The 57,671-nt window shown below is 42.0% G+C and carries 50 protein-coding genes and 10 tRNA genes (1 of these 60 running past the window's edge); 52 read left to right on the top strand and 8 right to left on the bottom strand.

Annotated elements, in window-relative coordinates; translation table 11 throughout:
• The 19 genes from ispF to B4J50_RS01015 all read left to right on the top strand — a co-directional run.
• On the top strand, positions 1-284 hold the final stretch of the coding sequence (ispF, locus tag B4J50_RS01105; protein ID WP_286847604.1) for a 2-C-methyl-D-erythritol 2,4-cyclodiphosphate synthase. Its footprint begins 895 nt before the window's first position; the window shows 284 of its 1,179 coding nt (coding positions 896-1,179); its start codon lies beyond the left edge, outside the window; it ends in the stop codon at positions 282-284.
• A 5-nt stretch (positions 285-289) separates the two neighbouring features.
• On the top strand, positions 290-1,690 hold the full coding sequence (gene gltX / locus B4J50_RS01100) for a glutamate--tRNA ligase (protein ID WP_286847603.1): 1,401 nt from the start codon (positions 290-292) through the stop codon (positions 1,688-1,690).
• Between the two features lie 26 nt (positions 1,691-1,716).
• Positions 1,717-3,192, top strand: coding sequence for an IMP dehydrogenase (guaB, locus tag B4J50_RS01095; protein WP_286847602.1), 1,476 nt, complete (start codon positions 1,717-1,719; stop codon positions 3,190-3,192).
• A gap of 12 nt (positions 3,193-3,204) precedes the next feature.
• Positions 3,205-3,396, top strand: coding sequence for a hypothetical protein (locus B4J50_RS01090; protein ID WP_024822234.1), 192 nt, complete (start codon positions 3,205-3,207; stop codon positions 3,394-3,396).
• Between the two features lie 142 nt (positions 3,397-3,538).
• Positions 3,539-4,018, top strand: a complete 480-nt coding sequence (gene rimP, locus B4J50_RS01085; protein WP_286847601.1) for a ribosome maturation factor RimP — start codon at positions 3,539-3,541, stop codon at positions 4,016-4,018.
• Between the two features lie 38 nt (positions 4,019-4,056).
• Positions 4,057-5,145 carry a transcription termination factor NusA gene (gene nusA / locus B4J50_RS01080; protein WP_286847600.1) on the top strand — a complete coding sequence of 363 codons (1,089 nt, stop codon included), beginning with the start codon at positions 4,057-4,059 and terminating at the stop codon, positions 5,143-5,145.
• Between the two features lie 14 nt (positions 5,146-5,159).
• Positions 5,160-5,456 carry an RNase P modulator RnpM gene (gene rnpM / locus B4J50_RS01075; protein WP_286847599.1) on the top strand — a complete coding sequence of 99 codons (297 nt, stop codon included), beginning with the start codon at positions 5,160-5,162 and terminating at the stop codon, positions 5,454-5,456.
• Positions 5,449-5,778 carry a L7Ae/L30e/S12e/Gadd45 family ribosomal protein gene (locus tag B4J50_RS01070; protein ID WP_024822238.1) on the top strand — a complete coding sequence of 110 codons (330 nt, stop codon included), beginning with the start codon at positions 5,449-5,451 and terminating at the stop codon, positions 5,776-5,778. Before rnpM ends, B4J50_RS01070 begins: the two co-directional genes overlap by 8 nt.
• Complete coding sequence (gene infB / locus B4J50_RS01065) at positions 5,771-7,753, top strand: translation initiation factor IF-2 (protein ID WP_286847598.1); 1,983 nt, start codon at positions 5,771-5,773, stop codon at positions 7,751-7,753. Before B4J50_RS01070 ends, infB begins: the two co-directional genes overlap by 8 nt.
• A gap of 26 nt (positions 7,754-7,779) precedes the next feature.
• Positions 7,780-8,121, top strand: a complete 342-nt coding sequence (locus B4J50_RS01060; protein ID WP_286932975.1) for a DUF503 domain-containing protein — start codon at positions 7,780-7,782, stop codon at positions 8,119-8,121.
• On the top strand, positions 8,093-8,479 hold the full coding sequence (rbfA, locus tag B4J50_RS01055; protein ID WP_286847596.1) for a 30S ribosome-binding factor RbfA: 387 nt from the start codon (positions 8,093-8,095) through the stop codon (positions 8,477-8,479). Before B4J50_RS01060 ends, rbfA begins: the two co-directional genes overlap by 29 nt.
• Positions 8,469-9,452 carry a DHH family phosphoesterase gene (locus tag B4J50_RS01050; protein WP_286847595.1) on the top strand — a complete coding sequence of 328 codons (984 nt, stop codon included), beginning with the start codon at positions 8,469-8,471 and terminating at the stop codon, positions 9,450-9,452. Before rbfA ends, B4J50_RS01050 begins: the two co-directional genes overlap by 11 nt.
• A complete protein-coding gene (gene truB, locus B4J50_RS01045; protein WP_286847594.1) occupies positions 9,445-10,356 on the top strand; it encodes a tRNA pseudouridine(55) synthase TruB in 912 nt (303 codons plus the stop codon). The genes B4J50_RS01050 and truB overlap by 8 nt, the downstream gene beginning before the upstream one ends.
• A gap of 12 nt (positions 10,357-10,368) precedes the next feature.
• Positions 10,369-11,298, top strand: coding sequence for a riboflavin biosynthesis protein RibF (gene ribF / locus B4J50_RS01040; RefSeq protein WP_024822244.1), 930 nt, complete (start codon positions 10,369-10,371; stop codon positions 11,296-11,298).
• 51 nt (positions 11,299-11,349) lie between these two features.
• Positions 11,350-11,425, top strand: a tRNA-Arg gene (locus tag B4J50_RS01035).
• Between the two features lie 288 nt (positions 11,426-11,713).
• Positions 11,714-12,067 (top strand): DUF1850 domain-containing protein, encoded by a 354-nt coding sequence (locus B4J50_RS01030; protein ID WP_286847593.1) that lies wholly within the window; start codon positions 11,714-11,716, stop codon positions 12,065-12,067.
• A 56-nt stretch (positions 12,068-12,123) separates the two neighbouring features.
• A complete protein-coding gene (locus tag B4J50_RS01025; RefSeq protein ID WP_286847592.1) occupies positions 12,124-14,094 on the top strand; it encodes a TRAP transporter permease in 1,971 nt (656 codons plus the stop codon).
• Between the two features lie 102 nt (positions 14,095-14,196).
• Positions 14,197-16,977 carry an isoleucine--tRNA ligase gene (gene ileS, locus B4J50_RS01020; RefSeq protein WP_286847591.1) on the top strand — a complete coding sequence of 927 codons (2,781 nt, stop codon included), beginning with the start codon at positions 14,197-14,199 and terminating at the stop codon, positions 16,975-16,977.
• Between the two features lie 13 nt (positions 16,978-16,990).
• Positions 16,991-18,040: an RluA family pseudouridine synthase gene (locus B4J50_RS01015; RefSeq protein ID WP_286847590.1), complete on the top strand. Its 1,050-nt coding sequence runs from the start codon at positions 16,991-16,993 to the stop codon at positions 18,038-18,040.
• Here B4J50_RS01015 and B4J50_RS01010 read toward each other — a convergent pair.
• On the bottom strand, positions 17,973-19,712 hold the full coding sequence (locus B4J50_RS01010) for an Rqc2 family fibronectin-binding protein (protein WP_286847589.1): 1,740 nt from the start codon (positions 19,710-19,712) through the stop codon (positions 17,973-17,975). The genes B4J50_RS01015 and B4J50_RS01010 overlap by 68 nt on opposite strands.
• A 102-nt stretch (positions 19,713-19,814) precedes the next feature.
• On the opposite strand from B4J50_RS01010, the gene B4J50_RS01005 reads away from it, so the two are divergent.
• A tRNA-Ala gene (locus B4J50_RS01005) sits at positions 19,815-19,889 on the top strand.
• Between the two features lie 19 nt (positions 19,890-19,908).
• Positions 19,909-19,986: transfer RNA gene (locus tag B4J50_RS01000), tRNA-Pro, on the top strand.
• A 445-nt stretch (positions 19,987-20,431) separates the two neighbouring features.
• Here the strand turns inward: B4J50_RS01000 and B4J50_RS00995 are convergent.
• A complete protein-coding gene (locus tag B4J50_RS00995) occupies positions 20,432-20,899 on the bottom strand; it encodes a pyridoxamine 5'-phosphate oxidase family protein (protein ID WP_286953882.1) in 468 nt (155 codons plus the stop codon).
• Positions 20,900-21,091: 192 nt separating this feature from the next.
• Here B4J50_RS00995 and B4J50_RS00990 point away from each other — a divergent pair, with 192 nt between their 5' ends.
• From B4J50_RS00990 to B4J50_RS00975, 4 genes are all read left to right on the top strand, one after another.
• Positions 21,092-21,421 carry a metallopeptidase family protein gene (locus B4J50_RS00990; protein ID WP_286847587.1) on the top strand — a complete coding sequence of 110 codons (330 nt, stop codon included), beginning with the start codon at positions 21,092-21,094 and terminating at the stop codon, positions 21,419-21,421.
• 134 nt (positions 21,422-21,555) lie between these two features.
• A complete protein-coding gene (locus B4J50_RS00985; protein ID WP_286847586.1) occupies positions 21,556-22,569 on the top strand; it encodes an ABC transporter substrate-binding protein in 1,014 nt (337 codons plus the stop codon).
• Positions 22,553-24,226 carry an ABC transporter permease gene (locus B4J50_RS00980; protein WP_286847585.1) on the top strand — a complete coding sequence of 558 codons (1,674 nt, stop codon included), beginning with the start codon at positions 22,553-22,555 and terminating at the stop codon, positions 24,224-24,226. Before B4J50_RS00985 ends, B4J50_RS00980 begins: the two co-directional genes overlap by 17 nt.
• 3 nt (positions 24,227-24,229) lie before the next feature.
• Positions 24,230-25,312 carry an ABC transporter ATP-binding protein gene (locus B4J50_RS00975; RefSeq protein WP_286847584.1) on the top strand — a complete coding sequence of 361 codons (1,083 nt, stop codon included), beginning with the start codon at positions 24,230-24,232 and terminating at the stop codon, positions 25,310-25,312.
• Between the two features lie 82 nt (positions 25,313-25,394).
• Here B4J50_RS00975 and B4J50_RS00970 read toward each other — a convergent pair whose 3' ends face one another.
• The 4 genes from B4J50_RS00970 to B4J50_RS00955 form a co-directional block, all read right to left on the bottom strand.
• On the bottom strand, positions 25,395-27,275 hold the full coding sequence (locus tag B4J50_RS00970) for a TRAP transporter permease (protein ID WP_286847583.1): 1,881 nt from the start codon (positions 27,273-27,275) through the stop codon (positions 25,395-25,397).
• A gap of 93 nt (positions 27,276-27,368) precedes the next feature.
• Positions 27,369-28,355, bottom strand: a complete 987-nt coding sequence (locus B4J50_RS00965; RefSeq protein WP_024822264.1) for a TAXI family TRAP transporter solute-binding subunit — start codon at positions 28,353-28,355, stop codon at positions 27,369-27,371.
• 167 nt (positions 28,356-28,522) lie between these two features.
• The gene (locus B4J50_RS00960; RefSeq protein WP_286953880.1) at positions 28,523-30,541 is read right to left on the bottom strand and encodes a DUF2207 domain-containing protein; all 2,019 of its coding nucleotides are present in this window, start codon (positions 30,539-30,541) and stop codon (positions 28,523-28,525) included.
• The gene (locus B4J50_RS00955; protein ID WP_286847581.1) at positions 30,495-31,046 is read right to left on the bottom strand and encodes a LemA family protein; all 552 of its coding nucleotides are present in this window, start codon (positions 31,044-31,046) and stop codon (positions 30,495-30,497) included. The genes B4J50_RS00960 and B4J50_RS00955 overlap by 47 nt, the downstream gene beginning before the upstream one ends.
• A 175-nt stretch (positions 31,047-31,221) precedes the next feature.
• Between B4J50_RS00955 and B4J50_RS00950 the strand changes: the two genes are divergently transcribed.
• The 7 genes from B4J50_RS00950 to B4J50_RS00920 all read left to right on the top strand — a co-directional run bounded on the left by B4J50_RS00950 (position 31,222) and on the right by B4J50_RS00920 (position 33,612).
• The gene (locus B4J50_RS00950) at positions 31,222-31,566 is read left to right on the top strand and encodes a DUF3870 domain-containing protein (RefSeq protein WP_024822267.1); all 345 of its coding nucleotides are present in this window, start codon (positions 31,222-31,224) and stop codon (positions 31,564-31,566) included.
• A 170-nt stretch (positions 31,567-31,736) separates the two neighbouring features.
• Positions 31,737-32,933, top strand: coding sequence for a DUF819 domain-containing protein (locus B4J50_RS00945; protein ID WP_286847580.1), 1,197 nt, complete (start codon positions 31,737-31,739; stop codon positions 32,931-32,933).
• Between the two features lie 238 nt (positions 32,934-33,171).
• Positions 33,172-33,248, top strand: a tRNA-Gly gene (locus B4J50_RS00940).
• Positions 33,249-33,267: 19 nt separating this feature from the next.
• A tRNA-Arg gene (locus tag B4J50_RS00935) sits at positions 33,268-33,344 on the top strand.
• A 9-nt stretch (positions 33,345-33,353) separates the two neighbouring features.
• A tRNA-His gene (locus B4J50_RS00930) sits at positions 33,354-33,430 on the top strand.
• A gap of 18 nt (positions 33,431-33,448) precedes the next feature.
• A tRNA-Arg gene (locus B4J50_RS00925) sits at positions 33,449-33,525 on the top strand.
• A gap of 11 nt (positions 33,526-33,536) precedes the next feature.
• Positions 33,537-33,612, top strand: a tRNA-Lys gene (locus B4J50_RS00920).
• Between the two features lie 46 nt (positions 33,613-33,658).
• Here the strand turns inward: B4J50_RS00920 and B4J50_RS00915 are convergent.
• Together B4J50_RS00915 and cls are read right to left on the bottom strand one after the other, a co-directional pair.
• Complete coding sequence (locus B4J50_RS00915; RefSeq protein WP_286847579.1) at positions 33,659-34,651, bottom strand: metallophosphoesterase; 993 nt, start codon at positions 34,649-34,651, stop codon at positions 33,659-33,661.
• 190 nt (positions 34,652-34,841) lie between these two features.
• On the bottom strand, positions 34,842-36,401 hold the full coding sequence (cls, locus tag B4J50_RS00910) for a cardiolipin synthase (RefSeq protein WP_286953879.1): 1,560 nt from the start codon (positions 36,399-36,401) through the stop codon (positions 34,842-34,844).
• A gap of 172 nt (positions 36,402-36,573) precedes the next feature.
• Here cls and B4J50_RS00905 point away from each other — a divergent pair.
• From B4J50_RS00905 to meaB, 20 genes are all read left to right on the top strand, one after another.
• Positions 36,574-36,649, top strand: a tRNA-Lys gene (locus B4J50_RS00905).
• Positions 36,650-36,670: 21 nt separating this feature from the next.
• A tRNA-Leu gene (locus B4J50_RS00900) sits at positions 36,671-36,755 on the top strand.
• Between the two features lie 69 nt (positions 36,756-36,824).
• A complete protein-coding gene (locus B4J50_RS00895; RefSeq protein WP_286847577.1) occupies positions 36,825-37,931 on the top strand; it encodes an NTP transferase domain-containing protein in 1,107 nt (368 codons plus the stop codon).
• A gap of 82 nt (positions 37,932-38,013) precedes the next feature.
• A complete protein-coding gene (locus B4J50_RS00890) occupies positions 38,014-39,345 on the top strand; it encodes an amidohydrolase family protein (protein WP_286847576.1) in 1,332 nt (443 codons plus the stop codon).
• The gene (locus B4J50_RS00885) at positions 39,333-39,572 is read left to right on the top strand and encodes a hypothetical protein (protein ID WP_286847575.1); all 240 of its coding nucleotides are present in this window, start codon (positions 39,333-39,335) and stop codon (positions 39,570-39,572) included. Before B4J50_RS00890 ends, B4J50_RS00885 begins: the two co-directional genes overlap by 13 nt.
• Positions 39,573-39,654: 82 nt before the next feature.
• A complete protein-coding gene (locus B4J50_RS00880) occupies positions 39,655-39,858 on the top strand; it encodes a cold-shock protein (RefSeq protein WP_024822274.1) in 204 nt (67 codons plus the stop codon).
• A gap of 229 nt (positions 39,859-40,087) precedes the next feature.
• Complete coding sequence (tig, locus tag B4J50_RS00875; protein ID WP_286847574.1) at positions 40,088-41,437, top strand: trigger factor; 1,350 nt, start codon at positions 40,088-40,090, stop codon at positions 41,435-41,437.
• A 57-nt stretch (positions 41,438-41,494) separates the two neighbouring features.
• A complete protein-coding gene (gene clpP, locus B4J50_RS00870; protein ID WP_286847573.1) occupies positions 41,495-42,076 on the top strand; it encodes an ATP-dependent Clp endopeptidase proteolytic subunit ClpP in 582 nt (193 codons plus the stop codon).
• A gap of 101 nt (positions 42,077-42,177) precedes the next feature.
• Positions 42,178-43,464, top strand: coding sequence for an ATP-dependent Clp protease ATP-binding subunit ClpX (gene clpX, locus B4J50_RS00865; RefSeq protein WP_286847572.1), 1,287 nt, complete (start codon positions 42,178-42,180; stop codon positions 43,462-43,464).
• Positions 43,465-43,467: 3 nt separating this feature from the next.
• Positions 43,468-45,807 carry an endopeptidase La gene (gene lon, locus B4J50_RS00860; protein ID WP_286847571.1) on the top strand — a complete coding sequence of 780 codons (2,340 nt, stop codon included), beginning with the start codon at positions 43,468-43,470 and terminating at the stop codon, positions 45,805-45,807.
• A gap of 6 nt (positions 45,808-45,813) precedes the next feature.
• The gene (yihA, locus tag B4J50_RS00855; protein ID WP_286847570.1) at positions 45,814-46,407 is read left to right on the top strand and encodes a ribosome biogenesis GTP-binding protein YihA/YsxC; all 594 of its coding nucleotides are present in this window, start codon (positions 45,814-45,816) and stop codon (positions 46,405-46,407) included.
• A gap of 55 nt (positions 46,408-46,462) precedes the next feature.
• Positions 46,463-49,129: a valine--tRNA ligase gene (locus B4J50_RS00850; protein WP_286847569.1), complete on the top strand. Its 2,667-nt coding sequence runs from the start codon at positions 46,463-46,465 to the stop codon at positions 49,127-49,129.
• Between the two features lie 5 nt (positions 49,130-49,134).
• Entirely contained in the window at positions 49,135-50,496 is a 1,362-nt protein-coding gene (locus B4J50_RS00845) for a bifunctional folylpolyglutamate synthase/dihydrofolate synthase (protein WP_286847568.1), read from the top strand.
• The gene (locus B4J50_RS00840; protein ID WP_286847567.1) at positions 50,480-51,244 is read left to right on the top strand and encodes a polyphenol oxidase family protein; all 765 of its coding nucleotides are present in this window, start codon (positions 50,480-50,482) and stop codon (positions 51,242-51,244) included. Before B4J50_RS00845 ends, B4J50_RS00840 begins: the two co-directional genes overlap by 17 nt.
• A gap of 91 nt (positions 51,245-51,335) precedes the next feature.
• Positions 51,336-52,307: a Gfo/Idh/MocA family protein gene (locus B4J50_RS00835; RefSeq protein ID WP_024822283.1), complete on the top strand. Its 972-nt coding sequence runs from the start codon at positions 51,336-51,338 to the stop codon at positions 52,305-52,307.
• A gap of 169 nt (positions 52,308-52,476) precedes the next feature.
• Positions 52,477-52,677 (top strand): flagellar biosynthesis protein FliR, encoded by a 201-nt coding sequence (locus tag B4J50_RS00830; protein ID WP_286847566.1) that lies wholly within the window; start codon positions 52,477-52,479, stop codon positions 52,675-52,677.
• 4 nt (positions 52,678-52,681) lie between these two features.
• Positions 52,682-54,523, top strand: a complete 1,842-nt coding sequence (locus tag B4J50_RS00825; RefSeq protein WP_286847565.1) for a tetratricopeptide repeat protein — start codon at positions 52,682-52,684, stop codon at positions 54,521-54,523.
• Positions 54,524-54,571: 48 nt separating this feature from the next.
• Positions 54,572-56,254: an acyl-CoA mutase large subunit family protein gene (locus B4J50_RS00820; RefSeq protein ID WP_286847564.1), complete on the top strand. Its 1,683-nt coding sequence runs from the start codon at positions 54,572-54,574 to the stop codon at positions 56,252-56,254.
• A 15-nt stretch (positions 56,255-56,269) separates the two neighbouring features.
• Positions 56,270-56,689, top strand: coding sequence for a cobalamin B12-binding domain-containing protein (locus tag B4J50_RS00815; protein ID WP_024822287.1), 420 nt, complete (start codon positions 56,270-56,272; stop codon positions 56,687-56,689).
• A 2-nt stretch (positions 56,690-56,691) separates the two neighbouring features.
• Positions 56,692-57,660 (top strand): methylmalonyl Co-A mutase-associated GTPase MeaB, encoded by a 969-nt coding sequence (gene meaB / locus B4J50_RS00810; RefSeq protein WP_286847563.1) that lies wholly within the window; start codon positions 56,692-56,694, stop codon positions 57,658-57,660.
• Positions 57,661-57,671: the final 11 nt, after the last annotated feature.

Below are 57,671 nucleotides of genomic sequence, written 5' to 3'. Positions count from 1 at the left end.
AAAATATTTCTTCCCTTGACCTTCTTTCTCGTGTAGCCTCCCTTTTGAAGGAAGGTAGATGGGACATCCTTTGGGTTGATGTTACATTACAAGCCCAACTTCCTCGGCTTGGTTCTTTCACGAAACAAATGGAAGAGAATTTAGGCAAACGTCTTTTTGCTTTTGAAATGGAATCTGAGAAAATCAACATAAAAGTTAAATCGGGAGAGCGCATAGGTGCTGTAGGAAGAGCTGAGTGCATGAAGTGCACCGCTGTAGCGACACTCTCTCGATGGAGAAGGTGAATTTTATGATACGAACTCGTTTTGCCCCATCACCTACAGGCTTCCTTCATATAGGAGGAGCTCGCACTGCTCTTTTCAACTGGCTTTTTGCCAAAAAACATAGTGGGCAGTTTGTTCTGCGAATAGAAGATACAGATCAAGAACGCTCTCAAGAATCTTATGCCCGCATGCTTTATGAAGATATGGAATGGCTGGAACTTGATACTGATGAAAACCCCGCAAAGGGTGGCTCATATGGTCCCTACACTCAAAGCCATCGTATGGATATTTACTCCCGTTATCTTCAAATTCTAAAAGATAAAGAAGCTATTTACCCGTGTTTTTGTTCTCCGAAACAGCTTAGAGAAGACAGGCATTTCCAACTAGAACAGGGGCTTCCTCCTCGCTATTCGGGGCGATGCCGTTGCCTTTCTGAAAAGGAAATTCAGGAAAAAATTCTAAGTGGGGAGAAACCTTGCTGGCGCTTTGCAGTACCCGAAAAAGGAGTATTTATATTAGACGATCTTGTTCATGGGAAGATCGAGTACAACTATGAAGAAATAGGAGATTTTATAGTACAACGCTCTGATGGTTGGCCTACATACCTTCTTTCGGCAGCCCTTGATGATGCCCTTATGGAAATATCACATGTTATTCGCGGTGATGAACATCTCATAAATTCCGTGCTTCAAACTCTTATACAGGAAGCATTGGATTTACCCTCGCCTCGCTATGGTCATGTGCCTATGATTGTCGGGATGGATCGCCAAAAACTGAGCAAACGAACAGGCGCACAATCTGTTCGGGAGTATAGAGAAAGAGGCTTTTTGCCTGAATCTCTACGAGCTTATTTATCTACATTAAGTTGGACGCCTGAAAATCCATTGAATCTACTTTCCAAGGATGAATTAATAGAGGAATTTTCTCTTAGCAGGATTGCAACATCTTCTCCAGTCCACGATGAGGCTCATCTTGAATTTTGGCAAAAGAAAGCCATGGCTCATAGAGGGACAAGCTGGCTTTTTGACGAACTTTGCCGCTTAGCACCGGATAAAGAGGCTTTTTTTCGAGGAAAAGATAGAAAACATCTTTTTTTATTGCTTGAAGACATTTCGGGGGCTTGCCTTACACCTTCAGACGTTTTAAAATCTCTCAAATGGTTTTTTAGCCCTTCAGCATTGTCTGTTCCAATTCCAGAATGGATACCTGAAGTGGTTTGCGTACTTGAAAATATTAATGATACTTGGGAGTCTGAAATCATTAACAAGACACTTCGGATGTACCAAAAAGAAAAAGGGTTAAAAGGCAGAGAATTTTATCATCCGTTGCGGCTCTTACTCACCGGAGAAGAGCAAGGTCCGGCACTACCATTAGAAATGGCAGCTTTGGGAAAAACGGAGACCCTTCTGCGGTTGGCTAGAAGGTAGAGAAGTGGAATGAGGAGGTCACATAAATGACGATCGAGAGTAAATTTGTTCCTTATGAGGGGTTCACTTTTGACGATGTTCTGTTAGTGCCAGGGTATAGTGAGGTGCTCCCCTCTCAAGTAGACGTAAGTACTTATTTAACCCCTGACATAGAGATGAACTCTCCTATATGCAGTGCCGCCATGGATACTGTTACAGATGGACGGCTTGCTATCGCCTTAGCTCGAGAAGGAGGAGTAGGAATCGTTCATCGAAATATGCCTATAGAAAGACAAGTTAAAGAAGTCGATAAAGTGAAGCGCTCTGAAGCTGGAGTTATAGTGGACCCTTTCTTTCTTCATCCTGAGGATAAGGTTCAGCAGGCTGTGGATTTGATGGAGCACTATCATATATCAGGGGTTCCTATTGTGAACCATGAACAGAAACTAGTTGGGATTATTACTAACCGGGATCTTCGCTTTGTTACTGATTTTGAACAGGATATTTCTGCCATTATGACACATGAACGGCTTGTAACTGCTTCGGAAGGAACTACTTTAGATGAAGCGAAAAATATTTTAATGAAACATAAAATAGAAAAATTGCCTCTCGTCGATAAAGAAGGGAAGTTAAAAGGTCTTATTACTATTAAAGATATACAAAAAGTCAGAGACTTCCCTAATGCATGCAAGGACTCACATGGTCGTTTACGAGTAGGAGCTGCAGTAGGCGTAGGGACTGATGTGTACGATAGAGTTGCAATGTTGGTAAAAAGCGGGGTTGACATTATAGTTGTGGATACGGCACACGGACACTCAGTAAAAGTTCTTCAGACCGTGAAGGAAATACGAAAACAGTATCCTGACATTCCTTTAATTGGGGGGAATATTGCTACTTCTGATGCTGCGGAGGCCCTCATTGATGCAGGAGTGGATGCTGTTAAAGTAGGGGTAGGGCCAGGATCTATCTGTACAACAAGAATTATAGCTGGGATTGGCGTTCCTCAGCTGTCCGCTGTTTTTAACGTTGCTAAGGTGGTACACGCTCGCGGAAGGAAAGTCATCGCTGATGGGGGAATTCGATACTCGGGAGATATTGTAAAAGCTATTGCAGGTGGAGCTGATAGTGTGATGATCGGCTCTCTTTTTGCCGGAACGGAAGAAAGTCCTGGAGAAGTAGTAATCTATCGAGGACGCTCCTTTAAGAGTTATAGAGGAATGGGGTCTCTTGGCGCCATGCGGGAAGGATGCAGCAAAGACCGCTATTTCCAAGAATCAGCAAGTAGTGATAAACTTGTTCCTGAAGGGATAGAAGGGCTGGCTCCGCATAAAGGGCCTTTATCTGCGGTAGTATACCAACTTTTAGGGGGATTGCGGGCAGGAATGGGCTATGTTGGAGCTTCAAATATAGAGGAGCTTCACTCCAAGTCCCGTTTTGTAAAGATCACACCAGCATCTGTTAAAGAAAATCACCCCCATGACGTAGTAGTAACTAAGGAGGCTCCTAACTATTGGATTGAATAGAAGGTGTAATTCATGAAAGTTTCCAGGATATTTACTCGAGATGTAGGAACAGAGTCAAAATATTGGCGAGGAATTCTGGAACTTCCAGTCTTGATTGAAGAAGTTCTTGCAGATAAAACGACAATAGGATTTAATACTTCCCGAGAGTTTGAAACATCTCTTATAGATTGGTGGAGTTCTTTTATTGTTGATAGCTATTTATGATAGTTGTAAGAAAATGCAAGAACATGTTATACTTATTTTGTATGAGTGATAGGTGAGAGGATCTGGTTATTTTCCAAAGAGTGGGTTTCCCCACTCTTTGTTTTTTGTGTATATCATCATCCCACGTAGAGGAGGTCTTATAATGACAGCAAACTTTGATAAAGAAAATCTCAGGACTTCCATTTGCGATATAGTGGAAAAAAATGGTTATGAATGTGTGGGAGTTATTTTTGCTAGAGAAGCGCATAACTTTTATATCAGGGTTTATATAGATACGCTTGGTGGCATTACTGTGAAAGATTGCGAGATTGTTTCGAAGAGTGTGAGTCGATATCTTGATGCTTATGACGAATCCATTCCTCAGCGATATTTTTTAGAAGTAGGATCCCCTGGTCTTGATCGTCCTCTTTTCTCGATAGAGGATTTCGAGAAATTTATTGGACGCAAGGCTAAAGTTCGGTGCCAAGCGCCAGTGGAGGGACGTAAAAGATTTAAAGGAGAAATACTCGGGGTCAACAAAGATACTGGCTCTATTCGCCTAAGCCTGGAAGAGACCACACAAGAAGTCGATATCCCGTGGGCCTCTATACAGAAAAGCAACTTAGTTTACGAGGGCGATTAAACTTATTATTGTGGAAATTTTGGAGGAGGATGAGAAATATGCAGCTTGGACGTGATTTCATCCGTGCACTGAAACAGCTCACAGCAGAGCGTGGCCTGACACCGGAAGTGATCGCATCGAGTCTAGAAGCGGCACTAATCTCCGCATATAAAAAATATCAGGGTGGAAACCAAAACGTAGAAGTGCATATAGATTTAGAGAGTGGGAATGTTTCTATTTGTGAAGTGAAATTTGTTGTAGAGGATGTAAAACAGCCAGATATAGAGATTAGTCTTGATGATGTGCAGAAAATGGGCTACACGGATGTATTGATCAACGAGTACATTCGAATTGAAGTAAACCCTGAAGATTTTGGACGTATAGCAGCGCAAACAGCACGTCAAGTTATTATACAGAAACTAAAAGATGCAGAGCGACAAATAATTTTTGAAGAATTTTCTGGTCGAGTGGGAGACTTGGTGAATGGTGTTATTTTTAAAGCTGAAAACGATCAAGTTTTAGTGCGGCTTAATGATCGAACAGAGGCTATATTACCTAGGGAAGAACGAATTATTAGTGAAGCTTATGTCCCTGGAGAACGATTAAAATTTTACCTCCTTGATGTGCGTCAAACTACCCGAGGACCTCGAATAGTTGTATCCAGGACTCACCCGGGATTACTTCGGAAACTGATGGAACTTGAGGTTCCTGAAATTCAGGAAGGAATTATTGAAATAAAAGGGATTGTACGAGAAGCTGGGACGAGAGCAAAGGTAGCGGTTCAGACCTTGGATAGTAATGTGGATCCAGTAGGCGCTTGCGTAGGGAATGGCGGGGCTAGAATCAAGTCTATTAGCCAGGAACTTTCGAATGAAAAAATTGATGTTATTATATGGAACAGTGATCCTTTAACTTTTATTCGTAATGCATTATCTCCAGCCAAAATAGTCAAAATAGAGCCTGTTTTGGAGCAGGACAAGGCTGTGACTGTCTATGCTCGCCCTGATCAGTTATCTCTTGCTATAGGTAAGGCTGGTCAGAATGTTCGACTAGCAGCAAGGCTAACAGGGTGGAAGATAGACATTAAAGCCTTGGAGCCAGATCGGATGCCAACGCTTCAAGATATTTTTCAGGACATTATAGATTAAGAGGTGCCTTATTAGTGGTGCATATAAAGCGGAAGCGGCCACGAACATGCGTTGGTTGTCACAGAGAAAGTCCTAAAAAGGATCTTATACGGGTTGTTCGTACGCCTGACGGCTCAATAGCTATAGATCCTACAGGTAAGATGTCTGGGCGAGGAGCATATGTTTGCCTGAACAGAGAGTGTATTGAGGAGGCCCAAAAAAGGAAAGCTCTTTCGAAAGTACTTAAATGCAACGTGGATGAGAGAGTGTATATAGAGCTACTATCCCTTCTTGAACAAAAGGAGAAGGGGGGCGATTCCTTAATTGAGTAAGGATCTTTTATTTACCTATTTAGGCTTGGCACGTCGTTCGGGGCAACTTCTTGTTGGGCAGGACCAGATAAAAAAAGCTTTTATAAAAAACGAGGGGTTAGTTGTTCTTCTCTCTGAGGATGCTTCTGAAAGCACTAGACGTAAATTTCTTGGATATGAAGAGCGGAAACAATGCAAAATAGAAACAATCCCCCTCACGGGAGAGGAATTATCGAAAGCTATCGGAACCACAAATACACAAATTGTGGCTTTACCGTCACGCAGTGGCTTTGCTGTGAAAATACAAGCCATGCTAGCGGAAGGGGGAAATATATTTGAGTAAAATAAGAGTTTATGAACTAGCCAAGATGTTAGGAAAAAGTAATAAAGATTTATTGAGCATGTTGGAAGATCTTGGTGTTGAAGTTAAAACTCATATGAGTTCTATCGATACGGAAGTAGCCCAGCTCATTGAAGAAACTGTTAAAAGCGAGGAGGGCAAACATACACCTCAAATGCAGAAAGAGGAAACAATGGTGAAGGAAAAACAATGCGTACGTGTTCGTAAGACTGCCACGGTGAAAGAAGTAGCCAGACTTATCGATGTCCCTGTGGCAGAAACAGTTAAAACTCTTGTTGATGCTGGAATTATGGCTCCAGCAGGGACTAGCATTGATGAAGCTATTCTTCTCGCGCTAGGCGAAGCCTATAACATAGAGTTTCAGTTTGAAGAAGAGGGATCTGCACCAAAGGAAGAGGGAAAAACTCTTTCTGCGGGAAGACCCGTATTTCATGGAGACCACATGGAACCAAGATCTCCGATCGTAACAGTAATGGGACATGTTGATCATGGGAAAACAACACTTTTGGATTATATTAGAAAAACTAATATATCTGCCAGAGAAGCAGGTGGAATTACCCAGCACATAGGAGCTTCCACTGTTGATCATGAAGGGAAAAAGATAATTTTCCTCGACACACCAGGACACGAGGCTTTCACTGCAATGAGGGCAAGAGGAGCACAGGCTACTGATGTCGCTATTCTTGTAGTTGCAGCGGATGACGGGCTCATGCCTCAAACTCGGGAAGCTATTAACCATGCGAAAGCAGCCGGAGTACCTATTGTTGTAGCTGTAAATAAGATAGACAAACCTGCTGCTCGTCCTGACAGGGTCAGACAACAACTATCAGATATTGGCCTTGTTCCCGAAGAGTGGGGTGGCGATACCATAATGGTAGATGTATCTGCAAAAACAGGGCAAGGAATTCCCCAACTTTTGGAGATGGTCCTCCTCGTCGCAGAAATGGAAGAATTAAAGGCTGATCCGACTGTTACCCCAGAAGGAATTGTTATTGAAGCAAAACTTGATAAAGGAAAGGGGCCTGTGGCTACTGTTATCGTCCAGCAAGGGACCTTACACCGTGGAGACATTATTCTCCTTGATTCTACATGGGGAAAGATCAGAGCCATGCTTGATTCCAGAGGGCGTCAGGTGTCAAAAGCTGGTCCCAGTACACCTGTGGAAGTTCTAGGCCTAACGTCAGTGCCTCAACCTGGCGAACGTTTCATTCTGGTAGAAAATGAGCGAGAAGCTAGAGACGAAACTGCAAAACGGGAACAAATCAAACGAGAGGCTGAAACCGCAACTTCCAAGAGAATGACTCTGGAGGAGCTCTACTCTCAAATGAAAGAGGGAGAAATTCCTCAGCTGAATCTCTTGGTAAAATGCGATGTTCAAGGCACATGTGAAGCTTTATGTGCCGCTCTTGAAAAAATGGGAACATCTGAAGTAGGTATTAATATAATCCATCGTGGAGTAGGTCGCATTGCAGAATCTGATATTATGTTAGCCTCCGCCTCTAATGCTGTTATTATCGGCTTTAATGTTCGGCCAGATAAAAATGCTCAAAAGATAGCGGAAGTTGAAGGTATACAGATTCGACTCTATGACGTTATCTATGACGTTATCGATGATGTAAAAGCCGCCCTTGAAGGTATGTTAACTCCCACTATTCGAGAAGAGCCCTTAGGACAGGCAGAAATCCGTCAGGTTTTCAAGGTTCCTAAAGCTGGTAAGATTGCTGGCTGTTATGTAACGGAAGGCATCATTAAGCGAAGTGCGCGGGCTAGAGTGATCCGAGATGGAGTTGTTGTATGGACAGGCAGTTTATCAAATCTGAAGCGATTTAAAGATGAAGCTCGAGAAGTAAACGCAGGGTATGAGTGTGGCATTAATTTCGCTGGCTTCCAAGATTTTAGAGAAGGAGATGTAATAGAAGCCTTTGAACTTATAGAGGAGCGACGCCATCTCGATTAGGGATGGCACAATCCTTTTACTTTTATATGAAACAGAATGAGTTATACCCCTATGTAGGGGTGTTCCAGGTAGAAATAGACATACCTGGGTGTCGAAGCATAAAAGAACGACGGCAAGTAGTTCGGTCGTTAATAGATAGGATTCGCCGACGATGGAATGTATCCGTTGTCGATATAGGTCCTGAAGGTCGATGGGATCAAGTTTTTTTAGCCTTTTCTCTTGTAGGAACTACATATACTATGTGTGAAGAACGCATAGATGCGATTTGGAATTTTCTACAAAAAGAAGAGGATATGTCGACTTTCGTAATTGTTCATTATTGGCAAGAGGTCGATAAGTATGACGAATTACCGGATGCAGAGAATTAACAAACAACTCCAGCGAGAGATAAGCATGCTTCTGGAGTATAAAATTAAAAATGAAACAGCTAAAGAAGCTATCATAACCGAGGTCGAATGTTCTAAAGATCTCGAATTTGCAGTAGTTTATTTTATTACTCTTGAGCCGAAACAGCGTAAGGTAGTATTTAAGGCTCTAGAGAGTGTAGCAGGTCCCTTGCGCAGCATGTTGGGGAAGAAGTTACGTCTTCGGAAAATTCCTGAAATTCGCTTCACTATTGATCCTTCTGTAGATTATGGACGACGGATTGATGCTCTTTTGGACAGTTTAAAAGAAGAGACTAATCCTTCTTCTGATACTAACGGAGTGGATGAACGTGAGGAGTAATATAAGCCTTGGGGATTTATATTCCATTTTAAATGCATCATCCTCTTGGGTGATACTAACCCACCAAAAGCCAGACGGCGATGCTCTCGGTTCAGCGTCGGCTCTTGTAGTTCATGGAAAAGAGAGGGGGAAACGTGTTATTTGGGGAGGTCCTGATCCTCTGCCTGATACGTATGCGTTTCTCCCTTTTGGGGACGAATACCAGGTTTTTGATAATCATTTGCCGCCAGTGGAAGGAAAAACTTCCATCATATTTTTAGACATAAGTAACATAGAACGATCTGTATCTAATATCCAGGAACTGCAAAATATGTGTACTTTCATAAATATAGATCACCACGGTGATAATACTTTATTTGGTGACTACTATTACGTAGATGAAACATCTTCTTCCCTTGGAGAAATTTTATGGAGCCTTTTCTTAATCTCTTCGACAGGATATAGTTTCCAATCAGCTCTAGGGCTTTATACCGCTATCGTTACAGATAGTGGAAATTTTTCTTTTTCATCCACGTCTCCCCGTACTCATGAGGCAGCGGCAGATCTTATCAGGAGAGGTGTTCCCCCCGCAGAAATGAGTCAAAAGATATTTTATAATCAACCTCTGCAAAGCCTTCATTTATGGGGAAGAGTTTTCGAAAGAACGTGTTTGTTTGGAAATGTAAGAAAAGCCTGCCTTTCTTGGATAACTCTTGAAGATTTTTCATGCCTCAACTCCGACCCAGCCGATACTGAAGGCTTGGTCAACGAGCTACTTAAGGTAAAAGACGTGGTTTTTGCAGTACTTCTTGTGGAAGAAAAAGATCGAATTCGAATAAGCCTTCGTTCCCGTGGAGAAATTTCTGCGCAAAAAGTAGCTCATCGTTTTGGCGGAGGAGGGCATAAACAAGCCGCTGGTTGTCAACTTTCCCTTTCGCTGGAAGAGGCCAAAAAACATATCATCCGTGTTATTACGGAGGATATGGATGGTTAGTTCGATTTTGCTATTGAATAAACCTACGGGAATCCGAAGTGCTTCTTGCGTTCACCTCCTTCGAACTAAGTTCCCTAAAAGGGTAAAGGTAGGACATGGTGGAACTCTAGACTCTACGGCTTCTGGCCTTCTCGTTATCTTGTTGGGAAATGCCACTCGTCTCTCTGATTATGTTATGATGCTGCCTAAAGAGTATAAAGTGACCTTAAAATTGGGGGTATCTACATCAACTCTTGATTATTCAGGAGAAATAGTGAGTCAATCCTCTTTCTCTCACATAACTTCCGAAAAAATAGATGCCATATTACCTGCTTTTCAAGGGATGCGGATGCAACTGCCTCCCACAGTTTCTGCCATTAAAATTCAAGGGAAAAGAGCTTCTGATCTCAAACGTGGTGGGTGCTCGCCAATCCTAGCCCCTCGTCCAGTTACCGTCTCCTTTATTCGGCGTATATCGAATATATCGAAAGAAGGGGAAATCTCTCTGTTTGTTCGGTGTCATAAAGGTACGTATATTCGGAGTATCGTGCGAGATCTCGGAGAAAAACTGGGATGTGGAGCCACAGTTACGGAGCTGATACGACTTTCTACAGGAACCATGAAGTTAGAAAGCGCTCTTTCTTATCAGGAAGCAGAACAATATAATTGGGAGGAAGTCTTGAACAAGACCTTATCTCTTCAAGACTTTGCTGCACACTTCACTATTTATGAAGCAAATACGATACAAGAAGAAAATATAAAAAATGGGTTAAAAATAAGAATTAAGGAGATGCTTCCTATTTCGAGAGGTCCTGTCCCAACGAACATTGCTATATGTGTCCTAGGGAAAAAACTTTTTTCCCTAGGAACTTTAGAATTAATTGAAACTAACACTTTCTTTCGTCCTCGGACAAATATTTTTTAGAGGGATAATTTGATGATCCAAGTAATAGGAGCTTTTGACGGTTTTCATAAAGGGCATCAATTACTTCTTAAAGAAGCGGCGCGTCTGTCAAGAGAACAAAATGACCAATGGGGCGTAGTTACATTCTCTCCTCATCCTCAGTTTATTTTTAATCCCAGACGGCTTTTCTTGCTGTTTTCAGAAGAAGAGAAAAAAATCATAGTATCGGCACTCGATATTCCTCACATTCTGTGGGTTCCATTTGATGAGCGTTTTGCTTCCTTATCCCCTTTTGAGTTTCTTGATTTTCTTGAAAGCAAAGTCCACTTAACAGGCATTGTTGTAGGCGAAAATTTCCGTTTTGGTGCAGGAAGAAAGGGCAATATTTCACTTCTTAGAGAGTATTGCCATAATAATAGACTTTTTTTCTCTCCCGTACCTACTCTTGAAATAGATGGCTTAGCAGTAAGTAGTACAGTCGTTAGGGGGGAAGTGCTATCTGGTCGTATGCAGATGGCAAAATATCTTCTAGGATATCCGTTTTTTATGTATCAGGAGATTATTCCAGGTCATCGCCGAGGTCGAGAACTCGGTTTCCCCACAGCGAACATGAATGTTCCCTCACACAAAATAATTCCTCCTTCCGGAGTCTATGCTGCTACGGTTATCGTGGATGGGAAATGTTATCCAGGGGCCCTAAATATTGGTTCAAATCCCACATTTCCAGACGTAAAAAGCCTCCGCATAGAAGTTCATATCGCAGGCTTTTATGGAGATCTTTATTATAAAAAAATTCTGGTATTTGTAGAAGAATATTTACGGGGTGAGCGACGTTTCCCTAATCGCCAAGCTTTATCAACCCAACTAGCTTCCGATACGGAACTTTCAGTAAAGCTCTTTGAGAAAAATTTTGCAAAAGAGCACGATCTATACCTACATTTTGCAAAATACTGCCGCTCATAGTGATAGTTGCACTCTTCCCAGCCTCGTGATAACATAATCGCCGTCCCGAGCGGGCCTGTAGCTCAGTGGATAGAGCGACGGCCTCCTAAGCCGTAGGTCAGGCGTTCGAATCGCCTCAGGTCCGCCATATAACTTTCAGATATCGGGCTTTTAGGCCCATTCTTCGTTTGATTCCGTATTTCAGTTGTCAAACAATATGTAATGCGAGTATAATCCTTTTTGTGGCCTGTTGAAAAGACTGAAAAATCGGAAGGGGGGACAATTGACGAAAAATTGCCGAATTCTAAAAATTCTAATTTTAACCCTTGTCTCTTCAATTCTTTTTATAACATTTGCCCCTGTTTACAAGCTTTCTCTATACACAAAAGACCGTGAGGTATTTTCGGCAGTAATACCGTCTGGAACAAGATTTTCCATGGGCTATGTACATTCAGTAGAGCAAACTCCTGTGGAAGACATTTATGTTGTTTCAGGGCCACAATTATGGTTATGGGAAGAACGGTTCCGATCACATAATGCAGGGTTACCAACAGAAGCTCCTTTGCGTAGTCATTTTTTTATGGAAAAAGATTGGATGATAATACGTGGAAGTACATATCGTTGGGAACAATTAGCAGTTCGTATAGGGAATAAAGAGTTAGGTCGTAATTGGATTTCTTCAGAGATCACTGGAAAAGTGAATCTGTTTGAGATTGTACCAGACAGAGTCCTTTATTTGAAAATCACACAATCTCCTTTGTTTTTTAAGAAAGAATCTTCTTTGCTTTAAATACCTCTCTAAATAAAGCAACCTAGAGGAACGAAAAAGACTGGAGGTGGAGATTTTTGGATGAAAAAAACAACAATGTTAATCCAGACCTTGTAACTGAACCAATCTCTATTATCGACCTTGATGAACTTCGGCGCCAATTCGACACAGAAGCAAGATATCGTGATCTTTCTGGATGGCAAGCAGTATTTGTTACCGTTTTGGCAGTTGGAATGTCTCTTTTCCATCTCTACACTGCAGGTTTTGGCTTGCTTTTAGCTATGAAGCAGGGAGCTACGCATCTCGCATTTGTACTCGTACTTGTTTTTCTACTTTATCCTGCAACAGCAAAGAGCAGTAAAAACAGTGTCCCGTGGTATGATTTTGTTTTTGCTGTTCTCGCGGCCTTTGCTACGCTTTATCTTGTTGTAGAATTCGAAGAAATGGTGAATAGAGCAGGGCTCCCTACAAGTATGGATATTGCTGTAGGCTTTATCGGCATAGCTCTTCTTCTCGAAGCGACACGAAGAGTATCGAGTCCGGTATTGCCATGTATTGCTATTTTCTTCCTCATTTATTGCTACTTTGGTAGATCTTTTCCTCAAATTTTTCAACATCGAGGATTTAATATCACTCGAATTATCAACCATATGTATTTAGGCACAGAAGGAGTTTTTGGTATTCCTCTAGGCGTATCAGCTACCTTTGTGTTTATGTTTATTTTGTTCGGATCCGTATTGGAACAAACTGGAATGGGGCGTTTTATTATTGATCTTGCGATGGCCCTGGCTGGTGGAGCTACAGGGGGACCAGCCAAAGTAGCCGTGCTAAGCTCAGGCTTGATGGGATCTGTTTCAGGATCTTCTGTGGCCAATGTATGTACTACAGGCATGTTCACTATCCCTCTCATGAAAAGTGTGGGATACAAACCTTATTTTGCCGGGGCTGTAGAAGCAGTAGCCTCGACAGGGGGACAGATTATGCCTCCTGTTATGGGAGCTGCCGCTTTTATTATGGCTCAATTTATGGGTGTACCTTATGTTGAAGTTGCCCTAGCCGCTGTCGTTCCTGCGCTCCTGTACTATTTTGCAGTTATGGTACAGGTCCATTTTGAAGCAACGAGACTTGGGTTACGAGGATTACCTCGAGAAAAACTTCCTAACCTTTTCAAATTATTGAGAGGCAAGGGACATTTGCTTATCCCGCTCGTCGTGATCATCTATTTCCTCCTCGCTGGGTACACTCCCTTAAAAGCAGCTTATAATGGAATTATCGCTACAGTTATTATCTCTTTTTTCAACAAAGAAACTCGCTTAACGTTGCCTAAGCTAAAAATGGCGTTGGAAAGTGGAGCAAAAGGTGCGCTAGGTGTAGCCTGTGCTTGTGCTACAGTAGGTATCGTAGTAGGAACGGCCACCCTTACGGGGTTGGGGTTACGAATAGCAAGTGCTATTGTCACTATCGCAGGTGGTAATCTTTTATTTACATTAGTATTAACTATGATAGCCTGTATCTTGCTCGGCGCAGGCCTTCCAACAACAGCTAATTTTATTGTCACAAGCACTATCGCAGCGCCAGCGCTTTTTCAACTCAATGTTCCACCTATGGCAGCCTATATGTTTGTCCTTTATTTCGGTATAGCAGCTGATTTGAGCCCCCCCGTAGCTTTAGCAGCGTATGCAGGAGCTGGAATAGCTGGAGCTGACCCTATGCGCACAGGAGTTACGGCTGTTAAGTTGGCTCTCGCGGGTTTCCTTGTTCCATTTATTTATGTATATAATCCAATGCTTGTTCTCGTCGGTTTCAAACCATGGCCATTTACCTTAGCCATTATTACAGCTATACTAGGTGTATTCCTCCTTGGTATGAGTACTATAGGATTCTACAAAACAAAAATGGCTTGGTGGTTGCGACTTATCGCTTTAGGAGGAGCTCTTGGATTGTTGATACCTGGATGGCAAAGTGACATGTTAGGGTTGATTATTTTGATAATTACCCATTTTATCCAGGTAAAAAAGGCGGGAAAAGAGATTGAGCCGGCAGGATAGCATTTCATAAGAATCAAAGTTGTGTTAGAATCTACAAGTTATAAAATTGCCGTCTCTGCTTTATGGAGACGGCGTTTTCCTATTTGAAAGGAGGTATATATTTTGGCAAAAGACTACAAGGATACTCTCAAACTCCCTCAGACGTCTTTCCCTATGAGGGCCAATTTGGCGAAACGCGAGCCCGAATTTTTGAGGTTCTGGAAAGATATTGATGTTTACCACGAGATGTTAAAAAAACAGGAAGGGAAAGAGTCCTTCATTCTTCATGATGGACCCCCTTATGCCAATGGGAATATACATATAGGAACGGCTTTTAACAAAATATTAAAAGATTTTATTCCCAAATATAAGATGATGAAGGGATATTTTGCTCCCTATGTTCCTGGATGGGATACTCATGGTCTTCCTATAGAGCTTCACGTTCTTAGAACTCATGGCCTATCAAAGGATACTGTTGATCCTTTGGAATTGAGAAAAAAATGCGAAAAATATGCTCATGAGTTTCTGGATATTCAGCGGAATGATTTTATCCGCCTAGGAGCTCTTGGCGACTGGGAAAATCCTTATATCACTTTGAAGCCGGGGTACGAGGCAGCGCAACTAGGGGCTTTTGCAGACCTCGTAGAAAAAGGGTTGGTATACAAAGGACACAAGCCGGTATATTGGTGCATTGATTGTCAGACAGCTCTGGCAGCAGCTGAAATTGAATATTGGGATGAAACATCTCCTTCTGTCTTCATAGCCTACTCTTTGCCCGAGATTGGAAAGAAAATAGAGGTGCTACAGGACCGAGATGTTAATGTTGTAGTGTGGACAACAACACCTTGGACCCTTCCTGCTAGCATGGCTGTTGCTATCGGTCCTGGATATGACTATGTTTTTGTGGAAAGTGGCGATAAGGTATACTTATTAGCCCAAGAACTTCTTGAATCTGTGTCAAAAGAAACAGGTCTGGAGTTTGGTCGTGTTTTATACACGTGTAAGGGAAGAGAATTAGAGAACGAATTAGCAGTTCACCCCTTTTACGTTGAAAGGGAAACACCCATTGTGCTGGCTGATTATGTTCTTCTCGACACAGGCACCGGATGTGTACATACTGCACCTGGCCACGGAGTGGAAGACTATGAGACTGGGGTTCGGTACAGTATAGATATATATAACCCAGTAGATGAGAGTGGACACTTCTTTAAAGATACCCCTCTTGTTGGTGGTCTCTCTCTAGATGAAGGAGCTAAAAAAGTCCTCGATGTCTTAACTGAAAATGGGAGGCTACTTGGACAGGGGAAGATAGTACACTCCTATCCGCATTGTTGGAGATGTAAGAAACCCGTTATCTTCCGATCCACTGAACAGTGGTTCATATCTGTAGCGGACTTTAGAGATGAAGCTCTTAAAATTATTGAAAACAACGTGAATTGGATCCCAGATTGGGGAAAAGACAGAATTTACAACATGGTACGAGACCGATCTGACTGGTGTATTAGCCGGCAGCGAGTCTGGGGTGTTCCTATCCCGGCATTTTATTGTGATGATTGTGGCGAGCTTATTCTGAAACCAGAGCTTATTCGTGTAATTCAGGACAAGGTGAGAACGGGAGGAACGAATATTTGGTGGGAACTTTCTACCCAAGAGCTATTAGGAGACCTCGCCGTCTGTCCTCATTGCGGAAGCCATAACCTCTCTAAAGATAAAAATATTATGGACGTATGGTTTGACTCTGGAGTCAGTCACTTTGCGGTGCTTGAGACTCGCCCAGAGTTGCGATGGCCTGCTGACCTTTACCTAGAAGGCAGTGATCAGCATCGTGGCTGGTTCCAAACCTCGTTGTTAACATCTGTCGCTATTCGCAATAAGGCTCCCTATAAGAGTGTTTTGACCCATGGTTTCATCGTGGATGGAGAAGGCAAAAAAATGTCGAAATCTATAGGGAACATCATCCGGCCTCAGGAAGTTATCGATAAGTACGGAGCTGATATTTTACGGCTATGGGTAGCTTCTACCGACTATCGAAATGACATTCGAATCTCCCAGGGGATTATCAATAATTTAACAGAATCTTACAGACGTATCCGGAATACGGCTCGTTATCTACTTGGGAACTTAACAGACTTTGATCCTGCAAAAGATACCGTGGCTTATAATGACTTCCTGGAAATAGATAAGTGGGTGCTTTCTGTTCTTAACGAAGTGATTGATCGTTCCACGCAGGGATTTGAGAACTACGAATTTCATATTCCCACTTTTGTGATCCATCAGTTCTGCGTAAACGAGCTGAGTTCTTTCTTTTTAGACGTAAGTAAAGACCGGCTTTATGCAGATGCTACTGATTCTGTTTCTCGCCGTGGTTGTCAGACAGCTATGTGGCAAATACTTAATGTCATGACTCGCATGCTTGCCCCAATCCTCAGTTTCACTGCTGAAGAAATCTGGCAGGAGATGAGAAAAATTGATAGCACTTTGCCGAAGAGTGTTTTTCTCTCAGATTGGCCGGAAATCGATTCTACTCAAATAGATCCTTCTTTGGAAGAAAAGTGGCAGCAGGTTCTCGTTGTGAGAGGAGCCGTTAGTAGAGCTCTCGAAACAGCAAGAACGTCTGGTATTATTGGACATGCTCTCGAAGCAAGAGTAGAGGTACAGAAGAAAAAAGAATATACTGATGCGGCCTTTTCTTCAGAGGACTGGGCAATGTTTGCCATCGTTTCTGACTTTAAATGGGTTGAAACTGTTTCGTCTTGTGCCATAGTATGGGAAGATGAGGAGACAGGTCTAGTTATAGGTGTAGACAAAGCTTTAGGAGAAAAGTGCCCAAGGTGCTGGAAATTCTCGGAAAAGCATAATGAAAATGGTTTGTGCCCTCGTTGCACTGAAGTGGTAGGGGAATAAAAAAATACAAAACATGATAGAGTTACCTACCAGAGGCGGAGTTCATTCCGCCTCTGGTATTTTTACAGGAGCGATTCTTATGCAAGAAACAAACTATGAAAATGAGGATTTTCTGGAAGAAAACAACCATGAACAACTTATAGTTCTAAATCCCAGCGAAGCGAAACTAGAGATGCGCTTGGATGTTTTTCTTGCTTCAGAGTTAGGAATCACACGAAATTACGCACAAAAGCTTATATCTTCCGGAAACATTCGAATAACAGATTCCCAACGAAAAGTAAAACCCGCATTAAAGCTCTCTGGAGATATAGAGATCTCAGTCTGTTTGCCTCCCGTTGAAAAACTTGAAGTGGAGCCAGAACCTGTCTCTTTTGATACCATCTATGAAGATAAAGATATTTTAGTTATCAACAAACCTTCAGGTGTGGTAGTCCACCCAGCTCCAGGCAATTGGCACGGAACTTTAGTACACGGGCTTTTATATAAATATCCTGATATAGGAAAATTTGGAGATACAACTCGCCCAGGCATTGTTCATCGTCTCGATGAAGGCACTTCAGGACTTATTGTAGTTGCTAGAAATGAGAAAGCTCTCTTGAATCTTCAGCATCAATTCCATTCGAGAGAAGTTAAGAAGGTATATTTGGCCCTTGCTGTAGGGAAGCCTTCTTCTATTTCTGGTTTTATCAATGCGCCCATAGGGCGTAGCGTTCGTAATCGTACAAAAATGGCTATTATCTCAAACGGACGTCCTGCCATAACGGAATATAAGGTACTGTGGACCCATAAAGGCCTAAGTCTCATTCAATGTCACCTCCTCACAGGACGAACTCACCAAATTCGAGTTCACTTGAAAGCTATAGGCTGTCCTTTAGTGGGAGACACTTTATATGGAACGAAACAAAGCCTGAAACGTAAAGCAGAACGCATTTTCCTTCACGCATGGCAATTAGCCTTTGCCCATCCATCTTCGGGGGAAAAGCTTTTTTTTAGAGTCACTCTTCCTCAAGAATTACGCCTTTTTCTTCAAAAAACTCTTTCCAGTCCATTGGATTTGCCATAACAGTAAAAGGATGAGTATAGGTAACATGTGCTGGAGCCCCCCCTGGTATATGCCGCACATGTTTTCTCTCTGTATAATCTATTTGTACTTTTGATGTATGTCTAGCTTTGCTGAAATAAGCCGCTAGTGAGGCTGCCAAAAGGAGAAGAAAGGATCCTTCAAGGTCCTCTTTCGTTCCGGTAAAACCTTTTATAATCACATGAGAACCTGGAATTTCATGCACGTGTAGCCAAATATCTCCAGATCCAGCCTCTCTGAAGGTAACATGGCGATTCCCTTTCGCATTGAGCCCTACCAGTACCTGAGCATCTTCATATTCAATCCTTAAATGAGGGGGTTTAGGAGCTTCCTTTCTCCCCTTTTTAGCCTTTTTCTGAGTAGGGAGAACCCATCCTTGGATATCTCTACATACTGAATCAATGACTGTTGGAATTTCAAGGTCTGAGAGAACATCGATTTGTTCTTCTAAGTCCTCTATTTTATCTTTCAACTTCAAAATGTTCTTTTCTATTTCAAGAAGATTCCCTTTTGCTTTTTTATATTTTTTAAAAAACCATGCAGCATTATCAGAGGGGTTTTTATCAGGATCCAATGGTATTTCCAAAGAAATTTCCCCCTCTTCAGACCATCCGGAAAGGCGAACCATACCTGCTCTATACGGAATAGCCCTGATATTGGCTAGAATCAAATCTCCACAATTTTTATACCAATCAGCTTTTCCCGCCTCTCGTTTTTGCTTTTCCACACCTTGTAAATGACGTTTTAAAGAACGGGTTTCTTTTTTTAAGAGTTTCAACGTTCCCCTTTTAAGATTCTTGCTTTTCTCTTTTAGCAGAGGATAGAACATACACAACCTCCCCGCATGAAGAGCCTCTTGTGTTACTACGGGAGTAGCTCCTAGCAGCAAGAAAGGAAAGATGGTGAGGTATGAATTTAAATATTGCATAACGGAACTTTCTCTTGGCGCCACGTCATAAATAGAATTGAGAATCTGCATCCATTCAGAGGGTAATTTTATAGCCCAATGCTCACTAATATACTGTCGAAGTCCTTTTCCTAAGCCTTTTATCTCAGAAACAACCTCTGGTGTTATTGTCGAAGCAGAAAGTTCTGTTATGGTTCTCCCTTGAAGGGGAGGAGGAGAAACGTAAGAATACGAAGGGGCGATAGTTCTATAACGGTTAACGTCTGGATGTATATGTTTTGCGCAGTCAATAATAACGTTATTTTCATCAAGAAGAATCATATTGCTATTTCTTTCCATAAACTCTATAACTAATTTTTTCTGGACATGGAATCCTGCTCCTACAGTTCTGGAAAAGGAAAGCACCAGAACTCGATCGAAATCAAGTTGTTTCACATCTATAAGTTCGCAACGCAGGAGATGGCTCTTCAAAGCCTCAACAAAACGGGATTTTCCCGTAGAAAAACGGCCTAAAATACCTATATCTTCATTTGTAACCCATCCACATCCATAGTACCGAGGGTCCCACGTTACAAAAAAAGGAGTAGGAAGCTGTGAGAAACGCAATGTAACCCAATTTTCAGCCCCTTCTGCCTTGGTAATTCGTTGATTGATTGTTTTTTTAAGAAGTTCTCTACACCACGCATATACTAATTCTGGACCGTACGTCATAATTTCCCCTTCTTTTCTACGTTCTAGAAGGTTCATTTTAAGGAATAAGGGTATAATGAGCAAGAGGGGGCTTCTTTTGGTAGAGAGCACCTTGACAATATCTCTCCCCATCATTACAATAATCGCCGTTGGCCATATGGGGCTGTAGCGCAGGGGGAGCGCGCTTCCTTCGCACGGAAGAGGCCGGGGGTTCAAATCCCCCCAGCTCCACCATATAATAGGTATAGGATGTCGGGGCGTAGCGCAGTCTGGTTAGCGCACCTGCTTTGGGAGCAGGGGGTCGAAGGTTCGAATCCTTTCGCCCCGACCAAGAATAGATAATGGGTACTGAATATAGACAGTACCCATTTTTCATGTCTTTTAACCTTTTCCTGACTTTCCCCAAAAAGACTCGGGAAAACCCCTGGCAGGGGGTCAAAAACAAGCGGATTTTCCATGTCAAAACCTTGCATTGAAGAGGGGAATAATAGCATGGAATCTGCCACCATGCCACAGTGGTTAACATTAAGTCGGTTGCGCCTCAAACTTGGGGATTTACCCTACGGCGTTTCATAGCCTTACGAAGGGCTGAACAAGCCGCCCCTTATACAATTAAGGGATACGTCGAAAATGTTAGGCTTTTTTCAAAAGATACCCCACAGCGCCGAGCGACGCTTGTCGTGATTGCCTGCTGAAACACCTTTCACAAAAAGGGATAGCCCCCGTAACCTACAACATCCGACTAAAAAACTAAAGCCCTTTAAAGATATTAACTTTTAGCCCCTTCTAGCCTTTCCGGTAATCCTTTCAAGAGTAATGCCTATAACTTTTGTTTTGTCGGAAGCTCGTTTTATATATTCTCTCCCTTCAGAGATATGCTCCGGTGAATATTTCGCGATGAGGGCGCTCAATGCCCATTCTTTTTCTTCGCCGAGTATTTCTTTAGCCCTTCCGAAAGCTATGACACTCTCGTAGTTCGTAGCGAACTTTTCCGGCACTACTTCAACTTTACCAATCACACAAATTGACACTTTGTCGTTGTGGGCGACATTTTCAAGTTTGTGCCCTTCCATAGCGCAGTGAAAATATATGGTGTTGTTTATGAAAACATAATGGAGAGGAACCCCATAACTATATCCGTCCTGCGAAAGGGTAGAAAACACCATATAGTTTCCCAATTCAAGCAGTGCCAGAGCCTCTTTATTAGAAAGTTCCCGGTCTTTACGTCTCATTTCTTTAAACATACGGTTACATCCCCCCTTTTGGTTAGCTTCTTCAGGACAGAGGCCCCTTCCCTGAAGAAGTAATATCCGCCCTTCATGCGATGTTTAATTTGTAGAATATTATTGGCAACATTATCTTCTTAAAGTGGCATTGTCAAGATTAACGAGGAGATAGGATATAATTTTAAAAAATCCTTCTGGAGGCATTCAGACATGAATATTAATAAGTTTCGTAAAACGACAAATGAGATCGTGGAAGAATTGCCAAGAGAGCTTTTTAAGCAGCTTAACGGAGGAATTATTGTTCTTGACGAGAAAAAAGAAGAGGCTGAAAGTCTGATAATGGGGGAATATGTGGAGGATCCCTTTATGGGGAAGACCATCCTTCTTTATTACGGATCTTTTGTCGACATATTAGAGGGCGCTTCTTTAGAAGAATGGGGAAAGGAAATAGAGGATACTATTATTCATGAACTTCGTCATCATATAGAATCCCTAGCAGGAGTTGATTACCTTTCAGAAGAAGAGAGACAAACTTTTTAAAAAACTTTTTTGATAGCATGCCTTGATAGAGCCACATTCCTTGTTTTTTAGCCCATATCTGGATATAGAGAGTAAGAGGGTTAACCGCTATATTAAATTTATAGAAACAATAGACAAAGAGGAGAGTGTGCAACATGGAAAAGAACGGTGTTATGGGTAAAGTAGTTACCCTCGCTATTTTAGGAACTATTCTCTTATCGGGCATTGCTACAGCAGCGCAACCAGAACTCAATGCGTATACCATATGGTCTGAGCGATATGCTCAAGCAATATTCAGTGCTTTTACAAAAGATACAGGCATTAAAGTGAATTGGATGAGATTTTCTTCTGGAGAAGTGCAAGCCAGGCTGGAAGCAGAGCAGAAAAATCCTCAGGTCGATGTTGTTTTTGGGAATATGGCTGAAGCTTTCGTCAATGGCATTCCTAAGGGGCTATTTGAGCCTTATAAGCCACAAGGGGCCGAACGTATTCCAGACACATTTAAAGATACTGATGGATATTGGACTGGTGTTGCAATAGATCCTATCTGCTTTATGTTCAATACCAAATTTTTAAAAGATCACAATGTGGAAGCCCCCACATCTTGGCAAGATCTACTCCGCCCAGAATACAAGAGCCAGCTTCAGATGGCTGATGCCAGAACATCTGGAACTGCTATGTATCGTATTCTTAGTATTATCGAAGCTATGGGCGAAGATGAAGCTTATATATACCAGAAGAAACTCAACGACAACGTTCAAATCTATACTAAAAGCGGTGCCGGTGGTGCATTGCCTATAGCAAGAGGACAGGCTGCAGGTGGCATCTTCTTCCTTGTAGATGCCCTTGAAATGCAACAGAAAGGCTACGATGTGACTATTAGCTATCCCAAGGAAGGTGTTGTAGCTGGGATAGAGGCTATGGCTCTTGTAAAGGGAGCTAAAAGTCCAGACCTTGCAAAAAAATTTCTGGATTGGGCCTCCACAGAACGGATGCAGAGAATTTATGAGGGAAGCCAAATCAATCTGATTCCCAGCAATCCCGATGTGAAAATTTCTAATCCAGGGCTGGATATGTCGAAGGTTAACGTGCTCCCCCTAGATATTAAGTGGGCTGGAGATAACCGCGATCGCCTCGTTGAGCGCTGGATAAATGAGGTCCTTCGATAAATCTACAAGACTTGATCCCGCACTCGTACCACTTTGGGTAGGGCTATGGGGGTTTTTAGGGCTCTTCGTACTCTACCCATTAGTGCGGTTGATCTATATAGTCTTTACCACTGATGGCGGAGCAAGCTTAATAAACCTGATAAAGGTACTTACGAGCTGGTACAATCGTAAAGCCTTTTTTAATAGCCTCGCACTAGCTGCGGCTGTGGCCACTACAGGAACCTTTATAGGATTTCTCTTTGCTTTCGCAGTAACGAGGATACCCTTGCCCCGACCTGTCAAGTGGTTTTTGGGAGCTGTTGTTGTGCTTCCTTTTGTTTCACCACCTTTTACGAGCAGCATTGCTCTTACTATGGTGTTAGGGCCTAACGGTTTGTTATTGAAATTACTTCACGCACCAGATTTTAATATATACGGCTTTTGGGGAACGTGGATAGCTGAAACTCTCACATATTTCCCCGTAGCATTTTTGACTCTTACCGCAGTGCTCAAAGCCATTGACCCTAACTTAGAAGATGCTGCCATGAGCATGGGCAATACTCCATGGGGGACTTTCCGAACTGTAACATTACCACTGAGCATACCAGGGCTTGCTAATGCTTTCCTGCTCTTATTTGGAAGCTCTCTGGCAGATTTTGCCACACCGCTAGTAATGGCAGATCATACCTTTCCAGTACTAACTACTCAAGCCTACTTGCAGATTACGGGCATGTACGATATCCAGGGTGGAGCCACCATTTCTTTTATACTGTTGGTCCCCGCTCTTCTAGTATATTTGCTGCAACACTACTGGGTGGAGCAACGTAGTTATATAACAATTACAGGTAAAGCTGGAGCCCCTTCTGTTGTCAAGGGAGGCGGATTTTTTGCAGAGACACTTATGTTGATAATTATTTCAGCTATAACGTTATTTATAATATTCCTCTATTCCATTATCTTTTTAGGATCTTTAATGAAAGTGTGGGGGGTAGATAATAGCTTTACCCTAGAAAACTATGTCTATGTTTTCACGGTAGGGTGGAAAGCTGTAAAAGATACAGTTCTTATAGCTGTTATATCGACCTTTATTGGTAGTGCCATAGGAGTAACTACCGGCTACTTGATAAATCGTAAAGATCTTCCTTGGAGAAAAACATTAGAGTTTACGTCCCTCCTAAACTACGTCTTGCCCGGAACAGTTATAGGTATTGCTTATGCCGTAGCCTTTAACTCGGGCCCCATAGTGCTCACCGGTACCATGTCTATTATTGTTGCTCTTTGTGTTTCTCGTTATGATGCTACGGGAATAAGAGCTACAATAGCATCGTTGCAGCAAATAGATCCTTCTATAGAGGAGGCTTCTTTAAGCCTTGGAGCTTCTCGATTTACAACTTTTTTCAGGGTAACACTGCCATTGATTATGCCCGCAGTTATCACAGGTATGCGCTACCTTTTTGTGGTTTCCATGACAGCTGTCAGTGCCACAATATTTTTAGTATCGGTGCGTTGGAGCTTGCTGACCATCCGTATTCTTGAGTGTATTACTGAACTTCTCTTCGCTCAGGCAGCAGCCTTTTCAGTAGTTCTAGTACTTATTGTCTTTATCGCTATAGGGGCTATAGCAGTTTTGTTTCATATCATCTACCCAAATTATTACCGTCAGTTGAGGAGGCCGTAAGAAATGTCTCTCTCCATTTCTCTCCACAATTTATCAAAAATTTTTCACAGAGGAAAAGAAGCTTTTAAAGCAGTAGATAACGTTAATCTTCATGTCAAATCTGGAGAACTTGTTACGTTATTAGGCCCCTCTGGTTGTGGAAAAACAACGATCTTGCGAATGATAGCTGGTTTTGAGAGACCTACTGAAGGGCGCGTTTTGATCGATGGGGAAGATATCACCGAAATGGCAGTGAACAAACGAAAGATTGGGTTCGTTTTTCAAAATTACGCTCTTTTCCCCCATATGAATATTTTCGATAATGTGGCTTATGGATTGAAAATTCGGGGTGTTTCTCAAGAAGAGAGGAAAAAGCTTGTAGCTCAAGTCCTTCATATGGTAGGACTTGAAGAAGTTGAAAATCGTTTCCCTAACCAACTTTCAGGTGGAGAACAGCAACGCGTAGCCTTGGCTCGAGTTTTTGTTACTAATCCTAACGTTTTGTTAATGGATGAACCCCTATCCAACCTCGATGCGAAACTACGAATATATATGCGCGCTGAAATTCGTCAGTTGCAAAAGAAACTGGGTATCACGTGTATCTACGTTACTCACGATCAAAAGGAAGCCCTCTCTATAGCTGATAGAATTGTAGTCCTCAATAAGGGGAAAGTGGAACAAGTTGCCACTCCTTTTGAACTCTATGCAAACCCTGCAACTCTTTTTGTTGCTGACTTTATCGGACAGGCCAACATATTTAAGGGGCAGGTCAAGGCTTTTCGAGATAAAGAAATGGATGTTTTTATTTACGGGCATGTAATGGCTATTCGTAACAATGAAAAAAAACGCTTTAAAGAAGGGGAAGAAGTGGCTCTTGTAGTTCGGCCCGAGTCTGTTCGTTTAGGCCCTCCTGAGGGTTCTATATTAAAAGGACGAGTGCTGAGCAGGGTCTTTGTTGGAGATAAAATGGAATATGCTATAGAAATAGAACCAGGCAACCTCATTCATGCTTTTGAACCTTATTCCAGAGACATCCCCATATTCTCTGAAGGAGACAGTGTCGGGCTTCGTATAAATCCTCTGGATGTCATGACTTTGCCAGTATAAGAAACTATTAACACAAAACATAAATACAGGAAGTGGCTCTTTTATGCCATCCTCCTGCATTTATGTTTACTTACAGGACGTATTAATTGGAAACTTCAATAGGTTTAGGTCTAGAAAACAAAAATAAAACTAATGTGAGTATCACACTAACTATAGAGACTAAAGGTTGTCGATAAAGGGCTGCGAGAGCAGAAACAACAAAAGCGGCTCTATGCCATAAAGGTAGAGGTCCACGAGCATAACCTGTCAAAGCAAATCCTATTCCAGTAAGTGCCCCTACGCCACTAAGTACAGACATAAGGTTCTCCATCAAAGAACCCTGAAGGATAAGGCCTGAATCGTAACAAAAGGCAAAAGGTACAATAAAAGCCAGGATACCTAATCTACAGGCTGTAAAACCTGTCTTATTAGGTGACGAATCTGCGATGGATGCAGCAGCATAAGCAGCAAGAGCCACTGGTGGAGTTATGTTGGATACAATAGCGTAGTAGAATACGAATAGATGTGCTGCTAAGGGCAGAAAGCCCATTTTCACAAGGGCCGGTACACCTAACGCTGCTCCAAGAATATATGCGCTAGTAGTAGGCAACCCCATGCCAAGAATTAGAGAAACCAAGGCGATAAGGATCAATGCTAGGAAAGAATTTCCACGAGCAATTCCAATAACAGCACCGACAAACTTAAACCCAATGCCCGATAAAGCCACGGAACCAACTACTAACCCTGCAGAGGCACATGCTGTACAAATAATAGGGATATTTTTGGCTCCATCGTGAATAGCCTCTATAACTTGTTTAGGCCCCATGCGTTTGGCGGGGTCGAGAAGAGACATAACCCATGCCAAAACAATACCCGAAATAGCCCCATACATTGGGGTATATCCCGCTAGAAGCATATAAACTAAGAGAACAATTGGTGACATCATGTAGAGTTTTTTGAGTACAGCTTTTTTAGAGGGAAGATCTTTTGCAGGAAGTCCCTTAAGCCCATCTCTCACGGCAGCGAGGTGAACCATTAAGAGTACTGCTCCATAATAGAATAAAGAGGGGAGGATAGCAGCAACCATGATTTTGTTGAACGGGACACCTAAAAGGGCAGCCATAACAAATGCCCCTGCACCCATAATTGGGGGCATAAGCTGTCCTCCAGAGCTGGCAACAGCTTCCACAGCAGCCGCAAAATGGGGTTTATAGCCAATACGTTTCATCAAAGGAATTGTAAAAGAACCTGTAGCATAGACATTAGCCACAGCAGAGCCAGAAATGGATCCAAAGAGAGCAGAGCTAACCACAGCTATTTTCGCGGGACCTCCAGCTGCTGTTCCCGTAAAGGCTTGTGCAAACTCCATAAAATATTCGCCGACACCACTCTTTTCAAGGAACCCACCAAAAATGAGAAAGATCATAACGAAAGTTGCTGATACTCCCAAAGATGACGAGAAAATTCCCTCATCTGTGAGAAACATCCCTTCTATGATCCTATCAAATTCTGTAGGGACACCACGAAGTGCTGTAGGGAGAAAACTAGCGTCACATACGTAGGTATAGACTGTAAAAATCACTGCTACAATCACAAGAGGCAGCCCTACAATACGGCGCGTTGCTTCCAATAACAATATGATCAGTAACGTACCAAGAACTAATTGGACAGCAGTGAGATCGTCAACACCCTGCATGCGCATCATGATTTGTTCATAGTTCATTACAATATACAAACCCGGAATAGCTGATGCTACAGCTAATATCCAATCGTACCAAGGGACTTTTGTTTCAGGAAGCTGGCCTTTTTTTAAAGATTTGAAGGGATAGATCACGAAAGCCATAGGCAACACCCAAGTGAGGTGAATTGCCCGTTGGAGGTAGGCCTCAAAAGATCCAAAAACAGCTGTGTAGAGATGAAAAAATCCCATAGCTAGAATGTAGACATATAGAACCTTTGCCACAATGCCATCAAGTTTTCTCATTAAAAAACAACCTCCTCTCCAACAAAACATGAACGATAAAGGCGGGCTTGAAGCCCGCCTTTAGTTGTCAAGAATGTGCAACATCCCCTAATTTTATTTCGCAGCGACCTCTGCCCAATATTTCATAGCTCCGGAATGACTTTTAATAGGAGCTGCAGGAATTGCTGTCGCAGGATTTAACTCCTTCATATCTACAACAGCCTTAGATAGAGTTTCTTGGTTTTCATACATTGTTTTGCAGAGATCATAAACAATTTTTTCATCCAAGTCGTTACGTACCACGATACAGGTGTAGTCTCCTACCACCTTAATAGGCGTATCGGTAACTGACTTATAGATACCAGGATCTACCGTAAATGTTACAGTACCGTAGACTGATCCCACCTTATCGAGAGTTTCTTGTTCCATTCCCAATATAACGATATCGGTCTGGCTCTCAATTTGCATAACAATAGAAGCAATTTTGCCCACTGAGAAGGCAAATACATCTAGATGATTATCGGCAATGAGATCTGCTCCACCAGAGTAAGAAGCATACTCTACAGAGCCACCCCATTCTTTAAGAGCTTCGCGGTAGTCAAGCCCAAAGCCAGACTTAAAAATGCCATTGACGATGAACTCAGATCCTGTACCAGTCTTCAACGTAGCAAAACGAGTTGGGATTTTCCGAGCTACCAGATCATCCAAGGATTTTATGTTATGTTTTTCTACAAAATCTTTGCGAGCAATGAAATAGGTATATTGAGTGTATAGGTTTGCTAAGATCGTCGCATTGTCAACGGGAGTTTCGAAAGGAGCACCAGCGCCTTTCTGGGCTACGGCAACCATGGACGTATTAGAGAAACCCAGATCGCCTTTGCCCTTATCAGCATTGATAATATTGGCAACAGCACCACCTGTGATACTCGTCGTAGGGATTGTGTCATGGGACCAGAGATCAGCTAGGGCACCACCTAGAGCAAACCAGTTGCCTCCCGGAGGTCCCGCCATAAAACGAAGCTGAGACGGAGAATCAGCAGCAGCCATTGAAGCCGTAAGCATACAGAATAAGGCAAGGCAGAAAACGATGAACTTTTTCAATTAAGACCCTCCCTTTTAGATTTGAAGAAAGTAACAATAAATCCCAATTGTTTTACTTCCTCCTGTATTTAATGAGGAATATATCTTTCTTCAGAGGTATTGTCAATTCAATTGTTTGTACTTTTTAGAGCCCCTTTAACTGCTATTGCCAGAAAAAAGGGAGGGGCCTACCAGCCACCACCACCACCACCGCCGCCACCGCCACCGGCGAAACCGCCGCCACCCCTTCCGCTAGAAGAGCCCGGCACTACAGAAGACGAGGCGATGGAATTAGCCACAGATGATGTGATATCAGATATTCCTTCTCCGGTATAAAAAATAGAAGCGTCTTTCCCCACATACCATGTGGAATGATATTCTTTTTTCCGAAGTAACTCATTAAATCGATTTGCCCATGTTTTTGCTCCATCGAGGGCAAAAGCGTAGGGAAGCAGGCGCTCAAAAACTTCCGGTGTTTCCTCCGGAGGATTGAACATTTCTAGTCGGTGCCGCTCTGCTGTATTTATGTACATGGCAAGTCCCTCAGCTACACCAAGGATATCATTGCCTCTCTCTGTCCGAACTGTTATTAACTTTCGAAAAACAAGAGCTATAGCCGCAATGGCTAGAGGAAGTAAAAGCATAGATTTTTTCGCACTACTCAGTGTAAACAAGAAACTCCCCGCAAGGCTAGAAAAAAATAATGAAAGCATGATAATAGTAATAATTTGGGGTATAAATCGCCTTTTTCTATGAAATCCTCTCCAAGCAGATAAAATAACAGAACCAATGACCATAAGTGCTCCTGTCCCTCCCATTAAGAAAGCTGCAAGTTGAATTTGTCCACCCCATCTGAGAAGTAGAAAGAAAGAGAGGGGAATAAAAAAACCTCCGGCCCACAGGAGAGTATTCTTTGAGAAAAGCGGCTTTGCAGACTGTCTGTAATATTGCTCCAACCTCTCGCGAGCTTCTTCTAAAATTTTATAATTACTTTGCCGAAGCAATAATTCCTCCCTCCCGTTACCAAAGAGGCTAGAGAGAAGGATTTTTTCTTCTGAGGAAAAATTTTCAAAAAGAGCTCGTTCCTTTACAAGTCTTAATGAATATCGTCTTCCAGCCAATTTAGAAGAAAGAGCTACGATTCCCTTGAGAACACCGTTCTCTCCTACTTGTCTCAAACGTTCCATTGCTTCCTCTAAAGTTAATTCCTCTATGACAATAAAGCCTTTTACAGCAAGATTAAGAATTTCGGCTGTGAAACAAACATTATCCATTCCCATTTGCTTTACATATCTTAAAAATCCTGGGCCTAACTCCTCGGGAGGATAGAAGAGGGGGATTACCGGTTTCCGAAGGGGGTCTTTTCCCCATCGTCGCCACACTATCACATAATAAGTTAAGAGGAGAAGAGGTGTGACTAAAAAAAACCAGATGCCGAATTTATCGAAGAAAGTATATCGAAGGGGCTGCTTTGGAGGGAATACTACGCCTTTAGCCCATGAGTAAGCCACCGTGAGACCTTCATTTGGCAAAAGACGCCTTGTTGTTTCTACTGATCCGTCAGGAAGAAGCCTAGCATCTTTTCCTCTCTCGCCTTGGAAGCCAGTATAAATATCTACCGATAGAAAAGAGACCTTTTCGGGAAGGGTAACAGAAAAAATTACCTTTTCTATGGGAAATGCCCAATCGTTGCCCGTAACATTCCAGTAAAGTTCATCGTACTCTCCCCAAAAACCAATTTGACCTGTTGTTACATAAGAAAGAGAATAGGTTTGCGTCCCTAAAGGTGCAAGCTTATCAGGATCACCCAAATAGATGCGAACTCCATTGGAACGAGGTTCAGTTCTATAAGGAACCTCGTTACCATTAAGTAGCGCCTCTTTCACCCAAAAATCTACGCGCACAGTTCGCCCTGACGCTCCCTTATAGATAGTAGGAAAATCGCGAAATATCCCCCGCCGAATACTTTTGCCTTCCACAGCTACTGTAATATTTTCTCTCACTTCAAGAGAGGAATCAGATTTTACTGCGGCAGCAGAAGAAAACAAAAGAATCTTTTCTTCTGCTCTCACTGGAAATGCCAGAAAGACAAACAAAAAGAAAGAAAGGACAGCTTTATAAAGCCCTTTTACAAAAAGCCCTCTCTTCATACTGAGAATATCAAAATGATACTTGGGGTGTTGTTCGTGTCTCTTCTGCTGCTTCAAAGTAATCAGCTTTCCCGTAGCCAAAGTTTCGTGCTATGAGCACTGCAGGAAATGTAGAGATAGCAATATTGTAGTCTCGAGCTGCACCATTATAGTATCTACGAGACATTTGGATATCATTCTCCAGAGAAGAAAGTTGTTCTTGTAGTTGAAGGAAATTTGTATTTGCTTTCAAGGTGGGATAATTTTCTGCCACCGCAAAAAGAGATTTGAGCGCTCCAGAAAGCATATTTTCTGATTCCGCTCGTTCCCTAACTGTATAGGCTCTAGTTATAGACGCTCGTGCTTCTGTGACCCGCTCAAAAACTTCTTGTTCATGAGTAGCGTATCCTTTTACCGTTTCCACAAGATTGGGAATAAGATCAAAGCGTCGTTTAAGCTGCACATCAATACCGCTCCAAGCTTCATTTTTCAGATTGTCCAGACGAACAAGTCTATTATAAATAGAAATGGCCCCAAGAACTATGAGGACTATAAAGGCAAGAATTACAAGCAACACTACCATAAATATTCCCCCTTCGCTTAAAAAATCAAAAAACTTTTTATTTATTTTACCTCAAATAGGGGGGAGTTGCATTTTGTTCAATTGACAGTTGAATTTATAACATAATGATTCGAGATCCGTCTTTAGAAGTTTAGCAAGGTAGACAGAAACGATAAGGGCATGGTAAAATTTCATTATGTCGAATAATACAAAATATCCGGAGAACTCTATTCTCATAGTAGGGAACTCCCAAACGACTAGTTTAAATCCGATTAATCAACAATTTGGTGCGTTTTTTATCTCTTTCATCTTGTTGAAGGATACAGAAGAGATTCTTGATTGTGGTGTTTCTATGACCCTTAAAGTGACGGAAAGTTTTGTCCAGGGTATTTTTTTAGGACGTCGTTTGGTTCAAGATGAAGAGATTATTGTTTCTGATGTGCAGGCACGATATTTTGGATCTTCTCAAAAAGCCATTATTGCAGCATACCGAGACGCAATAAAGAAGTATAAAGAGGTCACTGCTCCACGAAAAACATAATAAAGATAGAGCTGCTTTGTCCTTAACGTTCGTTTGAGTTTGGCTCACGGATATCAGGGGATAAAATCCAGCGGTTACTGGCGTGTAAGTGCCGGCAACTGTTGGATTTTTTTGTTGAAGTTTCAACTCCAAAAGCAGTCTCAATATTTCGTTATAAGGAGGGGTTTATAGTGATCACCAATGGTTTCACATATTTTGCGTTCTTGGTTTGTTTTGCTGGAATTGTCTCAGCTTTAGAAATGAAATTTAAGGACTCCACGTTTTTCAAGTATGTGCCACCTCCTGTTATTCTTTACCTTTCATGTATGATTTTTGCTACAGTCGGGCTATGGGAAAATAATGACAGCATTAAGGCTACTTATCGAGTAGTAAGGGGCAATCTTATCCCTGCGATGATTTTCGTTATGTTGCTGCGATGTGATATAAGAAAGATCCTCAAACTAGGCCCTCGGATGCTCATCGGTTTTTTCTCTGCAACTATCACCATTATGGTCGGGTTCGTGGTGATGTTTCTCCTTATGAAAAATGGATTCCCTCCAGAATCGTGGAAAACATGGGGAGCTTTGGCTGGAAGTTGGATAGGAGGGACAGCCAATATGGTGGCCATTCAGGGGGCCCTGGGCATCAGCGACTCTGCTATGGGATATACACTTCTCGTAGATAATGTAAACTATTCTATCTGGGTTATTCTTCTCCTTGCTACTGTTCCCTATGCAAAAATCTTCAACAAATGGACGAAAACTGATACTTCCCTCATTGATTCTGTAGGCACAATGCTTTCTGAAATCAAAGAAAATACTCGCACGAAAATGGAAACAGCAGACTTAGCCCTATTAGTAGGTTCCGGCCTTTTTGTTTCTGCCATATCAAGTCATGTTGCTTCAGTTATATCGCCTATGCTTATTAACATTTTTGGGAAGAGCGATTTCCTGTCGGTAAGTACGGTTACTATCATCGTAGCAACTTTCCTCGGCATCTTATGTGCCATGACACCCATGAACAGCATCCCTGGTTCATCTCCTGTATCTCTAACCATGCTCTACATTATTATTTGCCTTATCGCTTCCCGAGCCTCTTTTAAAGAACTCACTGATGCCCCTTACTACTTAGCAGCCGGTTTTGTTATTCTAGGAATCCATGCATTGCTTATGGCTATCATAGCTAAAATTATCAAGCTTGATCTTTTTACGTGTGCTGTAGCAAGTTTAGCCAATATTGGAGCAGTTGCAGCAGCTCCCATTATTGCAGCGGCATACAAGGAAACTTTAGTTCCCATAGGAGTCCTTATGGCTCTTATGGGATATGTTGTGGGCACGTGGGGAGGTCTTTTTGTGGCTAAAATACTTTCTCTCATCGCAGGAGTTTAGAGCGGGAGTTTAGACGGCCTTGTAACTGCAACGTATTATCTTAATTCTACCTCAATCATTATTATTCATGTCAGTTGTAGATTCGCCTAACATCTCAACATAAGATGGGGTCTAGAGAATTCTACAGCGACGGCCTACACCTTATTTCTTTAAAAAACAGGCTCAAAAAAAGGTTGCAGGAATGCCGGTCATATGGTAGTATTTCCCGTGCTGAACGAAGACAACTTCGTTGCAACGAGCGGGAATAGCTCAGCTGGCTAGAGCGATGGCCTTCCAAGCCGTAGGTCGCGGGTTCGAATCCCGTTTCCCGCTCCATTTAGTCCTAGTAATAAAAGCGCCTGTAGCTCAGTTGGACAGAGCAACGGCCTTCTAAGCCGTGGGTCGCGGGTTCGAATCCTGCCGGGCGCGCCACTTGAAACGGTGAGCGTAGCTCAATTGGTTAGAGTGCTGGACTGTGGCTCCAGTGGTTGGGGGTTCAAGTCCCCTCGCTCACCCCATTTAAAATAAAGTTGCACGCGCCCGTAGCTCAGCTGGATAGAGCGACGGACTTCGGATCCGTAGGTCGCGGGTTCGACTCCTGCCGGGCGCGCCACTTAAGAAAAGGGACCGTTAGCTCAATAGGCAGAGCACCTGACTCTTAATCAGGGGGTTACAGGTTCGATTCCTGTACGGTCCACCATAAAGAAATAAACTGGCAGTCTCTGAAATAGAGGCTGCCTTTATTTTTATTTACCCTCTTTGCTCGATCTAGAAACGAGATCGATAACTGTCAGTTCGGGGTATGCCAGAACACGAACTGGGGGCCCCCACGTCCCTGTTCCATGACTTACATAAAGCAACGATCCTTTCCCTAAATCTAATAAACCCTTTGTATGACGGTAGAAAAGCCAAGTAAAGGCCATGAATGGAAATAATTGCCCTCGATGAACATGCCCGGAAAGTTGTAAGTCAAACATCCCCACTGCGCCTCTATGGGGGAGTGGGCGGTGTTTTAATAACAGAGTAAAGCGACGATCAGAGATATTTTTTAACAGCTGATCTTCTTCAACTTCTGGCTGCCCTTTAAGGAAACGTCCACCTGGGTCGTCTACTCCCACTATATATATTGGACCTGCCTCCACAATTTTTCCTCGTAACACATGAAAACCGGCTTTGCCGGTAAAGTATAGGGCGTGCTCAATTCCGGCATAAAATTCATGATTCCCAGTTACAGCGAATTTCCCATATGGAGGATGATAGTGGAGCATCATCTGAGATATAGTCTCTACATCTTCTATTTCACCATCCAATAGATCCCCCGTGGAAACTATTACATCAGGGTTTTCTTCTTGTATCTGCTTCATAATTTGTCGTAACATCTTTTTATTAATAAGAATTCCCAGATGTAAATCGGAGATTTGGAGAATACGGAAACGAGAGAATTCTTTAGGCAACTTTTCTGTGGGAATCTGAATACTTACTACTCGAACGGCCATGCTTTCTTTATACCCATAGAGACAAATAAAAAATGCCGTACAAAAAGCCAGCCAGAGATCCCACCGGGGTAAAGGCGGCTCCCATGATAAAGAAAAGATATAAGCAGTTGTGTCTATGACAAGAGAAGCGAGGACAAAATAAAGCCCGAAGGCTAATCCTATAGTCCCGACCCACGCCAAAGCTGTATGTATATAACGAAGAGAAGAGAAGCGCCACCGAGGAGGAATTATGGGAGCCATCATAAGCAAGGCACCGCTGCTCCATATACAAAAGAGAGTGTTCCATGAGAGAGGAGGTATACCTTTAAAACGAAAATAATGATAAAAAAATAGGAACAATACTACGTAGAGAGTAATATATGCCCCTATAAACCCACCCTCTGAACGTTTAATCTTTATCAATAATACCTGTCTCCTTTTTTATAAACAAAACTTATAACAAAGCGGACCAGAGTCTTCCCAAAGATTCCCGAATGCGATCCCAAATTGGTCGTTCCATGCGGTGACGCAAGTTAAACTCCAAACATTGATCCATGTCCAGCAAAAATTGTTTTTCAAACTCTCTAGTTTTCTTCTCGTTGTAAACAAAAACCTGAACTTCAAAATTAATATCCAAACTCCTATTATCGAGATTAGTTGTTCCTACAGAAAGCCATTTCCCATCTGCCATGACTAATTTAGAGTGAATAAATCCGTTTTGATAGGCAAAGATACGGACTCCTGCCGCTAAAAGATCGTCAATATTAGATCGAGTTGCCCAAAAAACCATTCGATGATCGGCACGAGACGGGATTATAATACGAACATCCACCCCACTCAATGCTGACGTTGTCAGAGCCATTTTCAAGCTTTCATCTGGTACAAGATAAGGAGTTGTTATCCAAATGCGTTTCTGAGCCATAGTGAAAAGATGGAAGTAACCTTGTAGAATAGCTCGCCAGTTCGAGTCTGGACCGCTTGCAGCTATCTGCATGGGGAGAGGGGTATCGGGTATACCTTTGCTATCCCAGAATGTTTCTTTTTCGGACAATGTCTGTCCCGTACAAAAAAACCAATCATTTAAGAAAATTTCATGGATGGCTGCCACAGCTTCTCCTTTTATGCGCACATGGGTGTCCCTCCAAAACCCCATATGGCGATTACGCCCCAAATACATATCACCAACATTGAGACCACCCGTAAATGCAACCTCTCCATCTACTACAACAATTTTCCTATGATTTCTAAAATTGAGATCTCGCCGTATCATAGGGAAAGAAACAGGTAAGAAAGGTTGAATATCGATTCCCTCATTCCGCAACGTTGCTATAAATTTTCTTCCTAAACGCCAACTGCCCACGCTATCATAAATAACCCGTACAGGAACCCCTTCTCGAACTTTCTTTTTAAGTATCTCGAAAAGCTTAAGGCCAGTCTCATCTTTAGCTATAGAAAAATATTCCAAATGAATATATCGTTGCGCCCTCTCTAAGGCTTCTTCTATAGCGGGGAAGACATTCTCTCCGTTAAGGAGCATATCAAGAGAATTCCAATGAGAGAGCCTCGAGTGAGCCGTTTGTTCTAGTAGACAAACAAGTTTGCTGGGGACAATATCATTCGTATAAATTTCTTTCTCTGGAAGTTGTTCTGAAAAGGTGGACTGGTAGAACCGTTTTTTCTTATATTTTTTAAAAACCGCTCTTCGCTTGGGATCAGGGCCAAACAAAAAATAGAAAATAAAGCCTATACCTGGTAGAAGACCTAAAGCTAAGAGCCAGGCTATTGTTCGGTCAGGGTTTCGTTCTTCCAAAAAAATAACACCTGCTGCTGTAATAATGTAAAGAGTAAAAATATAGGGGATATACTCCTTAAACAAAGCCCATAAGAGTTTACAAAGCTTCAATGCCGTGTGAAAAAAGGCTATATCGCCAGCTGCAGTTTTCACAGCAATAGATTCGATATTAACCCATACCCATGGAATGGAAAAAATGATAATAGCCATTAGAAATGCCATAACAAGAGACTTGAGAGATAAACGCAATAGTCCTCCCCCTCCCTTTAATATTTGTTTATTATAGCTTCATGTAGGCGCCTTTTACTGAGCAGACTATTCCCTGCCCCCTCTTCACATCTCATGTTTTTAATGGTATTATTCCCCCGTTATAGCCTCCTTAGCAATATGATAAGGATCGTTAGCTCAATTGGCAGAGCACCTGACTCTTAATCAGGGGGTTACAGGTTCGATTCCTGTACGGTCCACCATTTTTATGTCTTTCTTTTCGTGCGAGAGTGGCGGAACTGGTATACGCGCTGGACTTAGGATCCAGTGGATTTCTCCGTAGGGGTTCGAGTCCCCTCTCTCGCACCATTTTTCTATTACGCTCCTTTCTGACGCTTCGTATAATACTAACAAATATCTGCACCCTGGAGGGAAGGCATGGCAGATACGGAAGGCCACTTTGCTGCAATTATTCTAGCTGATGGTTCTTCAAGTCGCATGGGGACATGCAACCCTTTGCTTTCGCTAAGTAAGCAAAACTTCATCCATTGTATCGTAACAGCCTATCGAGATGCAGGTATATCCCGTCTTTTTGTTGTAACTGGGCCCCAAGGAGAACTGGTTGAGAACGGGTACCGGTTTCTAAAGCGTATGTCCCTTTTTAATAAAAACTGTCATCGAGGCATATTTGCCTCTGTCATAGAAGGTATTAAAGCTATTCCTTCAGATGTAAAAGCATTTTTTCTTCATTCTTCAGATACTCCCTTAGTGCGTTCATCTACACTTCACCATATGCTCACTCTCTGGGAAGACACGAGCTTCCTTCTTTACCCCGTTTTTCAATCTAAGCGAGGGCATCCTTCGTTAATTTCCTCTGGAATGATTTCTAAAATTCTTAAGCGGAATAGAGGAAACAGCCTCGCTGATCTTTTAAAAGGAGAGGCTGCCCAAGAATGTTTTGTCCCTGATCAGTTTATATTGTATGATGTAAATACTTCCTCTGACTTCGCAGCTTTCTCTGAGCTTTATGGAACACGACATATTCCTTCCCAAGGAGAATGTACCGAGCTCTTCGCTTTAGCAGGAACCCCTAAAAAAATTAGGGATCATTGCATTGTTGTAGAGAAAGTCGCTCTACGCATAGCATCAGAACTTCCCCATTTTGTTCCATGTGATCTTCAATTAGTGCTAAAAGCCGCCCTTCTTCACGATATTTGTCGAAAGAGTTTTCGCCATGCAGATGTTGGTAGACTTTTTTTGTCTAAATGGGGATTTAGTCAAATAGGAGAACTAGTAGGAAGCCATACGGACCTCTTGGGAGAGACAAATTCATGGGAAGCTAAAATCCTATACATTTCTGACAAACTTGTAAAAAACTTCTCTGTAGTGCCTCTCGAAAAACGAATGAGAGAGTACCTTGACAGAGGGAGATGTGGAGAAGCTTCCCAAAAAGCCTTACAACGTTTACAAAAAGCAATGGAGGTTCAAGAAGAAATAGAAAAAATTACTGGCCGTAACCTTTTAGAAATCGTGAAGGGATTGTAAGGAGGACATCTGTGGATACTCATTTTCTTAAAGAGACGGCCCATTTCTTGGAGAAAGGCGAGCCCAAAGAGGGGATAGAGACATGAAATTTCATCGCTATATTGTCGCTAATGGTCCTCTTACAGACGGTGATATTTTCTATACATGCGGAGCCCTTCTCATCGAAAACAGAGTCATTATAGATATGGGGTCTTATGAACCTCTTCGAAAAAAATGGCCTGACACCCCAGTTATAGATGTAGCAGGACGCCTTATTGTTCCGGGATTCACAAACTTTCATCATCACCTTTACTCCTCTCTGGCTACAGGGTTACAACCTTTAGGGGAAACATCCACATTTACTGGGATTTTACAAAATCTTTGGTGGCCGTTGGATTTTGTTCTTGATGAAGAGTCTATTTATTATTCTGCTCTATATGGAATTATGAGGTCTATCCAAGCTGGAGTAACCTCTATTTTCGATCATCACTCTTCCTTAGGACATGTAAAAGGGAGTTTAAATACTATCTCTGCGGCCTTTCGAGAAAGTGGAATTCGAGGTGTTTTATGCTATGAAATGACAGAACGCGGAGGTAGAGATTTTATAATGAAACAGCTTGATGAAAATCTTTCCTTCTGGAGAGAGCATAAGAAAGATACGAAACTTCAGGGAATGCTCGGACTCCACGCTAACTTCACACTTTCAGAAGAGACGTTACATCTTGTGAAAAAAGAAAAACCTTCATATCTACCTATTCATATACATTGTGGAGAGTCCCAAGACGATCTTCTCTTTTGTCAAAATCTCGGTTATGAAGGGCCCATCCATCGATTGGCAGCCCTGGGTCTGTTATCCTGTGATTCTTTTCTTGTCCATTGCCTTCATCTTTCAGATTACGACTATGCCATATTAAAAGACTTCTCGCCATGGGTTATTACAACTCCCGAATCTAACGCTAATAATAGAGTAGGGAATATGGATCGCCAGAAGATCAGTAAATTTCTTATTGGGACAGATGGTTTATCAGACGACATTTTATCTTCTTACCGAAATTACGTCATTACCGCTACTCATAGTCCCGAGCCCTTCGAAAAAATAGAAGCTCTCATATGGAAATGGCCCCGATTGGTCAGAGAAAGATATTGGGGATTTCAAGGTGTCTTCGCAATTGGGGAACCAGCCGATGTAGCAGTGCTTGATTATCGGCCTGTAACAACTATAAACAAAAACAACATCATCGCACATCTTATCTATGGCGCAGAACAAGGGAAAGCTTTTCTTTCTGTTTGTGACGGTAAAATTCTTTGGAAAGATGGAAATTTCTTTCTGCTAGACCAGGAAGAAATTTTCCAGAAGGCAAAACAAGTAGCCTCTCGCCTTCATAACCGCTTTATAAGAGAAAGCAGAAAGGAGTCTTTCCCATGGTCGAAATAGAAAGGGGAATGTGTGGAGTTGCCCCCAATGTGGTACCGGGGCCAATATTATGGTGGCCATTACTAGAGAGACAAGATGTATTGTATTCTCTTCTTGAAGACAAGGTTACGTCTGATATTATTAAGTTTCCCACCCATAGCTTTCCGGAAACAAGGAACGCGGCATCTGCTAGAAAGGTTTCTGAAAAAAATCAATTCACCCTAAAAACCGTGTTTATCGGCACTTGACAGCTATTTATAAATACTTTATTGTAATTTTGCTGATAGGCGCCATCAGTAATACATGTAAAAGATTCTAGGAGGCAACATTTTGACAACTCAGGGAACAGTCAAGTGGTTTAACGCGGCGAAAGGCTATGGCTTCATCACCACCGACGATGGGAAAGATATCTTTGTTCATTTCAGTGCAATCCAGGGAGACGGTTTCAAGACTCTTGATGAAGGCCAGCGGGTGTCTTTTGACATAGTAGAGGGAGCAAAAGGCGAACAAGCCGCTAATGTCGTAAAGCTTTAGTAAAATCTATTCCTCAAACTTGAAGTCAATAAAAGGCAGCGCCAAAAAAGTGCTGCCTTTTTCTTTTTTATAAACCTTTACAATAAGGGAAATAAACGTGTACAATGCGTAACAGTTTCTATAGGCAGACCTTCTATTTCGATAGGTCTGTCCTTTTGTGTATTATAGATAGATCTTGGTGTGCTATACTACGGAATGCTGTCCGTAAGTTGAAAGGGGTTGCTAGAATATGAGGTCCGAATTATTATCTCAAGAAAAAAATTTTGTCACCATAAAGGCAGAATTCGACGCGAAGGAGTTCCAGGAAAGCGTCAATAAAGCTGTTAGGGAACTTTCCCAGAAAATGAACGTCCCTGGATTCCGAAGGGGAAGAGTTCCTCGTAACATTCTTGAAATGAGATTGGGGAAAGAGGGAATTTATGCAGAAGCTTTGGAGTCTTTGGTTCCTGAAGCTATTGACCAGATTGTGCAAGACTACGATTTGGATCTTATTGCAGAGCCGGAACTCAACGTCGATAAGATAGAAGAGGGCAGCAATGTTTCCATTACTTTAAAATTTGAAGTTACTCCTGAAGTGGAATTGCCCAATCTTGAGGAGATAGAGATAGAGAAGTTGAAAGTAAACGTTACCGATGCAATGGTGGAAGAGTCTATAGAGACTATGCGAAAGCAAAATGCAGAGCTCGAAACTGTTCAGCGACCTGCTCAGCAAAGTGACGTAGTGACTATTGGATATGTTACGAGCGTTCTTGATGCTGAAGGCAATGTAGAAAAAAGCCACGAAGAGGCTGACGCTAACGTAGACTTAGAATTAAACGAACTGCGAATAGAGATTAAAGACGCTTTGATTGGTCGCGAAACGGGAGAAAAAGTCTCTGTTACTGTAAAAGTAGAAGAGGACTATTCCGATAAAAGCATAGCTGGGAAAGAAATTCGCTATGACATGGCGGTTAAAGAAATAAAAGAGAAAAAAGAACCGGAACTTAACGAGGCTTTTTTTGAAAAGATGCTCGGGGAACCTGTAGCAGATGAGGCCGCTTTCCACAGAGAAGTTCGAAAACATCTAGAGAATCGGATGATGCAGGAAAGCGATACTATGGCAGAAAATATGGCTATAGCAAAAGTTTCGGAAACAGCTCAGGTGGAGTTGCCTGAGACGCTCGTCCGCCGCCAGATGGAAGGTACGAAAAAGAAGGATGCAGAAGAAGCTCAGAAACGATTCCAGAAAAGTATGAATGATGTATTACAAGCATCTGGAATGAGCCCGGAAGAATATGAAGAGAAGATTAAAAAACAGGCAGAAGTAGTTGTTCTTCAATATCTTGTTCTTGATGCTTTAGCAAGTAAATTTGACATTTCTGTGGAGAAGTCTGATTTTGAAGAAGAACTGGCTCCTTTGGCAACTGCATACAAGCTTAGTACGGATAATTTACTTCGCGCTGTTTTTAAAGATCAAAATAGAATCACAGAGATGGGCAACAGGATTCGATATAGGAAAACCGTAAAAGAACTATTAAACCGAGTTAGAGTAAAGGAAGTGGAAAAGCTTTCTCCTGCTGAAGAAGAAAAGGCTGAATAATCATAAAAACACGCACCGAGGTGAGCGTTTGGAATAAATAGAGTAGGTGGTGAAGATATGCTCATACCAATGGTGATTGAACAAACCGGACGAGGCGAAAGAGCTTATGACATATATAGTCGCCTCTTAAAAGACAGAATCATTTTTTTAGGTGATGCTGTCGATGACAATATAGCCAATACAGTTGTAGCACAGCTATTGTTTTTAGAAAGTGAAGATCCAGATAAAGACATTAATTTATATATAAATAGCCCCGGGGGCGTGGTCTCAGCAGGGTTGGCTATTTATGATACGATGCAATATATCAAGTGCCCTGTGTCGACCATTTGTATCGGTCAAGCTGCAAGTATGGCAGCGGTTCTTCTTACTGGCGGAGCGGCAGGAAAGCGAATAGCTCTTCCCAATGCCAGAATCATGATACATCAGCCTCTTGGCGGAACGCAGGGGCAGGCAACAGATATAGAAATACATGCCAAAGAAATATTGAAGCTGCGTGAGCGTCTCAATGATATACTGATTAAACATACGGGGCAAACTCGAAGAAAAATTAAGGCCGATACTGAAAGAGACTTTTTTATGTCAGCAGATGAAGCGGTTGCCTACGGGATCATCGATAAAGTTATACAGTCCAGAGTATAAGCCTTTCCCGTAATAGCGGCCTATAGATTTTAGAAAGGGAGCCCTCATGCGGTGCTCCCTTGTTTCTGTTTGATGCCCCCAGCTTTAAGGAGGTTAGAAGAATGGTTACTTTTGACAATAAAGGGAAAGACGGCAACAAAGATGTTTTACGATGTTCCTTTTGCGGAAAAGGACAAGAGGAAGTACGTAAACTCATAGCTGGACCTGGAGTTTATATATGTGACGAGTGCATCCATCTGTGCAACCTGATCCTCAACGAAGAGACAAATGAGGGAGTTGTAAAAGAGAGTCCAGAATTTACTCTTTCTCTAAAAGAAATACCCAAACCAGTTGAGGTAAAAACTTTTTTAGATCAATACGTTATTGGTCAAGAAGATGCAAAAAAAACGCTTTCTGTGGCTGTTTACAATCATTTCAAGCGAATTAGCGCTCCGCGAGATGAAAATGATGTGGAACTACAAAAAAGCAATGTCCTTCTTCTTGGCCCTACAGGATCTGGCAAAACTCTTTTAGCTCAGAGCCTTGCCAGGAAATTGAATGTTCCTTTTGCTATGGCAGATGCCACAACTTTAACCGAGGCTGGATATGTGGGGGAGGATGTAGAGAATATTCTCGTCAGACTCCTGCAAGCTGCTGATTATGACGTTGCTGCTGCAGAAAAAGGCATTATTTATATTGATGAGATTGATAAAATAACTCGTAAATCTGAATCGCCATCTATTACCAGAGATGTTTCTGGCGAAGGGGTTCAGCAAGCCCTACTTAAGATTCTTGAAGGAACTCTTTCTAATGTACCCCCGAAAGGGGGGCGCAAGCATCCCTATCAAGACTTTATTCAAATCGATACCACTAATATCCTCTTTATTTGCGGAGGCGCTTTTGATGGGGTAGAAGATATTATTGGGCGAAGAGTTAACAAAAAAATGATCGGTTTCGGAGGAGAAGTTCTTAGCGCTCAAGACCGACGTAAATATGAGCTTATGAAGCAAGTTCAACCAGAAGACCTCATGTCTTTCGGTTTTATTCCAGAGTTGATTGGCCGACTCCCCGTTATAGTACCGTTGGAAGAATTAGACGAGGAAGCATTGGCACGTATTCTTGTAGAACCGAAAAATGCATTGGTACGACAGTATCAAAAAACTTTCGAAATAGAAGGCGTGAATTTAGCTTTTGAAGATGACGCTATTAAAGCGATAGCAACTCTGGCGCGTAAAAAAAACACGGGCGCTCGAGGACTACGATCGATTATGGAATCTATCATGCTTGATCTCATGTACGAAATTCCTTCCCGGTCAAAAGAAGTAGAAAAAATAATCATAACTAAAGATGCCGTGGAAAAAGGCACATCTCCTATTATCAAACTAAAAGGGAAAGAGGAGGTAGCCTAATCGATGTCTATCGTTTCACAAAAGGCGGAACGATATTATGTTCTACCTGTACGAGACATAGTAATATTTCCAGGCGTCATAGTGCCTCTCTATGTCGGTAGAGAACGCTCTCTCAAAACAGTTGAAAAAGCGAAACTAGAGGAAAAACCTCTTTTTATCGTAACTCAAAAGGATTTAAGCATAGAAGATCCCGATTTTCAGGATTTATATACGTCAGGAACTACCTGCCGTATTCTTCAAATGATCCGCATCCCGGACGGGAGTGTCAAGGTTCTTGTAGAGGGTCAACAAAGAGGGCGTCTTTGCGAATATATTAAAGGTGCTGAAAGCACTGAAGGAGAGGTAGAAACTGTCCTTTGGGAAAAGAATCAAACAGAAAATTATGAGGCTCTCAAAAGAAGCATTTATGAACTGTTCGAGCGGTATGTTTCTCTTCATACCAAGATACCCAAGGAAATTGTAATTGCTGTAATGAACATAGAAAACCCTTGTGAACTTGCAGATATAGTTGCATCTCATCTTCGAATAAAAACAGAGGAGAAACAAGCGCTTCTAGAAATAACTGAACCAGAACGATATATGAAACAACTCATAAAGACGCTTATGGAAGAAATTGACCTGCTCGAGTTGGAACAATCTATACAGGAACAAGTTCGGCAGAAAATGGAACAAGGTCATCGCGAGTACTATCTTCGAGAGCAGCTCAAGATTATACAGGGAGAATTAGGGGATGAAGACCCTTTCTCCGATTCCCAGGGATACATAAAGAAAATAGAAGAGACACCTATGCCTGAAGATGTTCGAAAAAAAGCACTTGGAGAAGCAAATCGCCTCTCTAAAATGCCATCTATATCCTCAGAGGCAAGTGTATTAGTCACATATCTAGATTGGATTCTGGCTTTGCCGTGGGAAAAGAACACCGAAGAAAACCTTGACCTGAAAAGAGCAAAGAAAATTTTAGATGAGGATCACTATGGACTCTTAAAGGTGAAAGAACGTATTCTCGAGTTTTTAGCCGTACGTCTTTTAGCAGGAAAACAGGCGAAGGGGCAAGTTCTTTGTTTCGTAGGCCCTCCCGGGGTAGGAAAAACATCTCTTGCCCAATCCATAGCAAGGGCTCTAGGGCGACGTTTTGTAAACTTCTCTTTAGGGGGGGTAAGGGACGAAGCAGAGATACGAGGGCACAGACGTACATATGTGGGGGCTCGGCCAGGGCGAATTATCCAAAAGATGCGCCAAGCAGGAACCAAAAATCCTGTTATGCTTATGGATGAAATTGATAAAATCGGCCAAGATTTTCGAGGGGATCCTGCTGCAGCTCTTCTGGAAGTTCTCGATCCCTCACAGAATCAAGAATTTGCCGATCACTATATTGAGGCTGCCTTTGATTTAAGCGATGTTATTTTTATTACAACTGCCAATGTAACCCATACAATTCCAGCGCCACTTCTTGATCGAATGGAAGTGATTCGTTTACCTGGCTACGTTGCAGAAGAAAAGATTCACATCGCTAAAAAACATCTTCTGCCTCAACTTTTGATAGAACATGGTTTATCGACGGAGAATTTACAACTAACGCCTAAAGCATTGGAAAAAGTAATTACAGATTATACTCGTGAAGCTGGCGTGCGTAATCTGAAGAGAAACCTGGCTACCATATGCAGGAAAGTTTCTCGTCATATAGTTGAAGAAGGAATGAGAGAAAAAATAGTAGAAGAAAAAGTAAAGGTAGGAGTTAATGACTTAAAGAATTATCTTGGAGCTCCTCATCTTTACGATGTTCATCTGCCTCGAACTAAACAAACTGGCACAGTCGTAGGGTTAGCCTGGACAGAAAGCGGGGGAGATGTTCTTGTTATAGAAGCCGTTTCTATGCGAGGGAAAGGGGACATTATACTTACAGGTAACTTGGGTAATATAATGCAAGAATCAGCACAAACAGCTCTTGGCTATCTTAGAGCTCACGCTGAAGTTTTGGGAATCGACCATATCAACTGGAAAAACATAGATATTCACTTACACGTACCGGAAGGCGCTATTCCCAAAGATGGTCCTTCAGCAGGGATTACAATGGCAGTAACCATGCTTTCCGCATTAAGCAACAGAAAAGTACTGCCCGGGGTAGCTATGACAGGAGAAATAACTTTACAGGGAAGAGTCCTCCCTGTAGGGGGGATACGGGAAAAAGTGCTTGCGGCAAAGAGACAAAAAGTAAAGAAGATCATTTTGCCCAGCGCCAATAAAATAGATGTAGAAGAAATGGAAGATTGGATGACACAAGGGCTTGAATTCCATTTTGTGGATACCATTCCTGACGTTTTTAAGTTTTCAATGGAGGACTAATATTTTATGTCTTATAGTTGGAATGCCAAACTTCTTGCAACAGCTTTTAAACAAGACCAATTCCCAGGGGAATCTCTTTCAGAGATTGCCTTTGCTGGGCGTTCCAACGTAGGTAAATCTATGTTGCTTAACGCTTTAACAGACAGTAAGCTTGCTCATATAGGCGCTACTCCAGGTAAAACTCGTAGCGTTAATTTCTATAAGATAACGGCTGCAAAAGATTTTATACTTGTAGATCTTCCTGGTTATGGTTTTGCTGCAAGGAGTCACCAAGAGAGAGGCATATGGGCCCATCTTATAGAAGACTACATCCTTCGGCGTCAAACACTTAGATTACTTATTCATCTTGTGGACTTCCGTCACGGATTACTGCCCAAAGACAGAGAATTACAAGAGTGGACAGCTCAAATAGATGTCCCTGTGCTTGTTGTTTTTACAAAAGCCGACAAAATAGCGAAAGGACGCCGTAAAGGGCTCCTTCATGCCTATATTAGAGACGGACTAAAATCTATAGAAGTCCCATTTATTGTTTCTGCCCAAGATAAAACGGGAATTGTCGAACTTAGGCAATTCTTGACAAATTACCTTGACGGAGAGTAAATACTGTAAATTCCCAGTGAAGAATTAAGAAATAGATTATGGAGGGGGACTTTCAATGGCTACACGTATTAGAGAAATAGAAAAAAACTACGATCCTACACCCATTGAGGATAAATGGTATTCATGGTGGTTGAAAACAGGGCTTTTCCATGCTGAAGTAGATCCATCAAAGGAAGCATTTTCTATAGTGATACCTCCTCCCAATGTAACAGGCTCTCTTCATATAGGCCATGCTTTCAACAATACTTTTCAAGACATTATTTGTCGATACAAACGGATGGCAGGATATAACGTTCTTTGGCTGCCAGGCACAGATCATGCTGGTATAGCAACTCAAAATGTGGTAGAGCGCTCTCTGGCAAAAGAGGGTATCTCTAGGCATGATCTGGGACGGGAAGAGTTTGTAAAAAAAGTCTGGGAGTGGAAAGAAGAGTATGGTAACCGCATTATTGAGCAGATGAAAAAACTTGGCAACTCCTGTGATTGGGATAGAGAGCGATTTACTCTCGACGAGGGTCTTTCCAAAGCTGTTCGTACTGTTTTTGTACGACTCTACAAGAAAGGGCTTATTTATAAGGGGCGCTATATTATTAACTGGTGTCCCCGCTGCCATACTGCTTTATCTGACATAGAAGTGGAACATGAAGACGTAGCAGGTCATCTCTACTATGTGAAGTACCCCTTTGTAGATGGAGAAGGGGCTCTTATCGTTGCAACAACCCGTCCAGAAACCATTCTTGGCGACGTGGCAATAGCTGTTCATCCTCGAGCTGAGCAGTATAAACATCTTATTGGGAAAAAAGTTCGGGTTCCTCTAACAAATAGAGAGATTCCTATTATTGAAGACATCATGGTGGATCCTGAATTTGGGACAGGTTGCGTAAAAATCACCCCAGCTCATGACCCGAACGACTTTCTTGTGGGACAACGTCACAACCTCGAGCAAATCCAGGTGATAGATGCCGATGGCTTTATGAACGAAAACGCCCTATCTTACAAGGGGCTCTCTGTTATGGAAGCTCGGGAACATACTATAGAGGACTTGAAAAAACAAAATCTTATAGAAAAAATTGAAGAAATACAACATTCAGTAGGGCATTGTTATCGATGCCATACCATGGTTGAGCCGTATCTTTCTGAACAGTGGTTTGTTAAAGCTAAACCACTTGCTGACGCAGGAATAAAAGCGGTAGAAGAAGGAAAAATAACATGGATCCCTGAGCAGTGGCAAAAAATTTATTATCAGTGGATGGAGAATATTAGAGATTGGTGTATCTCTCGCCAACTATGGTGGGGACATAGAATTCCTGCCTGGACGTGCGATGACTGCGGGCACATCACAGTTTCTGAAGAAGATCCCACCACATGTGAAAAGTGCGGAAGCTCTCACATACATCAAGATGAAGATGTTCTTGATACGTGGTTTAGTAGTGCTTTATGGCCTTTTTCTACTCTTGGCTGGCCAGATGAAACAAAGGAGCTGAAATATTTTTACCCCACATCTTTACTCGTTACAGCTTTTGATATTATCTTCTTTTGGGTCGCTCGAATGATCATGATGGGACTTGAGTTCATGGATGAGGAACCCTTCAAAGAAGTGTACATCCATGCGTTGATTCGAGACGAAGACGGGCAAAAAATGAGCAAGTCAAAAGGGAACGTTATCGATCCTCTTACTATGATCGAGAAATACGGGGCCGATTCTCTTCGCATGACATTGGCAGCTCTTACAGTTCAAGGAAGAGATGTTTTGCTCAGTGCTAATAAAATAGAAACGTACAGACTTTTCATGAATAAACTATGGAACGCCAGTCGTTTCGCTCTGATGAATCTCGAAGAAGACTGTTCAATAAAGCCTCTTCCCCAAAAAGAGTCCATGAGGCTTCATGACCGCTGGATTCTCTCTCGAACCCAGTATGTCATAAACGAAGTAACAAAACTTCTAGATGGATATTTTATCGGGGAAGCGGCTCGGTTGCTCTATGACTTCATTTGGGGGGATCTCTGCGATTGGTACCTGGAAATGTCGAAACCCGCATTGAAAAGCGATGAAGGGGCAAAACGCAGACAAGACACTCAGGCAGTTGTAGAATATGTTTTCAGGACAGTGCTCCAGTTGATGCATCCTTTTATACCTTTCCTCACGGAGGAATTATGGCACATCTTTGGATTCAGCAAAGACTCTATTGAGAGAACTTCGTGGCCTGTCTCTTCTGCCGAGTTGCTTTCAGTAGAAGACGATGGTCTAATGAGCACATTACAGGAGTTCATTAGAATTACTCGTAACTTGAGAGCCGAAGCTCGAGTAGCCCCTCAACAGAAGATAGATCGAGTCATTTTACAAACAGACGACGAAAAACTAAGAGATATTGTTCACAAAAACATGGATATGATCTCACTTCTCGCTAAAGTAAAAGCTGTTGAAATTATAGGAGACAGCGATGAAAAACCTCACGGTTGCTTGGCTTCTGTTGTCGCAAATGGAGAAATTAGCCTTGAAGTAGGCGGGCTACTTGATATCGAAGCTGAGATAGAGCGCCTTGAACAAGAGCTTCAAGGTCTCGCGAAAGATATAGAAAAAATGAATAAAAAACTCGCAAACGAAAACTTTATCTCAAAAGCACCAGAAGAAGTAGTGGAAAAAGAACGCATCCGATTAGCTGATAACCAGAACCGTTATCAAAGAATACGTGACAATATTAGCAGTCTAAAAAGGTCCTGAGGATAATGAACAACTATTATAAGTACGAAAATATAGAAAAAGAATTGGCTCTTTATGCAAGCCCGGGTATTCACCCGGGCTTGGAGCGTATATCACGTTTGCTTGCTCTGTTAGGCCATCCAGAAAATAGTTTTCCCGCTATACATGTGGTAGGAACTAACGGGAAAGGGTCTACTTCCGCGTACATGGAGTCGGTCCTTCGCCATGCTGAGCTTAAAACGGCCATGTACACAAGTCCACATCTCATTCATATGGGAGAGCGCCTCTTAATAAACGGGAGTATGCTTACATCAGAAGAATGGCAGCGTGGCGCTGAAAAGGTTATAAATACCATTTGCAATGACAAAGCCTTATCACAAGATCCTCCCACGTACTTCGAAGTCTTTACTGCTGTCGCCTTTGTTCTCATCGCAGAGGCTCATGTAGATATCGCTGTTATAGAAGCGGGAATGGGAGGACGATTAGACGCTACCAATACGTTAGGGAATGTCCTCCTTACAGTAATTACTTCTATTTCCATGGATCACATGGATTTTCTAGGGACAACGTTAGAAGCCATAGCCATGGAGAAATTCGCCGTTATACGTGAACAAACCCCGGCGATATTTACAGGAGAACCTTCCTCTCTCATATCTCTTTTTGAAAAAGAAGCAGATAAAAAACATTCTAAGGGAGTAGTTGTCTCTAAATCTTATGAGTGGCAACAGGAAGAATCTTCTTTAAAAGGCTCCACCTTTTCTCTAAAAAACAAAGAGAATGAAGGGAAATGTTATCCTCATATCCATACCCCTCTCATTGGCTTATATCAGATACAAAATGCATCTTTGGCTATAGCAAGTCTCTCTATTTTACGCTCTGTCTTCCCTCAAATTTCGGAACAAGCGCTTTACGACGGACTTACTCACACACAATGGGCAGGTCGAATGGAGCTAGTCCCGTATGATCCTCCCTTATTGCTTGACGGAGCACATAACGATGATGGTATCGCCCGGCTTGTAGAAAGTCTTTCTTTTCTCGGTATCTATAGACCCGAAAAAAAGCTAACCATTGTTTATGGTTCCATGAAAGATAAAGAGCATAACAAGGCACTCGAAAGATTGAGTCATCTAAGACCTCGATTAATATGCACAGAGGTCCCAGGGATGGAGCGATCTGCTCTAGCAGAATCTCTTTGCGCTGAAGCTAGTCATTATGAATGGACTTTTACCCCAGAGGGTATTTCTGATCCTATAGAAGCCATAAAAAAAGCTGGAGAAGCGAGCGATATAGTTGTATGTTGTGGGAGTCTTTATCTTATAGGCTATGTAAGAACACGTCTTATGGAGAGAGACCATTGTTACCCTTTCTATCATGAAACGCGCCTATAATCTTTCATGTATTGATAGACAGCATATATTAACCTATCTTTGTCCGGAAGAAAAGCCTTTTTTCCGAGCCCGTATTTTTATGAAGGGGCCTCTCATGGAAAGGGCAAAGGGAGATCCATTTCTTTCTCGTCAGCTTATTGAGGCGAATATAGCTTTTATAGGAAAGGGTTCAGGACAAACCATAGCCCCTCACCAAGTACACGGGGTAGATATTCTTTTACCATCTCAAAATAATATACTACCTGCACGACCTCATGCTGACGGTATTTTTTTATCAGGTACAGATTATGAAGGGAGTCTACGTTATGCTGATTGTATGCCAGTACTTATAGCGTCTCCTGTACCGACACCATGGGTACTTATGTTGCACTCAGGATATAAAGGAACTGTGCGCAACATAGTGAGTTCTGGTATGGCTGTTGTACGCTCTCATATAAAAGAACAAAATTTCAACCGAGTTTACGCTTGGGTGGGTCCTGGCATAGGGACGGAGACATATTGGAGGGACGAAGGTGATGAATGGTCCCACCAAGGGATTAAAAATTTATCCTCCTTTTTTTATCGAAAAGAGGGAAAACGAATTTATTTTAACTTACTTGGAGCCATAAGAGAGCAGCTTCAGGTTGAGGGGCTTCAGGGAAAAAACATTAACTCTATACCAATTTGTACTTATAAAGACGAAAAAATTTGTTATTCTTATAGGCGAGGCGACCTGCACTCTCGAATGTTTTTTCTTGCCTCGCTATAATTATGCCACTTTTAAATATATAACTGTGAGAATATATAAAGAGGAAGACTCATAGAGTATTACCGACAAAGTCGCAAGGAGTGATCCCCAAATGGATCTGCAACGAGTGGGTGTCATAGGTGTGGGGCACCTGGGACAGCACCACGCCAGAGTTTATACCGAGTTGCTTGGAACTCAATTAGTAGGAGTAGTCGACCAGAACGAGGCCAGAGCAGCTGCGATAGGAGAAAATTTAGGCGTCCCCTTTTTTACCGACATGGATGAATTTATTCGAAAGGCACGGCCAGATGCAGTCAGTGTAGTTGTACCAACAAGCCTTCATTTTGAAATTGCTAAAAAAGCCCTTTTGAATGGGATTCATGTTTTAATAGAAAAGCCGGTAACGACAACTGTACAAGAGGCAGAAGAGCTTCTGCGGGTAGCTGCTGAAGAAGATCTTGTTTTACAGGTAGGTCATATTGAAAGATTCAATAGTGCAGTGCAATACACATCGAAAGTAGTAAAGGAACCTTTATTTCTTCAGTCTCGACGTCTAGGTCCCTTTTCTCCTCGTATTAGTGATGTTGGTGTTGTGCTGGATCTCATGATCCATGACATTGATATCATCCTATCTTTGGTTCATTCGGAGATAGAAAACCTTTCAGCCACGGGACGATGTATACGAACTGATCATGAGGATATAGCTTCAGCTCAAATAACTTTTAAAAATGGAGTTATGGCTCATATCCTTGTAAGCCGAGTCTCTGAGCGGAGGCTTCGGCAACTTGAAATAATGGAACCTGAACGGTATCTAGCTATCAACTATGAAACACAAGATGTATCTATCAACCGTTGCGTAAGACATGAAAATGGAAGTCTTGTAGAAGTTATAGAACATCCTGTATTTCCCAAAAGCGAACCTCTTAAATTAGAATTACAGCATTTTGTCACCTGTGTAAGGGAAGGGAAACAACCGCTTGTAGGAATTATGGATGGGAAACGAGCTCTTGAAGTAGCTATCTCTGTGTTAAAACAAATACATCTTGACGGTCAAAACGACGTCAAAGAAGCTTCCTCCCAATAAAACCTTTCCAAGCCGGAAGAATATATTCCGGCTTTCTGTATTTTCTATTTTTATCATTATTATCTTATAGTTATATAATTCACTATATACTTTTTGAGTAGTTTTATAGTTTTATATGCGTTATGCTTACATTGATTTTGATAAAATATCTTACAAAGAGGGATTAAATATGCCCGTACAAAATTCTAATGCTCTTACTGCTATAGGGATGTTTTTAGGTGCCCTTTTTGTTGCTAAATTAGTAATAAAAATCAGAAAAGGAGATTTGCCTGGAGGTAAAATATGGGTTTTTTATCTCCGCATGCTTTTAGGATTCCTTATTGCTGGTGCTATTATATTAGGTCTTTATTCTTTTGCAGGAGTGAATTGACATTATGAAAAAATTTATAATTATCTTCCTTCCCATTTTTTTTGTAAGTACTATACTAATATGTTTCTCTTCTCAAATACATGCGTTAGAATTGCCTCCAGCTCAACGTCAAGAGGCCGAAAAATATTTTCTTAAGGCTTATACTGCTTTTCTCTCTCGCGATTACTGGGGATCTTGTGATTACTTGAATCAGGCGTTAGATTTAAATACGTATATGGTTGACTATTATCTGCTTAAGGCCCTTAACTTACAATCTATAGGTCAGTTGGATGAAGCTAAACGTACCTTAAGATATTATATGGAAGTGCGCCCCAACGATAGTTCAGCTCAACGTTTACTTGGAGATTTAACTACGGAAAAAGACTATATCAATACTTGTCTTTTCAAAAATATAGACTCTTCTTTTCAGTGGGAAATCCTACAAAAAAAACTAAAACAGACAGCAAACACATCTCTTTTTAAGCCTATTAATATACAAGGTTTAGGTAAGGGGGTAATTTCAAATGGATTATGGGCGCTTCCTGATCAAATAGGCGATATTCTTTGGTTTTTTTCACCTGAAACCGGTTCTGTCATTTCTTCACCTGTAAAAGAACCTGCGTCAGCAGTATTTATGAATGAGCGAATCCTCCTTGTCATGGGAAGAAGGGGGGAAGTGTATCGTCTCTCTTTGTCAGATAATGCCACTGCACCTCAAGTAGAAGAGCTGGGAGCTCTTTCTTGCACTGTATCAGACATAGTATGGCAATCAGATTCAGAATTTATTGTGGCGAATATAAGCGGCCGTAATCTTCTTTTTGTTTCCTATCCCGACCTTCAGATTAAAAATACATGGGTTCCAGAGTCAACAAAAAAACCTTTTGAACCTTCGGCTCTTGCTTCTTATGGTCCGTGGATAGCTATTGCTGATCGCAATAATGACACTGTCTTTCTTCTTAATAAAGTTACTCGTGAGATTAAAAATATTTGCATCTCGCAGCCACGGGATATAGAGTGGGGAATAGATGGATCTTTGTTCATTGTCTCGGATAAAGGAAGCCTTATGCAAGTAAAAAATTGTTTCTCTCAAAATGAAAGTAAAACCTCTATTCTCTCTGTGGATATGTCGGGTTGTTGGTCTCTATTGCGGGATAGAGACATTATTTGGGGAGTGGACACTCGAGGTCTATATCTTTGGGAAATATGGCCTCTTCCAGACCCAACTCTGTCACAAGGTTTTTTCTTTGCATATGAACCTACTCTTCAAAGAAACAACGACGGCTCCGATTATCTTCGCTTGAAAGGCGCTTTTTCTGCTCCGTATTATGCATATAGCAACCAGAACCCTTTTATCGCATCTGCTGTTTGGGGAGGACAAAACATGAAGCCTACAGTATCACTTTTACCCTCTATTCAATATAGCCAGATTGCTTTCATAGAAATTACCGCAGAAAAAGCTGTCCCTCTTATAGAACGTATCCGACAGATATGGGAGCGACAAAAAGAAACCCTTCGGCACATTGTTCTTTCTGAAGCTTCTATTTTAGAACCAGAGGAACTTGCGTCGCTTGTTTCTTTTTGTATTCATAATGGTATAGCCCTCTCTTTTTCTGTATCTGATGGCGGTGCTTGTATGTGGATGGAGCGAGCCGCTGCTTTGACTGGTGGAACCGTAGCACCCACGCCAGAGTTAGCAGCCGCTTCCCAAGTAAAAAACAAGATTCTCTCAATAGAAATGTCCCTCCCTGCAGTAAAAGGGGTATCGGGCTATTCGGAACAATCCATGTTGTCTCTTTATATAGACTTAGGGCTATTACAAATGCGAAATTGGTTGCCTTTATGGCCAGAAATAGTAGGAACCTATTAAAAAACAGTGGTATTTTACGCAGCTTTTTATAATGGGAGGCGAGGATGTATGTCTAAAAAAGAAAATATCCCAGAAATTCTAGAATTGAAACAAGCGTATGAAGCCCAAGTAGCTAAAACTATGGAAAAACGCCCTGAACGTCGGAAAGAATTCCGAACGGGAGGAAATATTCCTCTCAATCGCGTCTATGATCCCACAGACTTGGAAGGGTTGAATTATGCCAGAGATCTCGGGTATCCAGGCCGTTACCCCTACACACGCGGCGTACAACCGACAATGTATCGCGGGCGACTTTGGACGATGCGTCAGTACGCAGGTTTTGGAACGGCAGAAGAATCGAACGAAAGGTATCGTTACTTACTTTCTCAGGGACAAACAGGGCTCTCTGTAGCCTTTGATCTCCCCACGCAGATTGGATACGACTCTGATCACCCAATGGCCCAAGGAGAATGCGGAAAAGTAGGAGTAGCCATCGATAGTCTTGCTGATATGGAGATTCTTTTTGACAAGATTCCTCTCGATAAAGTTTCCACCTCAATGACTATTAACGCTCCTGCGAGTGTTTTGCTTGCCATGTATATTTGTGTGGGTGAAAAGCAGGGAGTGTCTATGGACAAACTCTCAGGAACTATACAGAACGATATTCTTAAAGAATATATCGCCAGAGGCACTTATATTTTTCCGCCTAAACCTTCTATGCGTCTCATTACCGACATATTTGAATTCTGCAGCAATAATGTTCCTAAATGGAACACTATCTCTATTTCTGGCTATCACATTCGAGAGGCTGGAAGCACAGCTGCTCAGGAAGTAGCCTTTACATTAGCAGATGGGATAGCTTATGTGGAAGCAGCACAGAAGAAAGGCCTTGATCCCAACGTGTTCGGCCAACGCCTTTCTTTCTTCTTCAATGCTCATAATGACTTTTTGGAAGAAGTGGCTAAGTTCCGAGCAGCGAGAAGGATGTGGGGCAAGATTATGAAGGAGCGTTTTGGCGTAACAGACCGTAAAGCTCAGATGTTGCGATTCCATACGCAAACCGGAGGTTCTACTCTTACCGCACAACAGCCAGAAAACAATATTGTCAGAGTAACTATGCAGGCTTTAGCTGCTGTTCTAGGCGGAACACAGTCTCTCCATACTAATAGTATGGACGAAGCCCTTGCTCTTCCTTCAGAGAAAAGTGTCGGCATTGCTTTAAAAACGCAGCAGATTATTGCATATGAATCAGGGGTAGCCGATACTATTGATCCACTCGCTGGGAGTTATGTTATCGAGTCTCTTACCAATAAAATCCAAGAGAGAGCAGAAGAATATATCTCTCAAATTGATAACATGGGCGGCATGTTAATAGCCATAGAAAAAGGATATGTACAGAAACACATTCAAGATTCTGCTTATTCTTATCAAAAAGCTGTGGAAAGCGGAGACGCAATTGTAGTTGGGGTCAACAAGTTCCAGATAAAAGAAGATCATGCAGATATGAATCTACTAAAGGTGGATGAGTCTGTAGGAGAAAGGCAAGTTCAAAAATTAAAAGAACTTCGAGAAAAACGAGATAATTTAAAGGTTAAAAACACCTTAGAAAATATAAGAAAAGCTGCTCGAGATGAATCTGTAAATCTTATGCCTCTCATATTGGAAGCAGTGCGTAATTACGGAACAGAGGGTGAGATTTGCGGAGTACTACGAGAAGAATTCGGTGAATATACAGAGAATATTATTCTGTAATTGGAGGAATGAGCTATGGCCGAAAAGAAAATTCGAGTCGTTATTGCCAAACCCGGTCTTGATGGACATGATCGGGGAGCTAAAGTAGTAGCACGAGCTCTCCGCGATGCAGGTATGGAGGTTATTTATACTGGTCTTCGTCAGACACCTGAGCAAATAGTGGATACAGCAATACAGGAAGATGCTGATGCTATAGGTATCAGTATATTGTCTGGTGCTCATGCTTATTATTTCTCTAAAATTATTGGGTTGCTTAAAGAGCGTCATGCAGAAGATATTATTGTTTTCGGAGGAGGGGTTATTCCAGACGCTGATATACCCGCCCTCTTGGAAATGGGAGCTGGAGCTATTTTTGGCCCTGGAACTCCTACAACTGTATGCGCTGAATGGTTAGAAAAAGCAGTAGCGGAAAAACGTGCGAAAGAGACTGTTTAACAGTGAGCGTCCTTGCTGAAAGAGCTTTACGAGGTGACGTTAGAGCTTTGGCTCGCATTATTTCTCTTGTAGAAAATGAAGAGCCCGAGGGGGAAGAGATTATAAAACATCTCTATCCTCATACAGGTCGTGCTCTCATTATAGGCATCACTGGAAGCCCTGGCGCCGGCAAAAGCACTCTTGTAGACAAAATCATCGCTGAATTCAGGAAAAAAGGGCGTACTGTGGGTGTCATAGCCGTAGATCCATCTAGCCCTTTTAGTGGCGGCGCCATACTTGCAGACAGAATTCGAATGCAAAGACATGCTAACGATCCAGAAGTCTTCATTCGTAGTATGGGAACTCGAGGTTCCTTGGGAGGAGTTAGCCGAAGCACTCGAGAAGCTGTGGAAATATTAGATGCATGTGGCAAAGATGTAGTTATTATAGAAACAGTTGGAGTCGGACAATCAGAGATAGATATTGTTAAGCTAGCTGATACAGTTTGTCTCGTTCTCGTTCCAGGAATGGGAGATGACATTCAAATAATGAAAGCCGGGATTATGGAAATAGCTGACCTTTTCGTAGTTAATAAAGCAGATCGTCCCGGAGTTGAAAAAGTTGTAACTGAAATAAAGCTCATGTTAGACCTCATAGGGACACCGGATTGGCGCCCTCCTATCTATACTACGGTAGCAGAAAAAGGAGATGGGGTTACGGAGCTCGTGGAAGGGATGGAAGAGCATAGAAAATTCCTGAAACAAAGTTCTCATGGGGAAAAGAGAATGAAGGACAAAGTAATCCAGGAAATAAAAGATATTATGAGCCGCGAAATAGCTAAAAAAATTGAACATTCATGGGAAAACCATGGCGCAGATGTTCACGTAAAGGCTGTATTTGAAAAAGAAATGGACCCCTATACAGTCGCTCATTCTATATTGAAAAACATAATATCGGAAAATAAATTGAGGGAGGGGGCAAGTGAGCGATGACGAATCGCAGC

The sequence above is a fragment of the Aminobacterium sp. UBA4908 genome (genome assembly GCF_002398115.1).
GTDB lineage: Bacteria > Synergistota > Synergistia > Synergistales > Aminobacteriaceae > Aminobacterium > Aminobacterium mobile.
This window is presented reverse-complemented; position numbering and strand designations above follow the sequence as displayed.

What these genes read in the sequence shown, in the direction of transcription:
- gltX (WP_286847603.1), top strand. Translation starts at nt 290, where the DNA reads ATGATACGAACTCGTTTTGCCCCATCACCTACAGGCTTCCTTCATATA.
- guaB (WP_286847602.1), top strand. Translation starts at nt 1,717, where the DNA reads ATGACGATCGAGAGTAAATTTGTTCCTTATGAGGGGTTCACTTTTGAC.
- B4J50_RS01090 (WP_024822234.1), top strand. Translation starts at nt 3,205, where the DNA reads ATGAAAGTTTCCAGGATATTTACTCGAGATGTAGGAACAGAGTCAAAA.
- rimP (WP_286847601.1), top strand. Translation starts at nt 3,539, where the DNA reads ATGACAGCAAACTTTGATAAAGAAAATCTCAGGACTTCCATTTGCGAT.
- nusA (WP_286847600.1), top strand. Translation starts at nt 4,057, where the DNA reads ATGCAGCTTGGACGTGATTTCATCCGTGCACTGAAACAGCTCACAGCA.
- B4J50_RS01060 (WP_286932975.1), top strand. Translation starts at nt 7,780, where the DNA reads ATGAAACAGAATGAGTTATACCCCTATGTAGGGGTGTTCCAGGTAGAA.
- rbfA (WP_286847596.1), top strand. Translation starts at nt 8,093, where the DNA reads ATGACGAATTACCGGATGCAGAGAATTAACAAACAACTCCAGCGAGAG.
- truB (WP_286847594.1), top strand. Translation starts at nt 9,445, where the DNA reads ATGGTTAGTTCGATTTTGCTATTGAATAAACCTACGGGAATCCGAAGT.
- ribF (WP_024822244.1), top strand. Translation starts at nt 10,369, where the DNA reads ATGATCCAAGTAATAGGAGCTTTTGACGGTTTTCATAAAGGGCATCAA.
- B4J50_RS01030 (WP_286847593.1), top strand. Translation starts at nt 11,714, where the DNA reads ATGGGCTATGTACATTCAGTAGAGCAAACTCCTGTGGAAGACATTTAT.
- B4J50_RS01015 (WP_286847590.1), top strand. Translation starts at nt 16,991, where the DNA reads ATGATAGAGTTACCTACCAGAGGCGGAGTTCATTCCGCCTCTGGTATT.
- B4J50_RS01010 (WP_286847589.1), bottom strand. Translation starts at nt 19,712, where the DNA reads ATGAACCTTCTAGAACGTAGAAAAGAAGGGGAAATTATGACGTACGGT.
- B4J50_RS00995 (WP_286953882.1), bottom strand. Translation starts at nt 20,899, where the DNA reads ATGTTTAAAGAAATGAGACGTAAAGACCGGGAACTTTCTAATAAAGAG.
- B4J50_RS00990 (WP_286847587.1), top strand. Translation starts at nt 21,092, where the DNA reads ATGAATATTAATAAGTTTCGTAAAACGACAAATGAGATCGTGGAAGAA.
- B4J50_RS00985 (WP_286847586.1), top strand. Translation starts at nt 21,556, where the DNA reads ATGGAAAAGAACGGTGTTATGGGTAAAGTAGTTACCCTCGCTATTTTA.
- B4J50_RS00980 (WP_286847585.1), top strand. Translation starts at nt 22,553, where the DNA reads ATGAGGTCCTTCGATAAATCTACAAGACTTGATCCCGCACTCGTACCA.
- B4J50_RS00975 (WP_286847584.1), top strand. Translation starts at nt 24,230, where the DNA reads ATGTCTCTCTCCATTTCTCTCCACAATTTATCAAAAATTTTTCACAGA.
- B4J50_RS00970 (WP_286847583.1), bottom strand. Translation starts at nt 27,275, where the DNA reads ATGAGAAAACTTGATGGCATTGTGGCAAAGGTTCTATATGTCTACATT.
- B4J50_RS00955 (WP_286847581.1), bottom strand. Translation starts at nt 31,046, where the DNA reads ATGGTAGTGTTGCTTGTAATTCTTGCCTTTATAGTCCTCATAGTTCTT.
- B4J50_RS00950 (WP_024822267.1), top strand. Translation starts at nt 31,222, where the DNA reads ATGTCGAATAATACAAAATATCCGGAGAACTCTATTCTCATAGTAGGG.
- B4J50_RS00915 (WP_286847579.1), bottom strand. Translation starts at nt 34,651, where the DNA reads ATGATGGCTCCCATAATTCCTCCTCGGTGGCGCTTCTCTTCTCTTCGT.
- cls (WP_286953879.1), bottom strand. Translation starts at nt 36,401, where the DNA reads ATGGCATTTCTAATGGCTATTATCATTTTTTCCATTCCATGGGTATGG.
- B4J50_RS00895 (WP_286847577.1), top strand. Translation starts at nt 36,825, where the DNA reads ATGGCAGATACGGAAGGCCACTTTGCTGCAATTATTCTAGCTGATGGT.
- B4J50_RS00890 (WP_286847576.1), top strand. Translation starts at nt 38,014, where the DNA reads ATGAAATTTCATCGCTATATTGTCGCTAATGGTCCTCTTACAGACGGT.
- B4J50_RS00885 (WP_286847575.1), top strand. Translation starts at nt 39,333, where the DNA reads ATGGTCGAAATAGAAAGGGGAATGTGTGGAGTTGCCCCCAATGTGGTA.
- tig (WP_286847574.1), top strand. Translation starts at nt 40,088, where the DNA reads ATGAGGTCCGAATTATTATCTCAAGAAAAAAATTTTGTCACCATAAAG.
- clpP (WP_286847573.1), top strand. Translation starts at nt 41,495, where the DNA reads ATGCTCATACCAATGGTGATTGAACAAACCGGACGAGGCGAAAGAGCT.
- clpX (WP_286847572.1), top strand. Translation starts at nt 42,178, where the DNA reads ATGGTTACTTTTGACAATAAAGGGAAAGACGGCAACAAAGATGTTTTA.
- lon (WP_286847571.1), top strand. Translation starts at nt 43,468, where the DNA reads ATGTCTATCGTTTCACAAAAGGCGGAACGATATTATGTTCTACCTGTA.
- yihA (WP_286847570.1), top strand. Translation starts at nt 45,814, where the DNA reads ATGTCTTATAGTTGGAATGCCAAACTTCTTGCAACAGCTTTTAAACAA.
- B4J50_RS00850 (WP_286847569.1), top strand. Translation starts at nt 46,463, where the DNA reads ATGGCTACACGTATTAGAGAAATAGAAAAAAACTACGATCCTACACCC.
- B4J50_RS00845 (WP_286847568.1), top strand. Translation starts at nt 49,135, where the DNA reads ATGAACAACTATTATAAGTACGAAAATATAGAAAAAGAATTGGCTCTT.
- B4J50_RS00840 (WP_286847567.1), top strand. Translation starts at nt 50,480, where the DNA reads ATGAAACGCGCCTATAATCTTTCATGTATTGATAGACAGCATATATTA.
- B4J50_RS00835 (WP_024822283.1), top strand. Translation starts at nt 51,336, where the DNA reads ATGGATCTGCAACGAGTGGGTGTCATAGGTGTGGGGCACCTGGGACAG.
- B4J50_RS00830 (WP_286847566.1), top strand. Translation starts at nt 52,477, where the DNA reads ATGCCCGTACAAAATTCTAATGCTCTTACTGCTATAGGGATGTTTTTA.
- B4J50_RS00825 (WP_286847565.1), top strand. Translation starts at nt 52,682, where the DNA reads ATGAAAAAATTTATAATTATCTTCCTTCCCATTTTTTTTGTAAGTACT.
- B4J50_RS00820 (WP_286847564.1), top strand. Translation starts at nt 54,572, where the DNA reads ATGTCTAAAAAAGAAAATATCCCAGAAATTCTAGAATTGAAACAAGCG.
- B4J50_RS00815 (WP_024822287.1), top strand. Translation starts at nt 56,270, where the DNA reads ATGGCCGAAAAGAAAATTCGAGTCGTTATTGCCAAACCCGGTCTTGAT.